The organism is Embleya sp. NPDC020630 (assembly GCF_044334985.1).
Classification (GTDB): Bacteria; Actinomycetota; Actinomycetes; order Streptomycetales; family Streptomycetaceae; genus Embleya.
Genome location: NZ_JBIRUB010000003.1, coordinates 596114 through 653784, shown reverse-complemented (window position 1 = coordinate 653784; position 57671 = coordinate 596114). Strand labels below are relative to the sequence as shown.

The 57671-nt window shown below is 70.9% G+C and carries 50 protein-coding genes, 2 tRNA genes and 1 pseudogene (2 of these 53 running past the window's edge); 31 read left to right on the top strand and 22 right to left on the bottom strand.

The features are described from left to right. From ACH4XV_RS14290 to ACH4XV_RS14280, 3 genes are all read left to right on the top strand, one after another. Window positions 1–40: the end of a hypothetical protein gene (locus ACH4XV_RS14290; RefSeq protein WP_395789530.1), read on the top strand. It extends 332 nt beyond the left edge of the window; the window shows 40 of its 372 coding nt (coding positions 333–372); its start codon lies off the left edge, out of view; the stop codon is at window positions 38–40. Between the two features lie 256 nt (window positions 41–296). Further along, window positions 297–1244 carry an NAD-dependent epimerase/dehydratase family protein gene (locus ACH4XV_RS14285; protein WP_380002921.1) on the top strand — a complete coding sequence of 316 codons (948 nt, stop codon included), beginning with the start codon at window positions 297–299 and terminating at the stop codon, window positions 1242–1244. Between the two features lie 95 nt (window positions 1245–1339). Then, window positions 1340–1831 (top strand): glutathione peroxidase, encoded by a 492-nt coding sequence (locus ACH4XV_RS14280; RefSeq protein ID WP_078977225.1) that lies wholly within the window; start codon window positions 1340–1342, stop codon window positions 1829–1831. 114 nt (window positions 1832–1945) lie between these two features. On the opposite strand, the gene ACH4XV_RS14275 is transcribed toward ACH4XV_RS14280, so the two are convergent. Beyond that, window positions 1946–2758 (bottom strand): integrase, encoded by an 813-nt coding sequence (locus tag ACH4XV_RS14275; RefSeq protein ID WP_395789527.1) that lies wholly within the window; start codon window positions 2756–2758, stop codon window positions 1946–1948. 244 nt (window positions 2759–3002) lie between these two features. Between ACH4XV_RS14275 and ACH4XV_RS14270 the strand changes: the two genes are divergently transcribed. Continuing rightward, entirely contained in the window at window positions 3003–4787 is a 1785-nt protein-coding gene (locus tag ACH4XV_RS14270) for a bifunctional metallophosphatase/5'-nucleotidase (protein ID WP_395789525.1), read from the top strand. 161 nt (window positions 4788–4948) lie between these two features. Continuing rightward, on the top strand, window positions 4949–5947 hold the full coding sequence (locus ACH4XV_RS14265) for a LacI family DNA-binding transcriptional regulator (RefSeq protein WP_395789523.1): 999 nt from the start codon (window positions 4949–4951) through the stop codon (window positions 5945–5947). Between the two features lie 56 nt (window positions 5948–6003). On the opposite strand, the gene ACH4XV_RS14260 is transcribed toward ACH4XV_RS14265, so the two are convergent. The 3 genes from ACH4XV_RS14260 to ACH4XV_RS14250 all read right to left on the bottom strand — a co-directional run bounded on the left by ACH4XV_RS14260 (window position 6004) and on the right by ACH4XV_RS14250 (window position 9195). Beyond that, window positions 6004–6879 carry a hypothetical protein gene (locus ACH4XV_RS14260; RefSeq protein ID WP_395789521.1) on the bottom strand — a complete coding sequence of 292 codons (876 nt, stop codon included), beginning with the start codon at window positions 6877–6879 and terminating at the stop codon, window positions 6004–6006. Window positions 6880–7222: 343 nt separating this feature from the next. Next, the gene (locus tag ACH4XV_RS14255) at window positions 7223–8017 is read right to left on the bottom strand and encodes a hypothetical protein (RefSeq protein WP_395789519.1); all 795 of its coding nucleotides are present in this window, start codon (window positions 8015–8017) and stop codon (window positions 7223–7225) included. Between the two features lie 284 nt (window positions 8018–8301). Continuing rightward, on the bottom strand, window positions 8302–9195 hold the full coding sequence (locus ACH4XV_RS14250) for an ADP-ribosylglycohydrolase family protein (RefSeq protein ID WP_395789517.1): 894 nt from the start codon (window positions 9193–9195) through the stop codon (window positions 8302–8304). A 161-nt stretch (window positions 9196–9356) separates the two neighbouring features. Here ACH4XV_RS14250 and ACH4XV_RS14245 point away from each other — a divergent pair, with 161 nt between their 5' ends. Further along, window positions 9357–10199, top strand: coding sequence for an EamA family transporter (locus ACH4XV_RS14245; protein WP_395789515.1), 843 nt, complete (start codon window positions 9357–9359; stop codon window positions 10197–10199). Between the two features lie 238 nt (window positions 10200–10437). On the opposite strand, the gene ACH4XV_RS14240 is transcribed toward ACH4XV_RS14245, so the two are convergent. Beyond that, window positions 10438–10511, bottom strand: a tRNA-Gly gene (locus ACH4XV_RS14240). Between the two features lie 96 nt (window positions 10512–10607). Here ACH4XV_RS14240 and ACH4XV_RS14235 point away from each other — a divergent pair. From ACH4XV_RS14235 to clpX, 5 genes are all read left to right on the top strand, one after another. Beyond that, window positions 10608–10683 (top strand) — tRNA-Pro (locus ACH4XV_RS14235). A 116-nt stretch (window positions 10684–10799) separates the two neighbouring features. Then, on the top strand, window positions 10800–12227 hold the full coding sequence (gene tig, locus ACH4XV_RS14230; RefSeq protein ID WP_395789513.1) for a trigger factor: 1428 nt from the start codon (window positions 10800–10802) through the stop codon (window positions 12225–12227). A 429-nt stretch (window positions 12228–12656) separates the two neighbouring features. Further along, window positions 12657–13229 (top strand): ATP-dependent Clp protease proteolytic subunit, encoded by a 573-nt coding sequence (locus ACH4XV_RS14225; protein ID WP_380044732.1) that lies wholly within the window; start codon window positions 12657–12659, stop codon window positions 13227–13229. Between the two features lie 105 nt (window positions 13230–13334). Then, window positions 13335–13997, top strand: coding sequence for an ATP-dependent Clp protease proteolytic subunit (locus ACH4XV_RS14220; RefSeq protein ID WP_078977234.1), 663 nt, complete (start codon window positions 13335–13337; stop codon window positions 13995–13997). 165 nt (window positions 13998–14162) lie between these two features. Next, the gene (clpX, locus tag ACH4XV_RS14215) at window positions 14163–15443 is read left to right on the top strand and encodes an ATP-dependent Clp protease ATP-binding subunit ClpX (protein ID WP_078979485.1); all 1281 of its coding nucleotides are present in this window, start codon (window positions 14163–14165) and stop codon (window positions 15441–15443) included. 72 nt (window positions 15444–15515) lie between these two features. On the opposite strand, the gene ACH4XV_RS14210 is transcribed toward clpX, so the two are convergent. Further along, window positions 15516–16175 carry a hypothetical protein gene (locus ACH4XV_RS14210; RefSeq protein WP_395789510.1) on the bottom strand — a complete coding sequence of 220 codons (660 nt, stop codon included), beginning with the start codon at window positions 16173–16175 and terminating at the stop codon, window positions 15516–15518. Window positions 16176–16306: 131 nt separating this feature from the next. Continuing rightward, window positions 16307–17017 carry a hypothetical protein gene (locus ACH4XV_RS14205; protein ID WP_395789508.1) on the bottom strand — a complete coding sequence of 237 codons (711 nt, stop codon included), beginning with the start codon at window positions 17015–17017 and terminating at the stop codon, window positions 16307–16309. Window positions 17018–17265: 248 nt separating this feature from the next. Between ACH4XV_RS14205 and ACH4XV_RS14200 the strand changes: the two genes are divergently transcribed. From ACH4XV_RS14200 to ACH4XV_RS14155, 10 genes and pseudogenes are all read left to right on the top strand, one after another. Next, window positions 17266–19899, top strand: a complete 2634-nt coding sequence (locus tag ACH4XV_RS14200; RefSeq protein WP_395789506.1) for a valine--tRNA ligase — start codon at window positions 17266–17268, stop codon at window positions 19897–19899. Between the two features lie 85 nt (window positions 19900–19984). Next, window positions 19985–21406: a bifunctional folylpolyglutamate synthase/dihydrofolate synthase gene (locus ACH4XV_RS14195; RefSeq protein WP_395789504.1), complete on the top strand. Its 1422-nt coding sequence runs from the start codon at window positions 19985–19987 to the stop codon at window positions 21404–21406. 2 nt (window positions 21407–21408) lie between these two features. Continuing rightward, window positions 21409–21744, top strand: coding sequence for a DUF4233 domain-containing protein (locus tag ACH4XV_RS14190; protein ID WP_395789502.1), 336 nt, complete (start codon window positions 21409–21411; stop codon window positions 21742–21744). 180 nt (window positions 21745–21924) lie between these two features. After that, entirely contained in the window at window positions 21925–22335 is a 411-nt protein-coding gene (gene ndk / locus ACH4XV_RS14185; RefSeq protein ID WP_395789500.1) for a nucleoside-diphosphate kinase, read from the top strand. A gap of 430 nt (window positions 22336–22765) precedes the next feature. Further along, window positions 22766–23785 carry a rod shape-determining protein gene (locus ACH4XV_RS14180; protein ID WP_026218256.1) on the top strand — a complete coding sequence of 340 codons (1020 nt, stop codon included), beginning with the start codon at window positions 22766–22768 and terminating at the stop codon, window positions 23783–23785. A 115-nt stretch (window positions 23786–23900) separates the two neighbouring features. Beyond that, complete coding sequence (gene mreC, locus ACH4XV_RS14175) at window positions 23901–24932, top strand: rod shape-determining protein MreC (RefSeq protein WP_395789498.1); 1032 nt, start codon at window positions 23901–23903, stop codon at window positions 24930–24932. Window positions 24933–24936: 4 nt separating this feature from the next. Beyond that, window positions 24937–25443, top strand: a pseudogene (mreD, locus tag ACH4XV_RS14170) (rod shape-determining protein MreD); the annotation flags it as partial. Window positions 25444–25492: 49 nt separating this feature from the next. Beyond that, entirely contained in the window at window positions 25493–27748 is a 2256-nt protein-coding gene (gene mrdA, locus ACH4XV_RS14165; RefSeq protein WP_395789996.1) for a penicillin-binding protein 2, read from the top strand. Window positions 27749–27822: 74 nt separating this feature from the next. Continuing rightward, entirely contained in the window at window positions 27823–29001 is a 1179-nt protein-coding gene (rodA, locus tag ACH4XV_RS14160; RefSeq protein ID WP_395789994.1) for a rod shape-determining protein RodA, read from the top strand. 166 nt (window positions 29002–29167) lie between these two features. Beyond that, window positions 29168–31093 (top strand): TIGR03960 family B12-binding radical SAM protein, encoded by a 1926-nt coding sequence (locus ACH4XV_RS14155; protein WP_395789496.1) that lies wholly within the window; start codon window positions 29168–29170, stop codon window positions 31091–31093. 27 nt (window positions 31094–31120) lie between these two features. Here the strand turns inward: ACH4XV_RS14155 and ACH4XV_RS14150 are convergent, their stop codons facing one another. Continuing rightward, entirely contained in the window at window positions 31121–31516 is a 396-nt protein-coding gene (locus ACH4XV_RS14150; RefSeq protein ID WP_395789494.1) for a PPOX class F420-dependent oxidoreductase, read from the bottom strand. A 103-nt stretch (window positions 31517–31619) separates the two neighbouring features. On the opposite strand from ACH4XV_RS14150, the gene ACH4XV_RS14145 reads away from it, so the two are divergent. Further along, the gene (locus ACH4XV_RS14145; protein WP_395789492.1) at window positions 31620–32003 is read left to right on the top strand and encodes a winged helix-turn-helix transcriptional regulator; all 384 of its coding nucleotides are present in this window, start codon (window positions 31620–31622) and stop codon (window positions 32001–32003) included. Window positions 32004–32034: 31 nt separating this feature from the next. On the opposite strand, the gene ACH4XV_RS14140 is transcribed toward ACH4XV_RS14145, so the two are convergent. Next, a complete protein-coding gene (locus ACH4XV_RS14140; RefSeq protein WP_395789490.1) occupies window positions 32035–32940 on the bottom strand; it encodes an alpha/beta hydrolase family protein in 906 nt (301 codons plus the stop codon). Window positions 32941–33029: 89 nt separating this feature from the next. Between ACH4XV_RS14140 and ACH4XV_RS14135 the strand changes: the two genes are divergently transcribed. Then, the gene (locus ACH4XV_RS14135) at window positions 33030–33401 is read left to right on the top strand and encodes a MerR family transcriptional regulator (protein ID WP_395789488.1); all 372 of its coding nucleotides are present in this window, start codon (window positions 33030–33032) and stop codon (window positions 33399–33401) included. A gap of 17 nt (window positions 33402–33418) precedes the next feature. On the opposite strand, the gene ACH4XV_RS14130 is transcribed toward ACH4XV_RS14135, so the two are convergent. Both ACH4XV_RS14130 and ACH4XV_RS14125 read right to left on the bottom strand, forming a co-directional pair. After that, the gene (locus tag ACH4XV_RS14130; RefSeq protein ID WP_395789486.1) at window positions 33419–33904 is read right to left on the bottom strand and encodes an NUDIX domain-containing protein; all 486 of its coding nucleotides are present in this window, start codon (window positions 33902–33904) and stop codon (window positions 33419–33421) included. A 38-nt stretch (window positions 33905–33942) separates the two neighbouring features. Next, complete coding sequence (locus tag ACH4XV_RS14125) at window positions 33943–35298, bottom strand: tetratricopeptide repeat protein (protein WP_395789484.1); 1356 nt, start codon at window positions 35296–35298, stop codon at window positions 33943–33945. A gap of 138 nt (window positions 35299–35436) precedes the next feature. Between ACH4XV_RS14125 and ACH4XV_RS14120 the strand changes: the two genes are divergently transcribed. The 5 genes from ACH4XV_RS14120 to ACH4XV_RS14100 all read left to right on the top strand — a co-directional run bounded on the left by ACH4XV_RS14120 (window position 35437) and on the right by ACH4XV_RS14100 (window position 38708). Next, complete coding sequence (locus ACH4XV_RS14120; RefSeq protein ID WP_395789482.1) at window positions 35437–35631, top strand: hypothetical protein; 195 nt, start codon at window positions 35437–35439, stop codon at window positions 35629–35631. 8 nt (window positions 35632–35639) lie between these two features. Further along, complete coding sequence (locus tag ACH4XV_RS14115; protein ID WP_395789480.1) at window positions 35640–35945, top strand: hypothetical protein; 306 nt, start codon at window positions 35640–35642, stop codon at window positions 35943–35945. Between the two features lie 398 nt (window positions 35946–36343). Then, a complete protein-coding gene (gene tgmA, locus ACH4XV_RS14110; protein WP_380002947.1) occupies window positions 36344–36559 on the top strand; it encodes a putative ATP-grasp-modified RiPP in 216 nt (71 codons plus the stop codon). Window positions 36560–36573: 14 nt separating this feature from the next. Next, on the top strand, window positions 36574–37515 hold the full coding sequence (tgmB, locus tag ACH4XV_RS14105) for an ATP-grasp ribosomal peptide maturase (RefSeq protein WP_395789478.1): 942 nt from the start codon (window positions 36574–36576) through the stop codon (window positions 37513–37515). Continuing rightward, window positions 37512–38708: a methyltransferase gene (locus ACH4XV_RS14100; protein ID WP_395789476.1), complete on the top strand. Its 1197-nt coding sequence runs from the start codon at window positions 37512–37514 to the stop codon at window positions 38706–38708. The genes tgmB and ACH4XV_RS14100 overlap by 4 nt, the downstream gene beginning before the upstream one ends. 40 nt (window positions 38709–38748) lie before the next feature. Here the strand turns inward: ACH4XV_RS14100 and ACH4XV_RS14095 are convergent, their stop codons facing one another. The 3 genes from ACH4XV_RS14095 to ACH4XV_RS14085 all read right to left on the bottom strand — a co-directional run bounded on the left by ACH4XV_RS14095 (window position 38749) and on the right by ACH4XV_RS14085 (window position 45423). Continuing rightward, window positions 38749–40488, bottom strand: coding sequence for an ABC transporter ATP-binding protein (locus ACH4XV_RS14095; RefSeq protein ID WP_395789474.1), 1740 nt, complete (start codon window positions 40486–40488; stop codon window positions 38749–38751). Then, window positions 40485–42104: an ABC transporter transmembrane domain-containing protein gene (locus tag ACH4XV_RS14090; RefSeq protein WP_395789472.1), complete on the bottom strand. Its 1620-nt coding sequence runs from the start codon at window positions 42102–42104 to the stop codon at window positions 40485–40487. Before ACH4XV_RS14090 ends, ACH4XV_RS14095 begins: the two co-directional genes overlap by 4 nt. A gap of 1774 nt (window positions 42105–43878) precedes the next feature. Beyond that, the gene (locus ACH4XV_RS14085; RefSeq protein ID WP_395789470.1) at window positions 43879–45423 is read right to left on the bottom strand and encodes a fatty acyl-CoA synthetase; all 1545 of its coding nucleotides are present in this window, start codon (window positions 45421–45423) and stop codon (window positions 43879–43881) included. Between the two features lie 125 nt (window positions 45424–45548). Between ACH4XV_RS14085 and ACH4XV_RS14080 the strand changes: the two genes are divergently transcribed. The 3 genes from ACH4XV_RS14080 (at window position 45549) to ACH4XV_RS14070 (ending at window position 48827) form a co-directional block, all read left to right on the top strand. After that, window positions 45549–46811 carry a glutamate-5-semialdehyde dehydrogenase gene (locus ACH4XV_RS14080; RefSeq protein WP_395789468.1) on the top strand — a complete coding sequence of 421 codons (1263 nt, stop codon included), beginning with the start codon at window positions 45549–45551 and terminating at the stop codon, window positions 46809–46811. A 127-nt stretch (window positions 46812–46938) separates the two neighbouring features. Beyond that, complete coding sequence (locus tag ACH4XV_RS14075) at window positions 46939–47598, top strand: hypothetical protein (protein ID WP_395789466.1); 660 nt, start codon at window positions 46939–46941, stop codon at window positions 47596–47598. A gap of 179 nt (window positions 47599–47777) precedes the next feature. Continuing rightward, window positions 47778–48827 carry a hypothetical protein gene (locus ACH4XV_RS14070; protein WP_395789464.1) on the top strand — a complete coding sequence of 350 codons (1050 nt, stop codon included), beginning with the start codon at window positions 47778–47780 and terminating at the stop codon, window positions 48825–48827. A gap of 31 nt (window positions 48828–48858) precedes the next feature. Here ACH4XV_RS14070 and ACH4XV_RS14065 read toward each other — a convergent pair whose 3' ends face one another. From ACH4XV_RS14065 to ACH4XV_RS14030, 8 genes are all read right to left on the bottom strand, one after another. Continuing rightward, window positions 48859–49263: a hypothetical protein gene (locus ACH4XV_RS14065; RefSeq protein WP_380002956.1), complete on the bottom strand. Its 405-nt coding sequence runs from the start codon at window positions 49261–49263 to the stop codon at window positions 48859–48861. Window positions 49264–49308: 45 nt separating this feature from the next. Next, entirely contained in the window at window positions 49309–50412 is a 1104-nt protein-coding gene (gene proB / locus ACH4XV_RS14060) for a glutamate 5-kinase (protein ID WP_380029226.1), read from the bottom strand. A 144-nt stretch (window positions 50413–50556) separates the two neighbouring features. Beyond that, on the bottom strand, window positions 50557–52002 hold the full coding sequence (obgE, locus tag ACH4XV_RS14055) for a GTPase ObgE (RefSeq protein ID WP_395789462.1): 1446 nt from the start codon (window positions 52000–52002) through the stop codon (window positions 50557–50559). A gap of 109 nt (window positions 52003–52111) precedes the next feature. Beyond that, window positions 52112–52366 (bottom strand): 50S ribosomal protein L27, encoded by a 255-nt coding sequence (gene rpmA / locus ACH4XV_RS14050; RefSeq protein WP_020550744.1) that lies wholly within the window; start codon window positions 52364–52366, stop codon window positions 52112–52114. An 11-nt stretch (window positions 52367–52377) separates the two neighbouring features. After that, window positions 52378–52692 carry a 50S ribosomal protein L21 gene (gene rplU, locus ACH4XV_RS14045; protein WP_078977259.1) on the bottom strand — a complete coding sequence of 105 codons (315 nt, stop codon included), beginning with the start codon at window positions 52690–52692 and terminating at the stop codon, window positions 52378–52380. Between the two features lie 210 nt (window positions 52693–52902). Then, complete coding sequence (locus tag ACH4XV_RS14040) at window positions 52903–56373, bottom strand: Rne/Rng family ribonuclease (protein ID WP_395789460.1); 3471 nt, start codon at window positions 56371–56373, stop codon at window positions 52903–52905. Between the two features lie 312 nt (window positions 56374–56685). Next, complete coding sequence (locus ACH4XV_RS14035) at window positions 56686–57555, bottom strand: TIGR03936 family radical SAM-associated protein (protein ID WP_395789992.1); 870 nt, start codon at window positions 57553–57555, stop codon at window positions 56686–56688. 72 nt (window positions 57556–57627) lie between these two features. Further along, a protein-coding gene (locus ACH4XV_RS14030) for a hypothetical protein (protein WP_395789458.1) crosses the window boundary here: on the bottom strand, window positions 57628–57671 show its 3' end. The gene runs 772 nt beyond the window's last position; only the last 44 of its 816 coding nucleotides appear in the window; its start codon lies beyond the right edge, outside the window — the gene reads right to left on this strand; its stop codon occupies window positions 57628–57630.

Here is a 57671-nt window from a genome sequence, read left to right as displayed (position 1 = left end):
ACACAGCCTCAAGCGTGTCGAGGAGGAGATCGAGGTCTGAGCCCGGACGCGCCGGCGAGCCGAGGCGCGCTCGGCGCTTTCGCAGACCCATCCTCGACACCCCTCGGCGCCCCCGCCACCCCCGTGCGGCAGGCGCCGGTGGGGTGTCCGGGGACACGTGCGGCGGCCCTGGTCTCCCCGCTCCGTCTCGGATATGACGGTACGTCAGATGTACGGTCGAGCCTCGACGTACCTCGCGCGGGCGATCACCACCCGATCGTGCGCGGATCGTGTCCCCGAGTCCTCCGAGGAGCCGCATGTTGTCGGGCGAGAAGATCCTGATCACCGGTCCCGCGGGCCAGATCGCCTATCCGCTGACCGAATACCTGGCCCGGGACAACGAGGTGTGGGGCATCGCCCGCTTCTCGAACGCCGAGGACCGGGCGCGGGTGGACGCCCTCGGGGTGACCACGCGCGCCGTCGACCTGGGCTCGGGGGCGTTCGACGACCTGCCCGAGGACTTCACCCACGTCCTGCACCTGGCCACCTTCCAGGGCCCCGGGCTCGACTACGACGAGGCGCTGCGGGTCAACGCGGAGGGCACGGGACTGCTGCTCCAGCACTGTCGCCGGGCCAAGGCCGCGCTGGTGATGTCCACCGCGTCGGTACTCAAGCCGCATCCGGACCCGATGCACGTCTTCCACGAGAGCGACCCGCTCGGCGATGCCAACGTCACGCACGCGCCGACCTACTCGGTGTCCAAGACCGCCGAGGAGGCGGTCGCCCGCTACTGCGCCCGCGCGTTCGACCTGCCCGTGGTGATCGCCCGGATGAACGCCTCCTACGGCCCAGGCGGCGGACTGCCGACGATGCACATGGACGCGGTGCTGGCCGGCCGGCCGATCACGACCCGCTGGGACCCGTGCATGTACAGCCCCATCCACCAGGACGACATCAACAGCCAGGCGGCGGCACTCCTGGACGCGGCGTCCACCCCCGCGACGGTGGTCAACTGGGGCGGCGACGAGCCGGTGAGCGTGCAGGAGTGGGCGGCGTACACGGCCGAGCTGAGCGGCCTGCCCGCCGAGGTGGTGGTGCGCGAGCAGCCCGGCACGCTGCGCGGGCAGATCCAGGACACCACGAAGCGGGCGGCGATCACCGGGCCGTGCGCGGTCGACTGGCGTGCGGGACTGGCCCGGGTATACGCCTCTCGGCGCGACGATTCGGCCCGACCGGGTCGGGCGGCTTCGGGCCGCGCTCGATAGCGTCGAGTCGTCACGTCTTACTCGCGCCGTCGCGGAGCGCTCCACGTCCTCGGATCGGGTGGCTGCGGCGGCATCACGCAGGAGGGACAACGATCATGGGCATCCTCGATACCCCCATCGCCACGCTGGCGGGGGAGAGCACGACCCTGGGCGAGGTGACCGGGGGGAAGGTGGCACTCGTCGTCAATGTCGCGTCCAAGTGCGGCCTGACCCCGCAGTACACCGGCCTGGAGGAGTTGCAGAAGGAGCTGGGCCCGCGCGGCTTCACCGTGGTGGGCGTGCCGTGCAACCAGTTCATGGGCCAGGAGCCGGGCAGCGCGGAGGAGATTCGGGAGTTCTGCTCGACCACCTACGGGGTGACCTTCCCGCTCACCGAGAAGATCGACGTCAACGGCGCCGACCGGCACCCGCTCTACGACGTGCTCACCGCGGCCTCCGACGCCGAGGGGGGCGCGGGTGACGTGCAGTGGAACTTCGAGAAGTTCCTGCTCTCCGCCGACGGCGCCATCGTCGGCCGGTTCCGCCCCAAGACCGACCCGCACGACCCGAACCTGATCGCCGCGATCGAGAGCGTCCTACCCAAATAGCCCGCACATCCGCCTCGTTCCCGAACCCCGCGTCGACACCGGCCGGGGTTCGCGGACGAGGCGGGGCCCGGTGTCGCGGAGGCGCTCGGCGGGACGGAGCCCGGATCGGCCGGGTCAGATCAGCGCCCAGACCGCGGTCGCGTCGTCGCAGACCTTCCCGCGCGGCCAGCGCGCGCCGTCCGCGTCGGAGGCCTCCGCGGCCCGTACCCGCGCCAGCAATTCCGCCGGGCCGAAGTGGCGCAGCGTGGTCATCAGCCCGTCCCAGTCGCCGATCCCGAACCGGTCCACCAGTCGACTGGCCCCATCGGTGAGCGCGGCGAACGCGTGCACCTCGCCGAGTGCCAGACCGCCCGTCAGCGCCTCGCCGGCGGCCGCCGGATCGGCCGCCGCGACCCAGTGGCCGCCGGGCACGTTGCGCGTGGCCCGCACCGTGTCGGCGTACTCCTGATGCGCCGTCAAGTAGTCCGGACTGCCCGGCGGATGGGCGTCGCGCCGGCGCCGCGCCGCCGCGCCGATCACGCCCAGTCGATCGTCGGTGACCACGGTGAGGTCGTCGTCCCGCTCGATCAGCAGCGTCGAATCGGACAGCACCAGGTATTCCAGCCGGTCCTCGACCACCCGCACCACCACGGTGGTCGCGGCCGGCGCGTCGGGCCGGGCCAGGTCGCACCCGTCCACGTGCAGCGCCGAGGTGTCCTCGATCGCGTCGTGCAGGCACTCGGCGAGGGAGCGGTCCGGGCGCCCGCCGCTGTGGGTGAACAACGCGGTGCCCAATCGCGCGACGAACCAGGGCACACCGTGTTTGCAACCGTTGTCCGAACTCGACGTCACCCCGTCGAGCAGCACCAGCGTCGTCGGTCCCGCGACGACGAAATCCTCGTTCGGCCCGCCCGGATGACCCGGCTCGGTCGCGAATTCCACGCGCATCGCGGACATCCCTCCCTTATAGGTGCCACGCCGTACGGCTGCCCCGAGCCCGAGGCCGGGAAACGGCCGTTGATCATGCCCCCCCCTGCCTGGGACGCTCGGAAAGTTCACAGCGGTTTCACGAAACGGTTTCGCGTGAGGTCTCGTGTGGGTCGGGGAACTGCCCCTACTCTCTGGCTTCGAGACATCTTCAGGCTCCACTTCTACGCGCGTCACCATTCGGCGCGCCCTCCGAAGGGATCCCATGTTCGGGATTGGACGACGCCGCGGCCGCCTCGCTCTCACCGGCCTGGTCGCCGCGAGCCTGCTCACCATGGGCGGCACCGCGACGGCCGGCACGGACGCCGACCTCGGCCGACCCTCCGGCACGACGGACCTCGAATTCCTGGCACTCAACGACCTGCACGGCAACCTGGAGGAACCGCAGGGTTCCGCCGGCAACGTCACCGAGATCGGTCCCGACGGCAAACCCGTCTCGATCCCGGCCGGCGGCATCGAGCACCTGGCCACCCAACTGCGCGCCGAGCGGGCGAAGAACCCCAACTCGTTGACCATCGCGGCCGGCGACATGATCGGCGCGAGCCCGCTGCTCTCCGGGCTCTTCCACGACGAACCGACGATCGAGGCGCTGAACAGGATCGGCCTCGACGTCACCTCCGTGGGCAACCACGAGTTCGACGAGGGCAAGAAGGAACTGCAGCGCATGCAGTACGGCGGCTGCCACCCCAAGGACGGCTGCTACACGCCCGGCCGCACCTTCCAGGGCGCCGACTTCCCGTACCTCGCCGCGAACGTGCTCGACGAGCGCACCGGGCTGCCGATCCTGGCGCCGGTGAGCATCAAGAACGTGGGCGGCGCGCGCGTCGGCTTCATCGGCATGACCCTGGAGGGCACGCCGAACATCGTCACCGCCGAGGGCGTCAAGGGTCTGACCTTCAAGAACGAGGTCAAGACCGCCAACGCCATCGTGCCGTGGCTGCGGCTGTTCGGCGTCGAGTCGATCGTGGTGCTGCTGCACGAGGGCGGCCTGCCGACGGGCAACGCGTACAACTACGACTGCAACGCGGGCGGCAACCTGGGCCTGTCCGGCCCGGTCGTGGACATCGCCAAGAACCTGGACCCGGCGATCGACCTCGTCGTCACCGGTCACACCCACCAGGCGTACGCGTGCAACATCCCGGACCCGGCGGGCAAGCCGCGCATGGTCACCAGCGCGTCGTCCTACGGGAAGATGTACACCAAGATCGACTTGAGCTACGACAAGCGCACCCGCGACGTCGTGCGCACCTCGGTCAAGGCTCAGAACACGGTCGTGCGCCGGGACACCCCGAAGGCCCCGGACCTGACGCAACTGCTCGCCGACTGGCAAAAGCTCGCCGCACCGGTGGCGAACCGCTCGATCGGCTACATCAGCGCCGACATCCGCGGCCGCGGCGCCACCACCCCCGAATCCCCGCTGGGCGACGTGATCGCCGACGCGCAACTGGAGGCGACCGCGCCGGCCGACAAGGGCGGCGCGCAGATCGCCTTCATGAACCCGGGCGGCATCCGATCCGACCTGCAATACGCGGCCGCCGGAGCCGAGGGCAACGGCGTGGTCACCTACGCCGAGGCGTTCACGGTGCAGCCGTTCACCAACATGATGCAGACCCTCGACCTCAAGGGTCAGGCGGTGCTCGACATCCTGGCGCAGCAGTACTCCGGCGCGAACGCGGCCAACCCGAAGGTGCTGCAGATCTCGAAGGGCCTGACCTACACGACCGACCGGTCCAGGACGGGCGCCGAGAAGATCGTGCCGGGCAGCGTCAAGCTGAACGGTGTGCCGATCGACCCGGCCGCGACCTACAAGGTCAGCGCGAACGAGTTCCTGGCCGGCGGCGGCGACGGCTTCGCCGCGTTCAAGACCGGTACGAACAAGCTGGTCGGCGGATCCGACCTGGACGCGCTGCTGGCCTACTTCGCCGCCCATTCGTCGGCGAGCGCGCCGCTCGCGCCGCCGCCGGCGGACCGGATCACCTTCATCGGGTGACCCGCGGCTGATCGCTCGGAAAGGCCCGGTCCCGTGGGGGCCGGGCCTTTCCGACGTATCGGCGGACGCCGATGTGGCAGGCCCCGGCGGGCGTCCCGACACGGGGGCGATCGAGCGGCCCGGATGCCGGGTTCGCCTCGCGACTGGGCCACAATCGCCCCATGAGCACACCGAGACGCCCCCCGACCGGGGCCGATGTGGCCCGTGCCGCAGGCGTTTCGCGCGCCACCGTGTCGTACGCGATGAACGACGTGCAGGACGCGCGCATCCCCGAGGAGACCCGACGGCGGGTGCGCGAGGTGGCCGCCGAACTGGGCTACGAGCCGCGTTCGGACGCCCGTTCGCTCCGGCGCGGGCGCACCGACCTGGTGATCGTGCCCACCTACGTGGTGCCGTTCGGCCAACTCATCCAGCGGTTCCTCGACGGCCTGGCCCGCGAGTTGCACGGGCTCGGCCACACCCTGGTGATCCACGGCAATCCCGCCGCGCACGGCATCGAGGCGGCCAAGGCGTGGGGCGCGCTGAACCCCACCGTGGTCCTGGTGCTGCCCGAGCGCATGTCCGCCGAGGGCGTGGAATACCTCACCGCGCGCGGAACCGCCGTGGTGGCCCTGGGGCACAGCGCGGTGCCGGTCGCGCTCACCCTGAGGATCGACCACGCGGCGGCCGGCGCGTGCGCCGCGGAACACCTGATCGCGGGCGGGCGACGCGATTTCGCCGTGGTGGTGCCGCGCGAGCCGGGGCTGGTCGAGATCGGCCGGGAACGGCTGGCGGGCTTTCGGGCCTGTGCCGAGGCGGCCGGCGGCACGGTCCGCGTGGTGGAGATGGTGGAGACCGCGGCCGAGGCCGCGCGGATCGTGGGGGAGTGGCGGGCCGGGGACTGCCCCGACGGGGTGTACGGCTACAACGACGAGTACGCCGCGCTGCTCCTGGGCGCGCTGGCCGACGCCGGCCTCGATGTGCCGGGGCGACTCGCGGTGGTCGGCACCGACGATCTGACGCTGTGTGAGATGGTCCGACCGCGGTTGACCTCGGTCGCCTTCGAGGAGGTCATCCCGATGCGCGCGGTGGCGGCGGCCATCATCGCGGCAGGCGAGGGCGCGGTGGCGGGCGAGTTGACGCAGTGGCGCATGGCGATGCGGGTGCGCGAGTCGGGCTGAATCGCCCGCCCGTCGGGGCTGTTCGCGCCGTGCCCCGACGGCGGGCGAAGGACCCGTCAGCCGCCGGCGGTCCTCAGCTTGGCGATCTGACGGGCCACCAGGTCGTCGGCCGGCAGGCCGGGGGTGGCCGCGGCCAGATCGGCGTTGCTCACCACGACGATCGTCGGGCCGACGCGCACCACGATCATGCCGAGCGCGCCGCCCGCACCGGGGCTCATCCCGACCGCGAGCGATTCGTCGCCGAGCGCGGCGTGCGGGATCTCGGCGTACGTGTCGGTCTCGGTCGCGCCGTCGGCGTCGATCGAGGTGATCGACGGGCAACCGCGCAGCGCCTGATGGCCCTGCGCGAACAGGTCCCGGGCGCCGGTGTCGGTGAAGGCGAACAACTCGACGACGGTGAACCCGGTCGGGTTCGGAGCGCCCCTGGTCACCGACGCCTGGGCGGACGCGATCGGGGCGGTGGCCGCCTGTCCGGGACGCAGCAGGTCGATCACCGGCTGGCAGGAGGGTTGTTGGGCCCGCTCCCGGCTCTCGGGGTCGCCGCGCGAGCCGTCGTAGGCGCCCGCGGGCATCTCGCCGGCGGTCAACAGCGCGGCGTCGAGCCGGGATTGCGCGGTCGGATCGGATCCGGTCCCGGCCCCGGTCGGCGTGGATGACTCCTCGATGGGCGGCAGCGCCGGCGGCGGCTCCCCCGGCGCGGTGGTCGCGGCCGGCGGAGCCAGGCTCGGCGCGGCCTTGGCGGCCGGACTCGTGGCCGGTGCCGTGCCGGCCGGCGTCGAGGGTACGCCTGCGCCGCTCGCGGCCGGCGCGGTCGCCCGGCCGGCCTCGTACTCGCGCGCCAGCGCCTCCTCGTCCCGACCACACGCGGTGGCGGCCAGAAGCAGGGCCCCGGCCACCGCCGCGGTGCCCACCCGGATCACGATCCTGCGCATACGCGCCTTCCTCCGAAGCAACGGGCCCCGACCCGCCGCGGGGCCGGGAACGATCCGGACGACCGGAATCACACGAGCGAGCGGAACGAAAACCGCCACCGCCGGCCGCACGCCACGAGGCGGCGCGGCGCGCCCCACTCCGGCGCGGACCGGCGCGTCGTCCAGGTCCTGTCCGGCGACGCGAGGGGCCTCATCATCGCGGACGCCCCTTGCCTTTGCCAACCGTCCGACGCCACCCGCATAGGCGCCTGATCAACCGTCAAAAAGCCCGCACGCTCCCCGGATTCGCTCCGGGACGACAGCGAGGGTGTGGGCCGCTCCGAGAGCGACCCACCGGCCCGGATCAGCCCTTGGCCGCTGCCACGACCTTCTCGACCTGCCTGGTCACCGTCGCGGTGTCCGGCAGTTTGGGAGTGGTGCCGGTGAACTCGACGATCCTGACGACGACCAACGTGCCGCCCACGCGGACCACGACCTGCCCGCCGCTGCCGCCGTCCTCCGGCATGCTGTGGATCGCGAGCGTCTCGTCGCCCAGCTTGGGGTGGGCCGCCTCGGCGTGTTTGACCGTCGAGGTCTCGCCCTCGGCGTCCTTCGTGGTGAGCGAACCGCACTTCGCGAGCGCGGTACGCGCCTTGCCCAGGATCGTTTCCGCGTCGGTGCCCGCGAACGAGAACAACTCGGTCGTGATCGCCGTCGACGGCATCGGGGCGCCGCCGAACATCACGACGGCCTGTGCCACGGCGACCGGCTTGACGGCACCCTGTCGCGGTGCCAAGAGGTCGGTGACCGGCTGGCAGTCGGGCACCGCCGCCGTCACCCGCTCGCCGGCCGCCTTCGGTTCCCGGGTGAGGTAGGTGCCCTGTGGCAACTCCGTCGCCGTGAGGACCGCCTTCTCCAACTGTGCGGCGGTCAGCGGGGTTCCGGCCGGGGCACCCGAGGCGACCGGCGCGCTCGGTGCCCCCGCGCTCGGTGCACCCGCGGCCGGCGGGGGCGCGGTGACCGGGGTCCTGGTGGTCGTGCTGCTCGCGGCGGGCTTCCCCTCGGTCTTCTTGCCGTCGTCGGAGCCGCACGCGGTCGCCGCGAACACCACCGAACCGATGATCACCAGCGAACTCGACCGAAACAGGGACTTGCGCATGAAGACGGAATCCTCCGGGGAAGGTCGGCCGTGTCCCGAGCCGCACCGCGTCGTCACGAGGGAGCGGACGAGGCGGTGCGGACCGGCGGGATGTGATCGGCCGTCAGGAAAGCGGTGGCAGCGACCGTGCGCCGATCGACGTCCCCCCACGAGACGTGCGTGCGACGGCGAACGGGCCGAGGGCTCCCGTCCGACGCGACGCGAACCACCCCGCACAGCAGGGGAGTCCGGGCCCGGATGACGAGAGCGCGCTCATCATGGTGCAGCGCTCTCGCCTTTGCCAACTATTTAAGCCGATCGGCCTCGATCACCTCGCGCCACCACGTCGGCAGCGCCTCCACGTGCCCGACCCACCCGGCCGGCAACTCGGCCCGAACGCCGACGATTCCCCCGACGATCGCGCATGTCGTGTCCACGTCCCCGCCCGCGCTCGCGGTCGACCAGAACGCCGCCGCGTAGTCGTCGAGGTGCCGGGCCGCCGACCAGATCGCGAACGGCACGGTGTCGGGGGCGCTCACCAGGCGACCGTTGCCGAGCGCGCGACCCACCGCCCGCGAGTCCGTCCGGCCCACCAACTCCGCTGCCGCGCCCAGGCGTTCCCGAACCAGACCGGCGGGGGTGCGGTCCCGGACGAAGGCGATGAAGTCGGCCGGCTCCGGCTGTTCCAGAGTGGCCGCGCCCGCCGCCGCCACGGCCACCGCCACCGCGCCCGCGACGCCCTCGGGGTGGGTGTGCGTCACCTCGGCCGAACGCGCCGCCTGCTCCACCACCGCGTCGAGGTCGGCCGCGAACCACGCGCCCAGCGGCGCCACCCGCATCGCGGCCCCGTTGCCCCACGAGCCCTGCCCGTCGAACGGTTCGGCGGCCAACGTCCGCCAGTCGCCGCCCTGGCGCACCAGGCGCAACATCCGGTTCGTCGAGGGCCCGTAGCCCCGATCGAAGTCGTGCCGCACCGCGAACGCCCGGGCCAACGCGTCCTGATCGACCCGCCCGCGCAGGTTCAGTTCGGCGTGCAGGGCGCAGGCCATCTCGGTGTCGTCGGTCCACGGCCACTCGCCGTCCGGAAGGCGACGGTCGGCCAGGTGGGGGAGGTTGTCGGGGACGAAGAACTGGGCGCCCAGGGCGTCGCCGAGCGCGAGGCCGCGCAGCGAGGCGAGGGCGGAGGAGTGATGGGTCATATGGACGGCCATTATCGTGCCCGCCGTGCTTGGATGATCCGAATGACGTGCCATCAGCTACCCGCGTCCGGCGGCGAGTTCCCCCTCCCGGGCGGTGCTCGCCTTTGGCCTCAAGCGCCGGCCGGGCCATCCGGGGCCGACCGTCGGCTCGCGGTTCGCGCGTGACCCCGGCGGTCACCGCCGCCGTACTCGGCTCGGCCGGGCTGCACGCCGCCTGGAACGCGCTCGCGCACGGCCTCAAGGACCGACTCGCGACCATGGTCATGATCCAGGTGGCGAGCCTGGGCATCGGGCTGGTCTGCCTGCCGTTCGTCGGCGTCCCGGCGGCCGGCGCCTGGCCGTGGCTGCTCGGCTCGGCCGCCCTGCACATGGTGTACAACCTGCTGCTGCTGGAGACCTATCGGCTCGGCGACTTCGGTCAGGTGTACCCGATCGCCCGGGGCACCTCCCCGTGGGTCACCGCGCTGATCGGGGTGACCCTGCTGCACGAATACCTCACCGTGACGCAGACCGTCGGTGTGGTGGTGATCTCGGTCGGGATGCTCGTGCTCGCCCTGGCCGGCGGGATACCGCGCCGGGCCGAGGCCGCCACCGTCGCGGCCGCGTTCGCCACCGGCTGCGCGATCGCGCTGTACACCGTCCTGGACGGCGTCGGCGCCCGCTCCTCCGGCTCGGCGATGTCCTACGCGGCCTGGCTCTTCGTCCTCGAATCGGCCCCGACCATCGTGGTCCTGCACGTACGCCTGCGCCGCGACCCCACCCGCGAGCGCAACCCGCAACGCGCCTGGGGCCTGCTCGGCGGCGCCATGTCGATCGCCGCGTACACCCTGGTCATCTGGGCCCAGACCCGAGGCACCCTGGCCACGATCGCCGCCCTGCGGGAAACCTCGGTGGTGATCGGCGCCGTGATCGGCACGGTCGTCTTCCACGAGACCTACGGCCGCCACCGCCTCGTCGCCACGATCCTGGTCCTGCTCGGCATCACCGCGATCAACATCGCATAGCCCACCGGAGCGACCCCGGCCAACCGGGACAAAAGTGAGATTGGCGACTTTACCTATCGCCCCCATCGACCGGTCGGCCCCGTAAGAGACCCGAGAAACCACTCCGAGGAACCCGGCGACAATCCGAAAAAGTCGGGACCAAGGTCCACCGGGTCGGGACCGAAGCTCCTGCGAGCCGCAGCCGGGCACGACAAAGGCCCAGTCCGGAGAAACAACCTCCGACCTGGGCCTTTACCTTTGGAGCGGGTGACGAGGATCGAACTCGCACCACTAGCTTGGAAGGCTAGGGCTCTACCATTGAGCTACACCCGCAGCTGGTGTGGCGTGCACGTGGCGCCTAGGTTAGCGGATTGGTGCGCGGCCAGTGCAGACTCTAGCGTGTCGTCCTCTAGACTTCATCGGGCGCCACGGGGCGTAGCGTAGTGGCTAGCGCGCCTGCTTTGGGAGCAGGAGATCGGGAGTTCGAGTCTCCCCGCCCCGACCACCACATCGAGAATTCGCTGCAGGATGGATCGGTACCACCGGTTCTGAACCTTCAGTGTGCCGTCAGGCAAGATGCACAGGCCCGGAAGAACAGCCCGCAGCAAGGAGACCCTTACCGTGAAGAGCGCCGTCGAGACGTTGAACCCGACCCGGGTTCGGCTCACCGTCGAGGTTCCCTCCGAGGAGCTGAAGCCCAGCCTCGACGCGGCGTACAAGAAGATCGGCAAGCAGGTGACGGTCCCGGGCTTCCGCAAGGGCAAGATCCCGGCGCGCATCATCGACCAGCGCTTCGGTCGCGAGGCCGTCTTCGTCGAGGCGTTCGACGACATCCTGTCCTCGTCGTACGGCAAGGCCGTCGAGGAGAACGAGCTGCGCGTGCTGGGCCAGCCCGAGGTCACCGAGGTCACCGACGTGACCGAGCTGGCCGGCGGCGCCGATCTGAAGTTCACCGCAGAGGTCGACACCCGTCCCGAGATCGAGCTGCCGGACTACTCCGGCATCGAGGTCGAGGTCGATGACATCACCGTCACCGACGAGGACGTCGCCGAGAAGATCGAGGAGCTGCGCGACCGCTTCGGTGCGCTGAACACCGTCGAGCGGGCCGCGGCCGAGGGCGACACCGTCGTCATCGACATCGAGGCCAAGGTCGACGGCGAGGTCCTGGAGGACGGCGTCGCGAAGGCGATGTCGTACCAGATCGGCGGCGACACGATGCTGGACGGCCTCGACGCCGCCGTCATCGGCGCGTCGGCCGGCGAGACCAAGACCTTCGAGACCGAGCTGCAGGGCGGCAGCGCCGCCGGGCGGACCGCCGAGGTCTCGGTCCTGGTGACCACCGTCAAGGCCAAGGAGCTCCCCGAGCTCGACGACGACTTCGCGCAGCTGGCCAGCGAGTTCGACACGCTGGACGAGCTGAAGGCGGACCTGCGCGAGAAGCTCGACCACCAGAAGCTGCACGACCAGCAGAACGAGGGCCGGGACAAGGTCCTCGAAGCCCTGCTGGAGCAGATCGAGGTGCCGCTGCCGGAGAGCATCGTCACCGAGGAGATCGAGCAGCGCCGCGGTCAGCTGGAGCAGCAGCTCGGCATGATGGGCATGGACCTGGCCAAGTGGCTGGAGATCCAGGGCCAGACCGCCGAGGAGTACGAGGAAGAGCTCCAGGACAGCGTGCGCAAGGGCATGCGCGCCCAGTTCGTGCTCGACGAGGTCGTGAAGAAGGAGCAGCTCTCCGTCAACCAGGAAGAGCTGACCCAGCACCTCATCCAGCGGGCGCAGCAGTCCGGCATGAGCCCCGACCAGTTCGCCCAGCAGGTCATGCAGTCCGGCTACGTGCCGGTGCTGGTCGGCGAGGTGGCCCGCGGCAAGGCCCTGGAGGTCATCGCCAAGAGCGCCAAGGCCAAGGACGCCTCGGGCAACGAGGTCGGCCTCGGTGTCGACCTGCACGCGGACGACCACGAGGGCCACGACCACGCCGAGACCGAAGAGGCCGCGGCGACGGACGAGGGCGGCACGGACGAGACCGCGACGGACAAGGCCGAGGCCTGATCCACCCTCCCGCGCCGGCCACGACCGGCGCGACACGCGACACCCGGGCCCGGTCCCCGCTTCGGCGGGGGCCGGGCCCGTCGGCATGCTCGGAAGGCCCGCACAAGCGCGCACACGCCCTCGTGGAGGCATCCGGGTCCGGTGGTCGACCCGGGTGCGACCCGCGCGCGACTACCCCGTCACCGGCCGGATATCGCCCTGCTGCGCTCTGGGCGAACAGTCCTGAGTCTGGGATGGCCTGCGACGATCCGCGCGTTAGGGTCGCTGTACGAAGGGGGTCACCCGCCACAAAAGCAGGTGCCTCCCAAGGTCGACTTCGTGACGGCTCGGGATTGCCGTCGGAAACGAGCAGGTGGATACGTGACGAATCCGCAGATCGTGACTCCGGGGCTCGCGGTGCCCACTTCGCGTGCATCTCAGCCGGGTGGGATGGGGCTCGACGACCAGGTCTACAACCGGTTGCTGCGCGAGCGGATCATCTTCCTCGGCTCGGTCGTCGAGGACCAGATCGCCAACGCCATCTCCGCCCAGCTTTTGCTGCTGAACGCGGAGGACCCGGAAAAGGACATCTGGCTCTACGTCAACTCGCCCGGTGGCTCCATCACCGCCGGTATGGCGATCTACGACACGATGCAGTGGATCAGCAACGATGTCGCGACCGTCGCGATGGGCCTGGCCGCCTCCATGGGCCAGTTCCTGTTGACCGCCGGAGCCCCCGGCAAGCGCATCGCGCTGGCCAACTCCGAGATCCTGATGCACCAGCCGTCCGCCGGCCTCGGCGGCTCGGCGTCCGACATCAAGATCCAGGCCGAGCAGCTCCTGCGCACCAAGCGCAAGATGACTCACCTGATCGCACACCATTCCGGGCAGACCCCCGAGAAGATCGAGCACGACTCGGACCGCGACCGCTGGTTCTCCGCCGAAGAGGCCAAGGAATACGGCCTGGTGGACCACGTCGTTCGCAGTGCGGCCGAGGTTCCCAACACCGGCAGCACCAGCTGATCCCGGCGTCCGTACCGACCGGCCGCACAGCCGACAAGCGCTGACGGCGGTCACCGGTCGCCCGGCAACCGAGTCGAGTCCGCAGTCCCGGAGGGCTGAGATTTCATGAACGACAATCTGTTCCACCGGCCCGAGGGCCTGGCACCCCTGGCCTCGCGCAGCGCCGAGAGCCGCTACGTCCTGCCGCGCTTCATCGAGCGCACGTCGCAGGGCTACCGCGAGCAGGACCCGTACACCAAGCTGTTCGAAGAGCGGATCATCTTCCTCGGCGTCCAGGTCGACGACGCGTCGGCCAACGACGTGATGGCGCAGCTCCTGACGCTCGAGTCGATGGACCCCGATCGGGACATCTCGATGTACATCAACTCGCCCGGCGGGTCCTTCACGGCGCTCACCGCGATCTACGACACGATGCAGTTCGTGCGCCCCGACATCCAGACGGTGTGCATGGGCCAGGCGGCCTCCGCCGCGGCCGTTCTGCTCGCCGCGGGAACTCCGGGCAAGCGAATGGCGCTGCCGAACTCCCGCATCCTCATCCACCAGCCGTACAGTGAAACCGGGCGCGCGCAAGTCAGCGACCTGGAGATCCAGGCTCGTGAGATCCAGCGCATGCGCACCATGCTGGAGACGATGCTCGCCAAGCACACGACCAAGCCGATCGAGCAGATTCGCGACGACATCGAGCGCGACAAGATTCTGACGGCCGAAGAGGCGCTCGCGTACGGCCTCATCGACGAGATCACCGCACCTCGGAAGGTCGTCGGCTAGTTGTCCCCGCCCGGTCGGCGGCTTGCCGCCGACCGGACAACGGTGACCGGTTGATGGCCAAAACCGGGGGAAACCGGGGGAGCGGAGATTCCGGCGGGGTACCGTCGAAAGACCAGGCACCAGGTCCGGTACACATCCGGGGCCCAGGCGAAGGAGATGCACCTCGTGGCACGCATCGGTGACGGTGGCGACCTGCTCAAGTGCTCGTTCTGTGGAAAGAGCCAGAAGCAGGTGAAGAAGCTCATTGCCGGTCCGGGTGTCTACATCTGCGACGAGTGCATCGACCTGTGCAACGAGATCATCGAGGAGGAGCTCTCCGAGTCCTCCGAGTTGAAGTTCGAGGAGCTTCCCAAGCCGCGGGAGATCTACGAATTCCTCGACGGCTACGTGGTCGGGCAGGAAGTCGCCAAGAAGGCGCTCTCGGTGGCGGTGTACAACCACTACAAGCGGGTCCAGGCCGGCGAGGCGGGCAAGGCCTCGCGTGACGACGGCGTGGAGCTGGCCAAGTCGAACATCCTGCTGCTCGGGCCGACCGGCTGCGGCAAGACGCTCCTGGCACAGACCCTGGCCCGGATGCTCAACGTGCCGTTCGCCATCGCCGACGCCACCGCGCTCACCGAGGCGGGCTACGTCGGCGAGGACGTGGAGAACATCCTCCTCAAGCTGATCCAGGCGGCCGACTACGACGTCAAGAAGGCCGAGACCGGGATCATCTACATCGACGAGGTGGACAAGATCGCTCGCAAGAGCGAGAACCCCTCGATCACCCGCGACGTGTCCGGCGAGGGTGTCCAGCAGGCGCTGCTGAAGATCATCGAGGGCACCACCGCGAGTGTGCCGCCGCAGGGCGGGCGCAAGCACCCGCACCAGGAGTTCATCCAGATCGACACGACGAACGTGCTGTTCATCGTGGGCGGCGCGTTCGCCGGCCTGGAGAAGATCATCGAGGGCCGGGTCGGCCGCAAGGGCATCGGCTTCGGCGCGCAGATCCGCTCCAAGCGCGACGTGGAGAGCGCCGACTCGTTCGCCGACGTGATGCCCGAGGACCTGCTCAAGTTCGGCATGATCCCCGAGTTCATCGGCCGGCTCCCGGTGCTCACCTCGGTGCACAACCTGGACCGCGAGGCGCTGATCCAGATCCTGACCGAGCCCAAGAACGCGCTGGTGAAGCAATACCGCCGGCTGTTCGAACTCGACGGCGTCGAGTTGGACTTCGAGATGGAGGCGCTGGAGGCGATCGCCGACCAGGCGATCATGCGCGGCACCGGTGCCCGCGGCCTGCGCGCGATCCTCGAAGAGGTGCTCCAGTCGGTGATGTACGAGGTCCCGTCCCGCAAGGACGTGGCCCGCGTGGTGGTCACCGACCAGGTGGTGCTCAAGCACGTCAACCCCACGCTGGTGCCGCGCGACGTGGTCAAGCGCGAGCGGCGCGACAAGAGCGCCTGAGCCAGGCCGGTCGGGGCGGCATGCCGGCGCGTGTCCGAAGACAAGCGCCGGCCCCGACCCCGAATGCCCGGCTCAGCGGGCGGTGCCCGCGTACACGTTGGCGATCACCAGGCGGGCGTGGTCGGTGCCCGCGCCGTCGCTGACGTAGATCAGGTCGTGCTCGTCGCCCCACAGGCACATCGCCGTGGTGGTGTTGTGCCAGCAGCGGAGCAGCCCCGGCGGACCGCCGGGCACCGGCGTCTCCTCGGGCGTCGCGACCGCCGGTACGAAGTCCCGGACGTAGGCCACCGGCGCCGCCTCGCGCCTGCTCGCCAGGGTCAGCAACACCGTTTCCCGGGTCTGTGCGCCGCCGAAGACCTCGGTGCGCACGTCGGCGAAGGTGCGGGCCATCGTCGCGGTCAACTCGGTCACCGCGGGCGGAAGTTCGGTGCGGGCCACCGGCCCGCGGCCCTCGATCGCGGAGGGCATCGCGAGCGGCCCCGACATCCGCGCGGCGGCCGGCGCGGCGGGCAGGCCGGGCGGCGTGCGGGCCGGCTCGCCGCCGGTCTCCAGGAGCAGGAGCACGGTCGCCACGGCGGCCGTCACCACGACCACACTTCCGATCACGCCCGCCAGGAGCACGAACCGGTCCCGCGGCCGGCTCCCGCCCGGGTCCGGGTCGCCCGGCGGGCCGAACGGATACCCCGCCCCGCCCGTCCCGGGCCCCTGCCCGCCGCCGTATTCGTCGCCCATCGCCCCCACCGCCCGTGGTCCGGCCGTACGTCATCGGTACCCGGTACAACGACGGCGGGGCCGCGAGGCGACGCGCGAACCGCGTTCGACCGGCCGACCGGCCGACCGGCCCCGCGCGTCGCCGACGGGCGCTACTTCTCCAGGTCCGCGCGCATCGCCTTGAACGTCACCGCGGCCTGGTCCGCCGACAGCCGGTCGAAGTACGCCACGGCCGTGGTGTACTTGTCCGCCCACCCGCAGATCGCCGCCGGCCGGGCGTCCTGGGCGGGCACACACTCCAGGGTGCCGCCCAGCGGGCCCGGGTCGTAGCCCTTCATGGCGAGCCCCGACGGGACGCCGCCCTCGGTGGCGTCCACGTAGTCGACCATGCCGCGGACCATGTGCTCCAGGCGCTTCCCGTCGATCCCGGTCATCCCGTCCACCCCGACGAACAACACCGAGCGCGGGCCGGACCCGGCCGCGCCGTACGCCGCGACCAGCACGTTGTTCGCGGGCGAGCGCACCTCGCCCGGATCGACCGGGACGTCGCTCGGCCCGTCGAGCAGCCGGGCCAGGCCACCGGCCTGGGCGGCCGGCCGGAGCCGCAGGACACCGTCCGACCCGGCCGGCCGGGCCGACGTCGACGGCCCGTTCGACACGCCCTTGCCGGGCGGCAGGGTCGGCGGCTTCGTGACGGCCGCGGTCGACGTGGCCTTGTCCGGCAGGGCCGTCGCGGCCTGTGCCGGGCCGCTGCGGTCGGCCTTGTCGTCCTTGCCGTCCTTGGCCTGGCAGCCCGTCAGCACGGTGGCCCCGAGCAGCGAGACGGTGACGGCGGTGAGCAGTGTCGAGGTGCGAGTACGCACGAAAATCCCCCCGGATTCGAGAACTCACGGATATCGGGCCGCTCCCGACGCTACGACCGACGCGTGATCGGCGAAACCGGAACGGCTCGTACCGCAAGCTAGCGGTGCCCGCCGACCGGCGGGGTCGCGGTGACAGCACGGTGACAAGCGCGGGACGCCGTCGACGCGAAACCGGCCCGCGCCCGCCGCGCCGTCGCGCGCTCCCCGCCGCGTCGAAGGCGCCCACGCGCCTTCCGTAGACTGGGGCGGTGACCGAGAACACCACTCCCGCAGCCGCTGCCGCCGAGCAGCCGCAGGCCCTTCCCTCCCAGTACACCCCCGCCGAGGTAGAGGGGAAGCTGTACGAGCGCTGGGTAGCCGCGGGTTGGTTCGAGGCCGACGCCAAGAGCGACAAGCCGCCGTACACGATCGTCATCCCGCCGCCGAACGTGACCGGGCAGTTGCACCTCGGTCACGCGTTCCAGCACACGCTGATGGACGCGCTCACCCGCCGCAAGCGCATGCAGGGCTTCGAGGCGCTGTGGCTGCCCGGCATGGACCACGCCGGCATCGCCACCCAGAACGTGGTCGAGCGCGAGCTGGCCAAGGAGGGCAAGTCGCGGCACGATCTGGGCCGCGAGGCGTTCGTGGACCGGGTCTGGCAGTGGAAGGAAGAGTACGGCGGGAAGATCCTCGGCCAGATGCGCCGCCTCGGTGACGGCGTCGACTGGTCGCGTGAGCGCTTCACCATGGACGAGGGCCTGTCCCGGGCCGTGCAGACCATCTTCAAGCGGCTCTACGACGACGAGCTGATCTACCGCGCCGAGCGCATCATCAACTGGTGTCCGCGCTGCCTGACCGCGATCTCCGACATCGAGGTCGAGCACCAGGACGACGAGGGCGAGCTGGTCTCGATCCGCTACGGCGACGGCGACGCCTCGATCGTGGTGGCCACCACCCGCGCCGAGACCATGCTCGGTGACACGGCCGTCGCGGTGCACCCGAGCGACGAGCGCTACGCGCACCTGGTCGGCACCGAGATCGAACTGCCGCTCACCGGTCGGCGGATCCCGATCGTGGCCGACGAGCACGTGGACCCCGAGTTCGGCACCGGCGCGGTCAAGGTGACCCCGGCGCACGACCCGAACGACTTCGAGATCGGCCGCCGGCACGACCTGCCGATGCCGACGATCATGGACGAGCGCGCGATCGTCACGGCGCACGGCCCGTTCCAGGGCCTGGACCGCTACGAGGCGCGCTTCGCGATCGTGGCCGCGCTGCGCGAACAGGGCCGGATCGTCGCCGAGAAGCGCCCGTACACCCACGCCGTGGGGCACTGCTCGCGCTGCAAGACCACCGTCGAGCCGCGCCTGTCCATGCAGTGGTGGGTCAGGGTCGAGCCGCTGGCCAAGGCCGCCGGCGACGCGGTGCGCGACGGCCGGGTGGCCATCCACCCGCAGGAGCTGGCCGGGCGCTACTTCGCCTGGGTCGACAACATGCACGACTGGTGCATCTCGCGGCAGCTGTGGTGGGGCCACCGCATCCCGGTCTGGTACGGCCCGAACGGCGAGACGGTCTGCGTGGGCCCGAACGACGAGGCGCCCACCGGCGAGGGCTGGACGCAGGACACCGACGTGCTGGACACGTGGTTCTCCTCCGGCCTGTGGCCCTTCTCCACCCTCGGCTGGCCCGAACAGACCGCCGACCTGGCCAAGTTCTATCCGACCGACGTGCTGCTCACCGGCCACGACATCATCTTCTTCTGGGTCGCCCGGATGATGATGTTCGGCCTGTACGCGATGGACGGCCAGGCGCCGTTCCACACCATCACGCTCACCGGCCTGGTCCGCGACCAGTTCGGCAAGAAGATGTCCAAGTCGTTCGGCAACGTGGTCGACCCGATCGACTGGATGGACGCGTACGGCACCGACGCGCTGCGCTTCACCCTGGCCCGCGGCGCCAACCCGGGTACCGATGTGCCGATCGGCGAGGACTGGGTCCAGGGCTCGCGCAACTTCTGCAACAAGATCTGGAACGCCACCCGGTTCGCGCTGATGAACGGCGCCACCGTCGAGGGCCCGATGCCGGCCGCCGAGGACCTGTCGGCGACGGATCGCTGGATCCTGTCCCGCCTGGACGCGGTGGTGGCGGAGGTGGACGCCTACTACGAGGACTACCAGTTCGCGAAGTTGTCCGACACGCTGTTCCACTTCGCCTGGGACGAGGTCTTCGACTGGTACGTCGAGCTGGCCAAACTCCCGCTCAACGGCGACGACGAGGCCGCGGCCCGGGCCACCCGGCGCGTGCTCGGCCACGTGCTCGACGTGACGCTGCGGCTGCTGCACCCGGTCGTGCCGTTCGTCACCGAGGAGTTGTGGACCACGCTCACCGGCGGCGAGTCGTTGGTGGTCGCCGAGTGGCCGGCGCCGAGCGGGTTCGCCGACCCGGCCGCCGAGGCCGAGATCACCACGCTTCAGCAGGTGGTCACCGAGGTCCGCCGGTTCCGCTCGGACCAGGGCCTCAAGCCCGGCCAGCGGGTGCCGGCCAACATCTCGCTCGAGGGCACCACGATCGCCGCGCACGAGGCGGCGCTGCGGCAGCTCGCCCGCTGCACGCCGGCCGGCGAGGGCTTCTCGGCGACCACGTCCTTCCCGGTCGCGGGCGCGTTGATCGAGCTGGACCTGTCCGGCGCGATCGACTTCGCCGCCGAGCGCAAGCGGCTGTCCAAGGACCTGGCCGAGGCGCAGAAGGTCCGCGACGTGAACACCAAGAAGCTCGGCAACGCGGGCTTCCTGGCCAAGGCCGCCCCCGACGTGGTGGACAAGGTCCGGGAGAAGCTGGCCGGCGCCGAGGCCGACATCGCACGCATCGAGGGCCAGCTGGACCGGCTGCCCTCGGCCTGACCCGTACGGCCGCGCGGCCCGGGCACCCCCGGGCCGCGCGCACGGACGGCACTCGACCAGCTCCCGAAGAACTCGATCAGAACCGGTGACACCTGTGACAGACCCCGCCGAGGCCCTGGCCGCACAGCGCGCCGTCGAGGCCGAACTGGTCGGGCGCTGGCCCGAGACCAAGCTCGACCCCTCCACCGAACGTGTCGTCGCGCTGATGGACGTGCTCGGCCAACCCCAGCGGGCCTACCCGGTCATCCACATCACCGGTACCAACGGCAAGACCAGCACGGCCCGGATGATCGAGAGCCTGCTGGGCGCGCTGCGCCTGCGCACCGGCCGCTACACCAGCCCGCACGTCGAGTCGATGACCGAGCGGATCAGCCTGGACGGCGAGCCGATCAGCGCCGAGCGTTTCGTCGAGACCTACCGCGACATCCAGCCCTACATCGACATCGTCGACGCCGCGCAGCAGCATCGGTTGTCCTTCTTCGAGGTGATCACCGCCATGGCGTACGCGGCGTTCGCCGACGCGCCGGTGGACGTCGCGGTGGTCGAGGTCGGCATGGGCGGCACGTGGGACGCGACCAACGTGGTCGACGGCACGGTCGCGGTGGTCACTCCGATCGCGGTCGACCACGCAAACCGGCTCGGCTCCACGCCCGGTGAGATCGCGGTGGAAAAGGCCGGGATCATCAAGAAGGACAGCCTGGTCGTGCTGGCCCGCCAGCCCGCCGACGCCGCCGAGGCGCTGCTGCGGCGCGCGGTCGAGGTGGACGCGACGGTGGCCCGCGAGGGCATGGAGTTCGGCGTGGTCCGGCGCGACCTCGCGGTCGGCGGCCAGTTGCTCACCCTGCGCGGACTGGCGGGGGAGTACGAGGACGTCTTCCTGCCGCTGCACGGCATGCACCAGGCGGAGAACGCCGCGGTGGCGCTGGCCGCCGTGGAGGCGTTCCTGGGCGTCGGCACGGCCGATCGACCCGGGCTCACCGGCGCCGGCGCGCTGGACGCCGACCTGGTCCGCGAGGCGTTCGCGTCGGTCACCTCGCCGGGTCGGCTGGAAGTGGTCCGACGCAGTCCCACCGTGCTGATCGACGCCGCGCACAACCCCGCAGGCGCCCTGGCCACGGCCCGCGCGATGACCGACTCGTTCGACTTCCGGCACCTGGTCGGGGTGGTCGCGGTGATGGCCGACAAGGACGTCAGGGGCGTCCTGGAGGCGCTGGAGCCGGTGCTCGCCGAGGTCGTGGTCACGCAGAACTCGCAGCCGCGCGCGATGCCCGTCGACGAACTCGCCGCGCTCGCCGTCGAGGTCTTCGGCGCCGACCGGGTGGACGTCCAGCCCGCCCTGCCCGACGCGATCGAGGCCGCGGTCACCCTGGCCGAGGAGGAGGGCGACCTCGGCGGCGCCGGCGTCCTGATCACCGGCTCGGTGGTCACCGTCGGCGAGGCGCGGGTGTTGCTCAAGGGCGGCGCACGCGGGGGCGGAACCGGCCCGACCGACGGAAGGGACGCCTGAGGATGCGCGCGCTGTGTTCGACCCACCTGATCGGCCAGGCCCTGGTGATCTGCCTGGCCGCGCTGGTCGCCATGCAGCTCACCGACATCTCCACCGGGGTGTTGTGGGCGGTCGCGGGGCCCTCGGCGCTGGTGTGCGTGTGGTTGTGCGCAAAGCTCAAGGAGCCGTGGGCGATCACCGCGGGCTGGGTGCTCCAGGCCGGTCTGTTCCTGACCGGTTTCGTGGTCCCGATGATGTTCCTGATCGGCGTGGTGTTCGGCCTCATCTGGTACGGCTGCGTCCGGGTCGGGCGGATCATCGACGCCGCCAAGGCGGCCCGCGAGGCCACGGCCGAGTGATCCGGGATACGGCCGAATGGTCCGGGCGTTACCCCGGATAGGCTCTGGGCGTTGACCCATTCGCGGGGTCGCGACGCCCGTATGTCGCAACATCCGTACGGTGCGATACCCGTACGTCGTAACACCCGTACGTCGTAACACCCGTACCGAGCCCCCCTCTCCGATCAAGCAAGGAGCCCCATGTCCGAGCGCACGCTCGTCCTGGTCAAGCCGGACGGAGTCCGGCGCGGTCTCGTCGGCGAGGTCATCGGCCGCATCGAGCGCAAGGGCTTCACCCTGGCCGCGCTCGATCTGCGCGTGATGGACCGCGAGACGATCGAGCGGCACTACGCCGAGCACGAGGGCAAGCCGTTCTATGCCCCGCTCGTGGACTTCATGACCTCGGCGCCGTCGGTGGCGATGATCGTCGAGGGCGAGCGGGTGATCGAGTCGTTCCGCACGCTTGCGGGCGTCACCGACCCGATCAAGGCCCTGCCGGGCACGATTCGCGGCGACTTCGCCACCATCACCCGGGAGAACATCGTGCACGGCTCCGACTCGGTGGAGTCGGCCGAGCGCGAGATCAAGAACTTCTTCCCCGAGCACGCCTGACGGTTCGGCCGCGACGCCCCGGGCGGATCCCGCGATCGCGCCCCGCGCATCCGGCCGGACCCCGTGCCGGCACGATCCCCGGAGCCGCGCGACGCGCGCGGGCCGCACGGGGCGTCGAATTTTTTCACGAACACACCGGGTGTGTCCGCGCGCGAGCGCGGGAGGTGCCGATCGGGCGCCGTGCGTGCGCTGTTAGAGGGAAATCCCTCCATTCGCCGCGCGTGGCACGCAACCCCTCACCCGGTGATCACGTCATGGTGGATGGAGGGTGCAGCCGTGCCCCCGGAACATCGTGGTTCTACCGTCGTTACACCGTGCCTACGATTGTGGTCGGTCGGTTCGGCGTCCCGGACGCGACGTCCCCCGGCCGGCTCATGTCCTCATGGCTACGAGCTCGGGAAGGCCCTAGGTTCTTTTTATGGCGAACAACTTGTCGTTCATCGGTCGTGACATGGCGGTCGACCTCGGTACGGCCAACACGCTGGTGTACGTCAGAGGCCGCGGCATCGTATTGAACGAGCCGTCGGTGGTCGCCAAGAACACCACGACCGGGGGCATCCTGGCGGTCGGCGCCGAGGCGAAGAAGATGATCGGGCGCACGCCCGGCAACATCGTGGCGATTCGACCGCTCAAGGACGGTGTGATCGCCGACTTCGAGATCACCGAGCGGATGTTGCGCTACTTCATCCTCAAGGTGCACCGCCGCCGCTACCTTGCCCGTCCGCGCGTGGTGATCTGCGTGCCCTCCGGCATCACCGGCGTCGAGCGCCGCGCGGTGGTCGAGGCGTCCAGCCAGGCCGGCGCGCGCAGCGTGCACATCATCGAGGAACCCATGGCCGCCGCGATCGGCGCCGGCCTGCCGGTGCACGAGGCGACCGGCAACATGGTCGTCGACATCGGCGGCGGCACCACCGAGGTGGCGGTGATCTCGCTCGGCGGGATCGTCACCGCGCAGTCGATCCGGGTGGCCGGCGACGAGCTGGACAACGCGATCATCGCCTACGTCAAGAAGGAATACTCGCTGCTGTTGGGCGAGCGCAGTGCCGAGGAAATCAAGATGTCGATCGGCTCGGCCTTCGACCTCGGCGAGGACGAGCACAGCGAGATCCGCGGCCGCGACCTGGTCAGCGGGCTGCCGAAGACGATCGTGATCTCCACCTCCGAGGTCCGCAAGGCCATCGAGGAACCGGTCAACACCATCGTGGACGCGGTCAAGAGCACCTTGGACCAGTGTCCGCCCGAACTCGCCGGCGACGTGATGGATCGCGGCATCGTGCTCACCGGTGGCGGCGCCCTGCTGCGCGGCCTCGACGAGCGGCTGCGGACCGAGACCGGCATGCCGATCCACATCGCCGACAACCCGCTGGACTCGGTGGCTCTGGGCGCGGGCAAGTGCGTCGAGGAGTACGAGAAGCTTCAGCAGGTACTGGACGCCCAACCGCGCCGCTGACCGAGCAGACGGAGGCGGTCGGCCGTACGCGCCGCCCTCCGTGCCCGATCCGGCGCGGCCACACACCACAACTGCCCACCAGCGCCGCAATGTACGAAAGGGGCGGGCGCGCATCGTGAGGGACTCCCGGCATGGTCGGCTGGTCCTCGTGCTGCTGCTGGCGATCTCTTTCGCCCTCATCACCGTGGACATCCGCGGTGGCCGGAACTCGCCCATCGCGAACGTGCGCGACTGGGCCTCGGCCGTGTTCGGTCCCGCCGAACGCGGCGTGTCCGCGGCCGTGGACCCCGTCGGCCGGGCCGTGAACGCGGTCAAGGACGCGGGTTCCCACGAGGGCGAGAAGAAGCGCCTGCAGGACGAGAACGCCAAACTCCGGCAACAGGTGGACAACATCCAGTTCGACCGCAACCGCGCGGCCGAACTCGACAAACTGCTCAAGGTCTCGGCGGCCGGCCAGTATCGGATCAAGCCCGCGCGCGTGGTCGCCATCGGCCCCGCCCAGGGCTTCTCCTGGACGGTCACCATCGACGCGGGCGCCGGCGACGGCATCAAGCCCGACATGACCGTGATCAACGGCGACGGTCTGGTCGGGCGGGTGACCCAGGTCGGCCCGATGACCTCGACCGTGCTGCTCGCCACCGACCCCGGCTTCTCGGTCGGCTCGCGCCTGGCGGGGTCGATGGAAATAGGGATCACTTCCGGCCGCGGCAGCAAGCCGTTGAACCTCAAGCTGCTCAACGGACAGGCCCAGGTCAAGAAGGGCGACCGGCTGGTGACGTTCGGCTCGCAGGGCGGCAAGCCGTTCGTGCCGGGCGTGCCGGTGGGCGAGGTCGCCGAGGTGCGCAACACCCCGGGCGAGTTGACCCGCAGCGTCGAGGTGAAGTCCTACGTGCACTTCTCCAGCCTGGACACGGTGGGCGTGGTGATCGAGCCGCCGCGCACCGATCCGCGCGACTCGATACTGCCGCCCGCGCCGACGCCGGAGACCCCCGCGCCGCCGCCCGCGCAGCAGGCGCCGCCCGCGCCGCCGGCGAGCACCGAGCCGCCGCGCGGCGCCACGGCCGCGAAGCCGGCCACGGCGGGCAACCGCAGCACCAACGCCAAGCCGCCGGCGGGCGGCACGACCCCACCGACCGGAAGGGACTGAGACGGTGCGGATCTCTCGCGTGTTCTACGCCGCGCTGCTGATCGTCGTCGCGCTCGTGGTCCAGGTGAGCGTGCTCGCCCGGCTCGGTCTGCCCGGCGCGGTGCCGGACCTGCTGCTGCTGGTGGTGGTCGGACTCGCGCTGACGTACGGGCCGACCTCGGGGTGCGTGATCGGCTTCGCGGCGGGCCTGTGCGCGGACCTGGCGCCGCCGGCGGACCATGCGGCCGGGCGGTACGCGTTCGTGTTGTGCCTGACCGGCTACGTGGCGGGCATGTTCGCCTCCCGCAACCCCCGCCGCTCGGTGCTCACCCCGATCGCGGTGGTCGCGATCGCCGCGGCGGGCACCACCGTGCTGTACGCGGCGGTCGGCGCGCTGGTCGGCGACGGCGCGGTGCGCGAGGTGGGGCTGACGAAGCTGCTGCTGACCGCGGTGCTCTACGACGCGATCCTGGCCCCGTTCGTGGTCCCGTGGGTGATGGCGCTGGCCCGCAAGGTGGATCCCAAACCGCTGCTCTCGGGCCTGTCCCGGTAGGGGGTGACCGATCCAGATGCGCAAACGTATGCCCAGCCTGCTCAACGCCGGGCGATCGCGAGGGGACGGCGCGCACACCGTGCGCGCCCGGATGGTGGTCCTGCTGATCCTGGTCCTGTCGCTGATGATCACCCTCTTCGGCCGGCTCTGGTACCTCCAGATCCGCGAAGGCGACCACTACGCGGCGGCGGCCTCGCAGAACGCGGTCCGGGACGTGGTGACGCCGGCCGTCCGCGGCCGGATCCTCGACGACAAGGGCCGGCCTCTGGTGAACAACCGCACCGCGCTGGTGGTGTCGGTCAGCCGTACCGAGCTGATGCGCATGCCGGACCTGGGCACGGCTGTGCTGACCCGGCTGGCCAAGGTGTTGGAACTGCCGGTCGACGAGGTCAAGGCGCGCACCCGGCTGTGTGAGCGCAACGTGCCCAAGCCGTGCTGGAACGGCTCGCCGTACCAGCCGATCCCGGTCACGGACAACGCCACCACCGAGCAGGCGCTGACCATCATGGAGCACCGCGAGGAGTTCCCCGGGGTGACCGCCGAGCCCACCGCCGTGCGCCAGTATCCGGCGCCCGAGGGGGCCAACGGCGCGCACGTGGTCGGCTACCTCTCGCCGGTCTCCGACGAGGAGTTGAGCAAGCAGAAGGCCGAGGGCAAGAAGGACCTCCAGCGCGCCGACGAGGTCGGCCGCAGCGGTCTGGAGCGCACCTACGACGCCGACCTGCGCGGCAAGTCCGGGGTCACCGGGCTGTCCGTGGACCACCTGGGCCGGGTCACCGGCACCGTCTCGGAGACGCCGCCGGTGCCCGGGAACCACCTGGTCACCAGCATCGACGCGAAGATCCAGGCGATCACCGAGCAGCAGTTGGACGAGGCGATGAAGCGGGCGCGCGCGACCTACGACGCGGGCAACACGCACAAGAACTTCATCGCCGACGCGGGCGCGGCGGTGGTGATGGACATCAAGACCGGGCGGGTCATCGCGATGGCGAGCGCGCCCAACTACGACCCGTCGGTGTGGGTGGGCGGCATCTCGCCGCAGGACTACAAGGCGCTCACCGACGAGAAGGCCGGCGTGCCGCTGGTGTCGCGGGCCATACAGGGTCAGTTCGCGCCGGGCTCGATCTTCAAGGTGGTCTCCACCTCGGCCGCGGCCGAGTCGGGCTACTCCACCAAGGCCAACTACGACTGCTCGCCCAGCATCTCGGTCGGCGGCACGACCTTCAACAACCTGGAGTCCAGGGGCTACGGCCCGATCTCGCTCCAGCGCGCGCTGGAGGTCTCCTGCAACACCGTCTTCTACGGCATCGGCTACGACATGTGGCTCAAGGACGGCGGGATCTTCGGGAAGACCCCCAAGGACCCGATGGTGACCATGGCCAAGAACTACGGCCTGGGCGCCCCCACCGGCATCGACCTGCCCGGCGAGTCGGGCGGGCGGATCGCCGACCGGGCCTGGAAGAAGCGCAACTGGGAGCAGAACAAGGACACGTGGTGCAAGCAGGGCAACACCGGCAACGAGTACGTGGACAAGATCGCCAAGGAGAACTGCGTCGACGGCTGGCAGTTCCGCGCCGGTGACGCGATCAACTTCGCGATCGGCCAGGGCGACACCACGGTCACCCCGTTGCAGATGGCCCGGGTGTACGCGGCGATCGCCAACGGCGGCACGTTGTGGAAGCCGACCATCGGCAAGGCCGTGGTCAGCCCCGACGGCAAGCTGGTGCGCGAGATCCAGCCGCAGGCCGCCGCCAAGGTACCGGTGAGCGAGGCCACCATGAAGTACCTGCAGAACGCGCTGATCGGCGTCGAGATGAACGGCACCGCGGCCGGCGTCTTCGCCAACTGGCCCAACGCGCAGATGCCGATAGCGGCCAAGACCGGCACCGGCTCGGTGTACGGCAAGCAGAGCACGTCGTGGTTCGCCACCTACGGCGGGCCCAAGGACGGTCCGCAGTACGCCGTGGTGATGATGGTCAGCCAGGGCGGTACCGGCTCCGGCACCTCGGGTCCGTCGGTGCGCAAGATCTACGAGGCGCTGCTCGGCGTGGACGAGAAGGGCGCGATCGACCCGGGCAAGGCGCTGTTGCCCAGCCCGCCCGCGGACCTGCCGCACATCCAGGCGGACGGGACGGTGGCGCCGGTCTCCTTCCGGGCACCGTCCCTCCTGTCGCCGCCGCATCCGTTCGGCGACGGTGACGGGCGCACGGTGGACGTGGCCGCTTTCGGGCCCGGGGCACTGCCGCCCGAGCGGGTGACCTACCGGACCGGGAGAGGGACATGAACCTGAACCTGCGACTGCGGCCCGCCTCGCGGGTGGCCGGATTCGGGACACCGGACCTGGGCCGCCTGGCACCGGTGTTCACCCCGCGCCGGTCGATCACCCGGCAGATCATCCAGCGCGACGCGCCGGTGCGCCGGTTGGACTGGCTGCTGCTCGGCCCGGCGCTGGTGTTGTCGGGGGTGGGCTCGCTGCTGGTCTGGTCGGCGACCCGCAATCGGCGCGGACTCACCGGCGGCGATCCGCAGTTCTTCTTCAAGCGGCACCTGCTCAACCTGGTGATCGGGCTGGTGCTGGCCACGGCGGTGGCGATAATCGGTCACCGCCGGATCCGGGCGTTCTCCCCCATAGTGGCGATCGTGGCCCTGTTCGGGCTGTTCGCGGCGCTGAGCCCGCTGGGCAGCACGGTCAACGGGGCACGGGCGTGGATCCAGATCGGCGGCGGCTTCTCGCTGCAACCGGCCGAGCTGGTCAAGATCGGGATCATCCTGTGCATGGGCATGATCCTGTCCGAGCGGGTGGACACCGGGGACCTGGCCAGACCGGGCGACAAGGCCGTGTTCTGGGCGCTCGTGGTGGCCGCGCTGCCGATGGCGGTGATCATGCTGATGCCCGACATGGGGTCGGTCATGGTGATCGCGATGATCGTGCTGTGTGTGCTGCTCGCCTCCGGCGCGCGGGCGCGGTGGATGGTGCTGATGTTCGCGCTCGCCGGGGCCGGCGCGGCGGCGGTGGTGCACTTCGGGCTGCTCAGCGAGTACCAGATCGACCGGTTCCGGGCCTTCGCCGACCCGAGCTTCGACCCGGGGGGCGTCGGCTACAACACGGCCATGGCGCGTCTTGCGATCGGCTCGGGCGGGCTGGGCGGGCAGGGGCTGTTCCACGGCGAGCAGACGAGTGGCTCGTATGTACCCGAACAGCAGACCGACTTCGTCTTCTCGGTGGCCGGAGAGGAACTGGGCTTCATCGGCAGCGCGGTGATCATCGGGTTGTTCGCGCTGCTGCTGTGGCGCGGTATCCGGATCGCGCTGCACGCCGACGACCTGTTCGGCACGATCTTGGCGGCGGGTGTGGTCGGCTGGTTCGCGTTCCAGGCGTTCGAGAACATCGGGATGAACCTCGGCATCATGCCGGTGGCCGGGCTGCCGCTGCCGTTCGTCTCCTACGGCGGATCGTCGATGTTCGCCGTGTGGATGGGGATAGGGCTGTTGCAGTCGGTGCACATGAGACACGCCGGCGCCTTCAAATCCGCCTGATCGTACTGATCGCGCCCCTGATCACACCCCTGATCGCACCCTGTGCGGGCGGGCTCTCGCCGACATCTCGGTAGGGGGTCCGCCCGCATCGCGTTAGGCTGGGAGGTCGATCACCCTTCCCGCACCGAGGTGGTCGATCCCTCCCCGCACTCCCGGAAGGACCGCCATGCCCGTCGAGTCCCTGTTCCCGCGTCTGGAGCCGCTTCTGCCCCAGGTGCAGAAGCCCATCCAGTACGTCGGTGGCGAACTCAACTCGACCGTCAAGGACTGGGACGCGTGCGCGGTCCGCTGGGCCCTGATGTACCCCGACGCGTACGAGGTCGGGCTGCCCAACCAGGGCGTGATGATCCTGTACGAGGTCCTCAACGAGGTCGCCGACGTGCTCGCGGAGCGCACCTACGCGGTCTGGGGCGACCTGGAAAAGCTGATGCGCGAGCACGAGGTGCCGCAGTTCACCGTCGATGCGCACCGGCCCGTCGGCGCGTTCGACGTGTTCGGACTCAGCTTCTCCACCGAGCTGGGCTACACGAACATGCTCAACGCGCTCGACCTCGCCGGCATCCCGATCGAGGCCAAGGACCGGACCGAGGACCACCCGATCGTGCTCGCCGGCGGACACGCCGCGTTCAACCCCGAGCCGATCGCGGACTTCATCGACTGCGCGGTGGTGGGCGACGGCGAGCAGGCCGTGCTCCAGATCACCGACATCATCCGGGCCTGGAAGGCCGAGGGCCGGCCGGGCGGTCGGGACGAGCTGCTGTTCCGCCTCGCGGTCACGGGCAGTGTGTACGTGCCGCGCTTCTACGACGTGGACTACCTGGAGGACGGCCGGATCCAGCGGGTCGCGCCGAACCGCTCGGGCGTGCCGTGGCGGGTGTCCAAGCACACCGTGATGGACCTGGACGAGTGGCCCTACCCCAAGCAGCCGCTGGTCCCGCTCGCCGAGACGGTGCACGAGCGCATGTCCGTGGAGATCTTCCGCGGCTGCACCCGGGGCTGCCGGTTCTGCCAGGCCGGCATGATCACCCGGCCGGTGCGCGAGCGCAGCATCGAGGGCATCGGCGCGATGGTGGACAAGGGCCTGAAGGCGACCGGCTTCGAGGAGGTCGGCCTGCTGTCGTTGTCCTCCGCGGACCACACCGAGATCGCCGAGGTGGCCAAGGGCCTGGCCGACCGGTACACCGACGACAAGATCGGCCTGTCGCTGCCGTCCACCCGGGTCGACGCGTTCAACATCGACCTGGCCAACGAGCTGACCCGCAACGGGCGCCGCTCGGGCCTGACGTTCGCCCCCGAGGGCGGCAGCGAACGGCTGCGCAAGGTGATCAACAAGATGGTGTCGGAGGAGGACCTGATCCGCACCGTCGCCACCGCCTACGGCAACGGCTGGCGCCAGGTGAAGCTCTACTTCATGGTCGGCCTGCCCACCGAGACCGACGAGGACGTGCTGCAGATCGCGGACATGGCCAAGAAGGTCATCCAAAAGGGCCGCGAGGTCTCCGGCAGCCGCGACATCCGCTGCACGGTGTCGATCGGCGGGTTCGTCCCCAAGCCGCACACCCCGTTCCAGTGGGCCCCGCAGCTGGACCCGGCGGCCACCGACGCGCGGCTGCACAAGCTGCGCGACGCGATCCGCGCGGACCGGCAGTACGGCAAGTCGATCGGCTTCCGCTACCACGACGGCAAGCCGGGCGCGATCGAGGGCCTGCTCTCGCGGGGCGACCGCCGGGTGGGCCGGATCATCCGCGCGGTGTGGGAGGACGGCGGGCGTTTCGACGGGTGGAGCGAACACTTCAGCTACGACCGCTGGGTGCGCTGCGCGGGCGAGGCGCTGGCCGACGAGCCGGTCGACCTGGACTGGTACACCACGCGCGAGCGCGAGTGGAACGAGGTGCTCCCGTGGGACCACCTGGACTCCGGTCTGGACAAGGACTGGCTCTGGGAGGACTGGCAGGACGCCCTCGACGAGACCGAGGTCGAGGACTGCCGCTGGAGCCCGTGCTTCGACTGCGGCGTATGCCCGCAGATGGGCACGGAGATCCAGATCGGCCCGACGGGGCAGAAGCTGCTGCCGCTGTCGGTCGTCAAGTAGCCGGTCGCCGACCGGGGTTCGGGCAGCTCAGACGGAAAAGCTGTTCACCCTGGTCGGCGTCACGCGGACCATCACGCGGGCGATCGTGTCGGGCTCCGGTGGCGGGGCCTGGCCGAGGTACCTGAGCGAGAGGGCGAGCGGAAGGTCCTTCATCGGGTCCGGGACGATCTCGGCGGTGCCGCGCAACTCGACCGAGTGGTAGGGGTTTTCCAGGTCGAAGACGGTGACGCTGACGCGCGGGTCGCGGCGGAGGTTGCGGACCTTCGCCCGGCCGTCGGTCGCGGAGAACACGATGGTGTCGCCGTCGCGTTGGAACCAGACGACCGAGGACTGCGGGCCGCCGTCGGCGTTGAGCGTCGAGACGGTGGCGAAGTTCTTGGCGTCGAGGAGCTTGAGGGTTGCATCGTCGAAGGTGATGGACATGGGGTGCTCCCGGTTCCGCGCGTCTGTGGGTTTCGCTTGGTGCACTTCTTGTTACGGGACACATCCTCCGTGACCATGGAGGCCGACGAAAGAAGGCACTTTCATGTCACAGCGGAACATCTGTGTAACGGAGCCGGCCGAGGTCACCCAGGCCTGCCGCGTGCTGGACGTGCTCAACCGGGTGGCGGGCAAGTGGAGCATCAGCGTCCTGATGGAGGCCCGCAACGGCCCCGTGCGCTTCACCGAGTTGGAGCGAGCGATCCATGGGATCAGCCGCCGCATGCTCACGCTGACGCTCCGGAGTCTGGAGCGCGACGGCCTGCTGACGCGCACGGTGTATCCGACGGTGCCGCCGAAGGTCGAGTACGAGGCGACCGTGATGGCGAGGGAGCTGTTCGAGTACCTGTCCGGCCTCACCGCCTGGGCCGAACGCCACGAACCGGCGATGACGGCGTCCCGGGAGGCGTACGACCGCGCGGCGGGGTGAGCGGGGCGGGTGTGGGGCGGGTGCGGGGGAGTTACTTGGATTCGATGCGTCCCATGGGTGTGCCGTTCCTTGCTTCCGCCCAATCGGTGTTGTCGATGCCGAGGGCGTGGCGGAGGTAGGCGAGGGTGACCCGTTGGATCAGGGCCACACGCTCCGGGTTCTCGTCGGTCGTCTCCCGGACCTCGTAGCCGGCGATCCCGCCGAGGGAGTGCTCCGCGCCGAAGAGGGTGAGCAGGCTTTTGGGCCCGGGGCTGAGGTGGTACGGGTCGGCGAGCCACTCCGGCCCTCGGACGGACAGCGGCGACTCGTCGTGGTCTCCGGCGACGACGAGGGCGGGCGCGGTCATGTGCGCGAAGTCCGGCCCCTTCAGCCACGGGAGGTTCTCGGCCGCGAAGGGCGTGAGGTCGTCGCCGCCCCGGCCGGCGGTGGCGAGCAGTACGCCGGCCTTGATTCGCGAGTCGGACAGGTCTTCGGCGTGCCCGGTCAGGGGGTCGAGGACACGCAGCCCCAGTAGGACGCCCGCCGTCTGCCCGCCGAAGGAGTGCCCGGCGGCGGCGACGCGGCTTCGATCGAGGCGCCCGCCGAGCCCGGGAACGGCCGCCTCCAGCAGGTCGAGCCGGTCGAGGACGAGCCGCATGTCCCCGACCCGGGTGCGCCAGAGTTGCGGCCTGCGGGGGTCGTCCTGCGGCAAGCCGACGGTCCTGGAGTCGAGGTGCGTGGGCTGGATCACCACGAAGCCGTGCGCGGCCCAGAAGTCGACGAGCGGCCCATAGCCGTGCAGCGACGACCCGAATCCATGCGAGAAGACAACGATCGGCAACCCACTCCCACCAACCGGCGCGGCAACCCGCACCCTCAGATCCACACCCCGATCGGGCGCCACCAGGACGACGGGCTGTACCGAGACGACGGGGGAGGGAACGTCCGAGCTGAGCATGAGCGAACTTCCTTCGCGGAGCGGACAAGCAGTCGCGAGCTACGCTAAAACCTGACGCCCACGTCAGAGGCAAGCAGTGGAGAGGTGTAATGCGCATCGGCGAGCTGGCCACAAGCACAGGCGTCAGCGTCCGAGCGCTGCGCTACTACGAGGAACAAAACCTGCTCACCTCGGACCGCACCCCCAGCGGCCAACGCCAATACCCGGACAGCGCGGTGGACCGCGTCCTACTCATCCAACAGCTCTACGCCGCCGGCATCCCCAGCAAGTCGATCGCAGCCCTGTTGCCGTGCGCCATAAACGGCAAGGCCACCCCGGAACTCCTGACCCGCCTGACAGCAGAACGCGATCACATCGACACCCGAATCGCCGACCTGGTAGCTGCCCGAACGAGACTCGACGCCGTAATAACCGCCGCAACCACGAACCTACAAACAGGCCAACCCTGCCAACGCCCTTGACCGACAACCCGGTGGCGCTACACGTCGCCCCACCCGTCGACAGCGACCTCGGGGTACTCACCGGCGAGGTACCGCTGCAACGCATACCGAGTCGACGGCACGAACTCGCTCGGCAGGTCGTCGGTGTCGACCCAGGCCACGGTCGAGTGCTTGCCGGGCTCCGCGTTGACAGGCTCGCCGTCCCACTCCCTCGCGGCAAACACCAGCACGACAAACCCCTCCGGCGCATCCGGACTGTGCGCGCTATGCGTCACATGCACGAGTCGCAATGCCTCGGGCTCGACCTTTATCCCGGTTTCTTCGTGGAGTTCACGAACGGCCGTGTGCGTAATCGGCTCTCCCGGCGCCCCTTTGCCGCTCGGCAGGCTCCACATGCCAGGTGCGAACGCCTTGTTCTCACCCCGCCGCAAAAGGACGACCCGCCCGTTTGTCTGATCATGAACGATGACGGAAACAGCAAGCATGACCATCAGCCGCTCATCACCACGGACCCCATCGGACACGCGGTCATTCCTTCCTCTCGGCGCCGGCGTCGAACCGGTCAGGTGGCAAGCAGACCCCGCGCACGTCGGTCGAGGTCGGCCGCGCCCGGTACACGTCGCCGTTTGTAGGTGGTGAGAGTACGCCGCATGGTTGCAACCGCCTCACGGTGCCGGGACGATGCGACACCCCCAAGGTGATTCATTGCCTCACCCCAAGTGGCCACGGCTTCATCCGCGCGTGCCTGCGAAGCGAGCGAGGTGCCGAGATCGACGAAGGTAAGGGCGTGAATACGCCGAAATGCCCCGGGGTCACGCTCGGACAGAGCAGCTCGGTAATGCCGTTCCGTGTTGACGTGATCCCCAAGATCCTTGAGCGTCCTCGCCGTTTGGCTGGCTACTGTGCCCGAGGCCGGGCCGGTAGCCGTCGCATAGGACGGAGTCTGCTCATCTGTGCGGGCTACGGCGTCGGCCGCGTCTAGGAGCGCCCGTGCGGCCTCGGCAGGCCGGCCGGAAGCTGCGCAGGCACGTGCGCGTGTCACGTACAAGACGGCCTGCATACCTCCGTCGACCCGCCCTGATGCGCGTTGCAACGCTTCGGCAGTCAGCTCCAGACAGTGGTCGGCGCGCTTGAGGTGGAGCGCTTGATGTGCCAGGACGCGAAGCATCCACGCGCTGTGTCCGAACGGGTCCGCTTCATAGGCGAGTTGATACGCCGTGAGATAGTAGCGCTGAGCCGCTCCCTCACTCCCGAGGTCATGGAATTTCCAGCCTGCGAGATAAGCGAGTTCGGCAACGGCGCCGAAAGCGTCTCGGCGTACTGCTTCAGACGGGAAACGCCCGGACAACAACGGGGCGGCGGTGTCGGCAAGATACGCCATGACCGTAGTCAGGCCATGGCCCCCGCCGTGACGTTCGTCTGCTGCGCCGAATGCGGCCGTGACGTGGCGAACGGTAGCGATCTCTTCGGCGCCGATAGCAGCACCCGGCCGCCGGGCACGCAACATCCGCGATACGGATTCATGATCGTACGACAGTGGTGCTGCGATCGAGCCGACCGTAAAAGCCGCTGAACTGAGGAAACTCTCCCGCCGCATGCCTGCCCGGCCGAGGTCTATGGCCGCCGTAATCGGATCGACGGTGAGCAGGTGTGAATCGTCGGCCTGCGCCAGGCCGATCTCGACCAACGTGACAGTCCGACCCATGCGCCTCGACAGCGCCTCGGCAAGGTATCGCCGAGTTCGGATGCCGGGCTGGACACCAGTCGTCCAGTGCGCAACGGCGGACTTGTTGGTGTGTAGAAGCTCGCCGTTCTCTGCCGCAATCGCGCGGATCGCCCGCGCGAGTCTTTCGTAAGTCCAGCCGGATTGGGCGATTACGTCCATGAGGTCTGTGTTCGGCGTGCGTGCGGTTGCCATGACTCCCTGAATCCCGGGTTAAACCCGTTAAACCGCCTGCGATCCCCACCAGGGTAGCGACAACCCGTGCGTGGCCGTTGACTGATCGTGACGCCACCGAGGGCGGTGGGATCGGCACTTCATCCGTAGGAGTGATCCATGGGCGTGCTCGAGGGCAGGAGCAGGATGACGTTGAGCGTTTACCGGCTCCTCCCGAATGGTGAACGCGAGGACGTCAAGCCCGCTGCGGACTACGAACTGGGCGATGCGTCGCGGTGGTTGCCGCAGGGCGCGGTCGTTTCGCAGGGCGAAGTGACGACTTCGGCGGAGTCCGAGCAGTGCCGTCCCGGCTGAGGTGGGCGATGGCCGAGGGCGAGACGGGGGTCCGGTTCGGGCGCGGGCAATACGTGGTCGCGCGTGGCGGGTGGGCGCGGACCTTCGTGGGCGACGACCCCGAGCCGGTCCATCAACAGGTGCCGCTTTGCCGGGTGTTGGACGTGATCGAGCGACCGGACGGGGTCCACTACCGGGTGCGCGGTTGGTGGGTGGTGCCGTTCCGATTCGTGGTGTCCGGCGATCAGCTCGTGCTGCACCCCGACCAGAGAGAGGTCAGGGGACCCGATGGACACGCGCGATCGACTCGCCGGTCCCGCCCCGGCGCGTGGTAGCGCGCCCCGCACGTTCGCGGGCCCAAGCGGCTCCGGTGGGGCCGAGTTGCTGCCGACGGTGGTCCGCCGATGTGAACGAGCCGGTGGGCGGCTGCCGCCACCGGCCCGGCAGGTCGGCCCACTGGTAGTGGGCGATTGGGTGCGGATCAACGCGGATGGTGAGCGCAGCACGCAACCCGACGGCAAGGTCGTCGCGGTCGACGTCTTCCCACCCGGCCGATCCGTGATCGTCCAGCCCCCTGGCCAGGCGATGCCATGGGTCCGATGGGAGCACGAGGTTCACCGAATCCCGATCCCACAGGAACAACCACCAGAGAGGAATGTCGATGCAGAGGTCCACGACAACACCGGCGCACGTGCCGGCACCTGACACTCCGGAACGAGAAGGAGCAATCGACGTGACGTCGACGAGCACCGCGTGCGAGCCGTTCGGTATGCGGTATGCCGCCGGCCAGACCAGCGCGCCGATCGACAGCGCGGGAGTGACCTATGACCGGGAGTTGCAGATCGCGGTAGCCGCAGACGGCAATCCGTGGGCGTTCAGCGCGCCCAACGACACGAGCAGCGCCACCAACTCCGACAGCCGCAACGACGAGGGCACGGACCTCTGGTAGGGAGCGAGCGCCGAATGGCGGAACACTCGGGCGGGACGGTGCTGGTCCTCACGAACCGGCTCGATCCCACCGCAGACCTGGTCGTCGATCACCTCAATCACCGAGGCGTTCCCGTATTTCGCTGTGACACCGCCGAGTTCCCCACCGAGATCACCCTCTCGGCGACACTCGCGAACGGCTGGGCAGGGAGTCTCGACAACGGGGTCCGACGTCTCGACCTGGCCGCCGTGCGGTCTGTGTACTTCCGCAGGCCCGAGGAGTTCCGTATGCCCGACGGCGTCTCCGAGGCCGGGCGGCGGTTCGCCGCCGCCCAGTCCCGGGCGGGATTCCTCGGGGTCGTCGGCGCAATCCCCAGCCTGTGGATCAACCACCCCGCACGCGACCTCGAAGCGAACCGCAAGCCCGTTCAGCTCACCGTGGCACGGCGGCTGGGACTCCGTCCGCCTCGCACGTTGGTGACCAACGACTGCGCGACGGCGCGCGAGTTCGCCAAGGAGGTCGCCGGACCCGTCATCACGAAGAGTCTCGGGGCGGCCGTCCATACGGTCGTCGTCGATCCTGCCGAGTTCGACGACTCGATTGCCCTCTGTGCCCACCTCTTCCAGGAGTGGGTCGACAAGCGCCACGAGGTACGGCTGACCGTGGTGGGCGACAGGTTCTTCGCCGTGGAGATCCATGCCGGTTCGGAGGCCGCGAAGGTCGATTGGCGTGCGGACTATTCGAGCCTCACCTACAAGCCTGCGGTGGTGCCGAAGGATGTGCGCCGACGCGTGATGGAATTCATGGCGCACTTCGGGCTCGTCTTCGGGGCATTCGACTTCATCGTGACTCCGGGCGGCGACTGGCGTTTCCTTGAGGTGAACCCGAACGGCCAGTGGTCGTGGATCGAACACAAGACCGGCGTGCCTGTTTCGCGCGCCATTGCCGACCTCTTGGAGAAGGGCGACACGGTATGACGGATACTGCCGCGCTGGTGGAAGTCCGCGCGCGGTTGCTGCGCGAACGCCTCGTCGAGGAGCTGGAACAGGACGGTTCGCTGCGTACGGAGCCGTGGCGGAAGGCGCTTCGCGCCGTACCGCGACACGCATTTCTGCCGACCTTCTTTGCGGATGCGCTTGATGAGCGTGGTGTGACGACCTACAGGGCGGTGAGCCACGAGGTGTCGCCCGAGGAGTGGCTGCGCCTGGCCTACGCGAACAGGACGTGGGTTACGCAGCTCGACTACGGGGCGACGCTGCCGACTGATGGCGCGCCGGTCACGGGCACGCCTACCAGTTCGTCCACGCTTCCCTCCACTGTGGTGCGGATGCTGGAAGACCTGGATGTCCAGGACGGGCACAGCGTGCTTGAAGTGGGGACGGGCACGGGGTACTCGACGGCACTGCTTTGCGCTCGGCTCGGCGATCGACGCGTGACGAGCGTCGAGTACGATGCGGGCCTTTGTGCGGCCGACGCCAAGCGGCTGGGGACTTTGGGCTTTCGTCCTGCCCTGGTGGTGGGCGACGGCGCGCTGGGGCATCCGGACCGGGCGCCGTATCAGCGCATCATTGCCACCTACTCGCCGGACACCGTGTCGCCGGCCTGGTTGGCGCAGGCGGATCACGACGCCGTGCTCCTGCTTTCGCTCACCGGGGCGTTGGGTGCCTATGGGTACGTCAAGTTGCGCATGATCGAGGATGGGCGTGCCGAAGGGCGGTTCGTTGACTCGGTCGTGTCCTTCATGCCCTCACGTGGGAGTTCGTCGCCGGAGATCGGGCCCATGATGCGGGCGGCGATCGCCGGCAGGGCGGCGACGACGGGACGTACCACTCGGGTTGCTGCCGAGGTGCTCGATGATCCGGCTTTCCTGTGGGCGGCGCAGCTTGCCCTCCCGGGCACGATTCGCCTTCGCTACTCCGCCGCGCGTGAGGTGACGGGGCGCTGGTTCCTCCACCCGGATGGGTCGTGGGCGGTCGTGGAGGCCGACGCCGCAGGCACGGGCAGGCTGTACGAGGGCGGAACTCGGCCGTTGGGAAGCAACGTCGAAGCGGTGATGGCTTCTTGGTTGTCGAATGGCCGACCGGGCCTGGGGCGGTATGGGCTCACGGTCACGTCGGAGGCCAATGTGGTGTGGCTGGATGACCCAACCGGCGAATCTTGGACCCTCTGACGTGACGGGCAGGCCTCGGCCACGGGTGAGACGCGCTCGCTCACCCGTGCCAGGACCGCCACAGCGCCGCGTACGCCCCGTCGGCCGCGATCAGCTCCCGGTGGCTGCCCAGCTCCGTGATGCGGCCGTCCTCGACCACCGCGACCCGGTCCGCGTCGTGCGCCGTGTACAGGCGGTGTGCGATCGCGATCACCGTTCGGCCCTCGATCACCGCGCCCAACGAACGCTCCAGGTGCCGGGCCGCCCGAGGGTCGATCAGCGATGTCGCCTCGTCCAGCACCAGCGTGTGCGGGTCGGCCAGCACCAATCGGGCCAGCGCCAGCTGTTGGGCCTGAGGCGCCGTCAACTCGTAGCCCTTGGGACCGACTTCGGTGTCCACCCCGGCAGGGAGCCCGGCCACCCAGTCGGCGTCGACCGCGCGCAGCGCCGCCAACACCGCCTCGTCGTCGGCGTCCTCGCGGGCCAGCAGCAGGTTGTCCCGCAACGTGCCCCGGAACACGTGGTGTTCCTGGGTCACCAGCGCGACCCGACCGCGCAGTTCGTCGAGCGGCAAGCCGACGAGCGGTACCCCGCCCACCTCCACCCTGCCCGACGTCGGCCCGTTGACCCCGGCCAACAGCCGCCCCAGCGTGGACTTTCCGGCCCCGCTCGGCCCCACCATCGCGATCCGCTCACCCGGTCGCACGGTCAGGTCGATGCCGTGCAGCACCTCGCGCCCCGAGTCGTACGCGAACCGCACATCGCGCACGGTCAGCGTCTCGTCCACCGGCTTGGCGTCGGTGGGTTCGCGGTCGGACGGCACGTCGGCCACGCCCAGGAGTCGGGCCAGCGAGGCCGCCGAGATCTGCACCTCGTCCAGCCAGTTGAGCAGTTCGTCCATCGGTCCGATGATCAACTGCACGTACAACACCGCGGTCGCCACCTCGCCCAGCGTGGCCCAGCCGTGCAGATACGCCCAGCCGCCGAAGGCCGTGGTCGCCACCACCGGCAACATGTAGCCGAAGTCGACCGTCGGGTACCAGATGGTGCGCAGCCACAGCGTGTACCGCTCGGCCGCGTACGCCTTGCCGACGTCGTCGTCACCGCGCCGCCGACGCCGATCGGCGAGCCGCAGCGCCTCGACCGTACGCGCGCCCTCGACCGTCTCCGCGAGCGAGTCGGTCACCTGCGCCCAGGCGGCGTTCTCGCGCAGATAGCCCGCGGGCGCCCGGCGCAGGTACCACCAGGTGACCGGGATCAGCAGCGGCACCGTGATCAGCAGCGGCAGCGCCAGCAGCGGGTTGAGCAGCAGCAGCCCGGTGAAGGTCAGCACGATCGTCACGGCCGCGACCAGCACCGAGGGCACCGCGCGGCGGGCTGAGCGGGACATCGCCGCCACGTCGCGATTCGCCCGGCCGAGCAGGTCGCCGGAGCCGGCCCGCTCGACGGTGGACAGCGGCAGGTCCAGGATGCGCTCCACGAACTCCTCGCGGACCTGCGCGAGCAGGCCCTCGCCGAGCCGCGCCGCGGCCACCGCCGCCTGACGCACGATCAGCGCCTGGAGCAGCAGCGCGCCGGCGATGCCCAGGCCGAGCAGGTCGATCGTCCGGGTCGGGGCGTCGTCGCGGACCTTCTCGATCAATACGCCGAGCAGGCGCGGCGCGACCAGTCCGGCCACTGCGGCGAGTGCGTAGAACAGCACGGTCAGGATCAGGTCGCGCTGCCGCTCGCGCAGCAGCCGTACGGCGTGCCGGCCGACCTCGGCGGCCGGGGCCACCGGCAACAGGCGGCGCGCGCTCACGCGTTCCCCTCCTCGTCGTCGTCGACACGGGTGACCAGTGCCGCGTATCCCGGTTCGTTCGCGAGCAGTTCGCGATGCGGTCCGACCGCCATGACCTTGCCGTCCTGGACGTAGGCGACCTCGTCCATGGTGTCCAGGACGAGCGGGCTGGTGGTGGCGACCACCGTGGTACGCCCGCGCCGGTGCGCGGCGAGCCGGCCGGCGATCCGGGCCTCGGTGTGCGCGTCCACCGCGCTGGTCGGCTCGATGAGCACCAGCGTCTGCGGGTCGGCGACCAACACCCGTACCAGGCGCAGGCGTTGTACCTGGCCGCCGGAGAACTCCCGGCCGCGGGCCGCGATCTCGGTGTCCAGGCCCTCGTCCAGCGCGTCGATCACGTCCGCGGCGCAGGCCACCTCGACCGCCTGGGCGAGGTCGACGCCGCCCCGGCCCCCGCCGCCGGGCGTCAGTTCGCGGCGCAGCGGTCCGGAGAACAGCCCGGCGTCGTGGTGCGCGACCAGGATCCGCTCGCGCACGTCGGCCACCGCGAGGTCGGCCAGCGGCACGTCGTGGTAGAAGACGTCGGCGTCCTCGTAGCGGCCGAGCCGGTCGGCCAGCGCGGGCGCGTCCTGCGGGTCCTCGCAGGCGATGCCGAGTTGCACGCCGGGCCGGATCACCAGGCCGGAGCGCCGGTCCACCAGGTCGCCGGGCGCCGGCCAGGCGAGCGGGTCGGGCCGGTCCTCGACGCCCGGCGCGAGGCCGAGCACCCGCACCACCCGGCGGGCCGCGACGTGGCCGCGGACGACACGGTCGGCGAACTCGGTGAGGGTGGTGAGCGGGACGGTCAGGAACGCCGCGTAGCCGTAGAACGACACCATCTGACCGACCGTCAGGCGGCCGTCCAGGGCGAACCGGGCGGCCAGCCAGGTACCGAACGCGACGAAGAAGCCGGGCACCAGGAACTGCGCGGCCTCCAACATCGATTCGATCCTGGCGGTGCGTACGCCCGCCATCCGCAACTCCTGCGATTCGCGCCGGTAGCGGGCCCCGAAGCTGCGCTCACCGCCGATGCCGCGCAGCACGCGCAGCCCGGACGCGATGTCGACGGCCCGATCGGCCAGCCCGGACTGCAGTTCGCGGTAGGCGTTCTGGCGCCGGTGCAGCGGCCGCAGCAGCAGCGAGACCAGACCCATGAGCAGCGGTACACCGATCAGGACCAGCAATCCGAGCGGTACCGACATCTGCAACAGCACGACGGCGACCACGGCGAGCGTGACCACCGAGGCGCAGCCGCGCGCGGTGATGTCCAGGGTCGAGCCGATCGCGTCCACGTCGGAGGTGCCGACGCCGACCACCTCGCCGGAGGCGATCCGGCGTTGCAGCACCGCGCCGAGCCGGGCGGCGTGCCGGGTGACGAGCTGGATGGTACGAAAGGCCGAGTCGAGGAAGTTGGCGACCGCGTTGCGGTGGCGCATGATGCCGGTGAAGCCGATCAGCACGGCGATCCCGAGCAGCACGCCGGACCAGGCGTACAGCCGTCCCTCGTCCCGCGCTTCGACAGCGTCGATCGCCCGGCCGACGGCGGCGGGCATGAGGGCCTGGGCCACCATCCACACCGACGCCCAGACGATGCCCATGACAATCGTCCGCCGGGTGCGAGCGGCGAGCCAAAGCAGGTAGCGGCCCGCCGACCGGATATCGGGATCGCCGGGGTCGGCGACGGGAAACGTTCGCATTGTCCAGCGACGCTAACCCGCGACCCGGGTCACGTTCCACGCATTATTCCCGGCCGCGGCCCGGCCGGAAGCCACCCGCAGGCGCCGAGCGCGACCGGGGCGGCGAGCGGCCGGCGTTGGGCAGGGACGCACGGGGCCGGCCGTGCCTCACCGGCAACAGGGGCGCAAGGCGGGAGGTCAAGAGGCCACACGAACCAGCGCGGAGGCAGCGCCGGCCACGCCTGGCTCGCGCACTTGGCGATCACGGTGCGGCCTCCAGCGAACGCCACCGCGATTCGATCCCCTGACGCAACAACCACCGCCGGCACGCGTGAGATTCACCCCTGGGAACGGGGTCGCGGCCGCCGGACCTCCTTCTCGGGAGGGGCGGGGCGTTTCCGGCGGGCGTTGCGTCTTGGGTTGCGGGTGGCTGGTGCGGGGCTGGTCAGAGTCGATGGTGGGCCGCCGCCGGCGTGCGGGGCTCGGAGGCTCCGGCTTTCGGCGAGATGGGTGTGTTGGTCGGCGAAAAACCGGCCGGCAGCGGCGGGGAGGGTTGGTGGTCGGGTCGAGTCCTCCGGGGAGCCTTGCCGGGTGGGTCGGGTGTTCCCGGCGGGCGTTGCGTCTTGGGTTGCGGGTGGCCGGTGCGGAGCTGGTCAGAGTCGATGGTGGGCCGCCGCCGGCGTGCGGGGCTCGGAGGCTCCGGCTTTCGGCGAGGCGGGTGTGTTGGTCGGCGAAAAACCGGCCGGCAGTGGGGAGCGGGAGGGCGCTGGGGTCGAGTTCCCTGAGGGGCCTCCCGAGTGGGTCGGGCGTTTCCGGCGGGCGATGGGCATGTGGGTGACGAAGGCTCATGAACCCGGATCGTCTGGGGTGCTGTTGTCCCAGCGTGAGAGAAAACCGCAGGTCAGTGCGCGCAGGGGCCGTTTCGAGCGCCTCGGGATCCGGTTTCGGCTCCCACTGGGCACTTTCGGTCACGTCGACGGCTTCTGTGAGGTCGCGGTGCCCGAAGCCGGCTCCGACTGTGCGGTTTCGGCCTCCGCACCGGCATTGAGGGGGCCGGAGCACACGAAACCGGCACTTGGCGCCCGACTCTCCGCCCTGATCTCACAAAACCGCAGGTCACCGAAGGTCGAAGCCCACAGCCACCCACCGCGATCCGGTTTCGAACCCCAACTCCCCTCGAAATGCCCTCGAAGCGCCGACCCACCCGGGAAGGCTCCCGGAGGCCCCGACTCGACCGCCCTCCCTGCTCCCCGCTGCCGGCCGGTTTTCGCCGAGCAATGCGCTCGTCTCGTCGGGAGCCCTCCGTCTTGGAGCCCCGCACGCCGGCGGCGGCTCACCACCGACTCTGACCGACCCCGGACCGGCCACCCGCAACCCACGGCGCAACGCACGCCGGGAGCACCCGACCCACCCGGCAAGGCTCGCCGGAGAACCCAACCCGACCACCCACCCTGCCCCCACCGCCGGCCGGGTTTCGCCGAGCAACGCGCCCGCCTCGCCGGAGGCCCCAACTCTCGGAGCCCCGCACGCCGGCGGCGGCCCATCACCGACTCTGACCGGCCCCGGACCGGCCACCCGCAACCCAAGGCGCAACGCACGCCGAAAGCGCCCGGCCCACTCGGGAACGCCCCCGGAGGAACCCGACCCGAGTGCCTCCCACCTGTCCCGCCACCCCGACCGTTTCGAGCGCGGTGCGCTACTCGGCGGCCAACTTCGCGTGCTCGTCCCGGAGTTGGCGTTTGAGGATCTTGCCGCTGGGGTTCTTCGGGAGCGACTCGGCGATCACCACATACTTGGGGACCTTGAAGCCCGCCAGGCGGGTCTTGCAGTGTTCGATGACCTCCTCCCCCGTGATCCGCTCGCCCGGCCGCGGCACGACCACTGCCGTGACCGCCTCGATCCAGTACGGGTGGGGGACGCCGAAGACCGCCGCCTCCGCTACCGCCGGGTGGGCGTGGATGGCCTCCTCGACCTCTCGGCCGGCCACGTTTTCGCCGCCGGTCTTGACCATGTCCTTCTTGCGGTCGACCACCGTGAGGTAGCCCTCCGCGTCCAGTACGCCGAGGTCGCCGCTGTGGAACCAGCCGTTGCGGAAGGCCTCGGCGGTGCGGTCCGGGTCGTTCCAGTAGCCGAGCATGGTGTGGGGGCCGCGGTGCACGATCTCGCCCACCTCGCCGGGTGGCACCGGGCGGTCCTCGTCGTCGACCACGGCCGTTTGTACGTTGAGCCCCGCGCGTCCCGCCGACCCCGCCTTCCGCTCCTGGTCGTCCGGGCCCAGGATGGTGGCCACCGGCGACATCTCGGTCTGGCCGTAGAAGTTGTACAGCCGCAACCGCGGCAACCGGCGCCGCAGTTCGCCCAGCACCTCGACCGGCATCGCCGCCGCGCCGTAGTAGCCCTTGCGCAGCCCGGACAGGTCCCGCGTGTCGAAGTCGGGGTGGCGCAGCAGCGCGATCCACACCGTCGGCGGGCAGAACAGCTTGCTCACCCGCTCGCGTTCGATCGTGGCGAGCAGCGTGGCCGGGTCCGGCGCGGGCAGGATGATCGACGTCGCGCCGAGGTAGACGTCCGGGGTGAGGAAGCAGTGCAGCTGCGCGCAGTGGTAGAGCGGCAGGGCGTGGATCTCCACGTCGTCGGCGGCCATCCCGCCGTCGATGATCGCGGTCGCGTACTGGGCGATCAGGTTGCGGCTGGTCATCACCGCGCCCTTGGGGCGGGACTCGGTGCCCGAGGTGTACATGATCTGGACCGGGTCGTCGTCGAGGAGCGCCACATCCGGCACCTCGCCGCCCTCGGCGATCAGCCCGGCGAACGGCTCCCACCCCGAAACCGCAGGGCCGAGCACCACGCGCAGCGCCTCACGGCCGGCCAGGGCGGCGTCAGCGGTGGCGGTCAGCTCGGGGCCGGCCAGCACGGCGATCGCGCCCGCGTGCTCCAGGACGTAGCCGACCTCGGGCGCGGTGAGCATGAAGTTCACCGGGACCGAGACCGCGCCGAGCCGGGCCAGCGCGAAGTAGGCCACCACGAACCCGTGCGAGTTGCGGGCGAGCAGCACCACCCGGTCGCCCTTGCCGATGCCGCGCGCGGCCAGTGCCCCGGCGGCGCGCGAGACCGTGTCGTCGAGTTCGGCGAAGGTCTGCCGCAGCTCGCCGTCCACCACGGCGAGCCGGTCCGGCAGCCGGGCGGCGGTACGCGTGAGCAGGTCGGCGATGCCGTGCCGGCGGGCCTGGACAGCGGTCACGGATGGCTCCTCGCCTCGGTGAAGGGTGGAGGCGTCATTGTGTCCGGCCCACTCGCCGGGCGGAAGCGTCTCGCCCGCTGAAATCGTCGTGTTGATCACCGACCCGGCTAGGTAGGCTTGCGGGCATGACCAGCAGCGCAGCGTCCGCAGTCCTCGACACCGCCCGTCGCGCCCGGGAGGCCGCCGCCGTCCTCGCGCCACTGACCCGGCGGGTCAAGGACGACGCGCTGCTCGCGCTCGCCGACGCGCTCGTGGCCCGCTCGGCGGAGATCGTCGCGGCCAACGTCGAGGACGTGGAGCGCGCCCGGGCCAACGGCACCGGCGAGGCGATGATCGACCGGCTCACCCTGACCGGCGAACGGATCGCCGCGATCGCCTCCGACGTACGCGACGTGGTCGGCCTGCCCGACCCGGTCGGCGAGGTGCTGCGCGGCTCGACCCTGCCCAACGGCCTGGAACTGCGCCAGGTGCGGGTGCCGCTCGGCGTGGTCGGGATCATCTACGAGGCCCGCCCCAACGTCACCGTCGACGGCGCCGCGCTGTGCCTGAAGTCGGGCAACGCGGTGCTGCTGCGCGGCTCGTCGTCCGCCTACCGCTCGAACACCGCCATCGTCGCGGTGATGCGCGACGCGGTCGTCGCGGCCGGCCTGCCCGCCGACGCCATCCAGCTGGTGCCGGGCGAGACGCACGACTCGGTGAAGGAGCTGATGACCGCGCGCGGCCTGGTCGACGTACTGATCCCGCGCGGTGGGGCGAGCCTGATCCGCACCGTGGTCGAGGGCTCGACCGTGCCGGTGATCGAGACCGGCGTGGGCAACTGCCACGTCTACGTCGACGCGCAGACCGACCTGGAGATGGCCGTGAACATCCTGGTCAACTCCAAGGCGCACCGGGTCAGCGTGTGCAACTCGGCGGAGACGCTGCTCGTGCACCGCGACGTGGCCGACGCCTTCGTCCCGCTCGCGCTCGCGGCCCTGAAGGACGCGGGCGTGACCGTACACGGCGACGCCGCGGTACAGACCTACTCGGCCGACGTGGTGCCGGCCACCGACGCCGACTGGGACACCGAATACCTGTCCTACGACATCGCCGCCGCCGTGGTGCCCTCGCTGCACGACGCGGTCGCGCACATCCGCAGGCACTCCTCCGGCCACACCGAGGCGATCGTCACCACCTCGCAGGCCGCGGCACGCGAATTCGTGGCCCTGGTCGACTCGACGGCCGTGATGGTCAACGCCTCGACCCGGTTCACCGACGGCGGCCAGTTCGGCTTCGGAGCGGAGATCGGCATCTCCACGCAGAAGCTGCACGCGCGCGGCCCGATGGGGCTGCCCGAGCTGACCAGCACGAAGTACGTGGTCACCGGCGACGGCCACGTGCGCTCCTGATCGACTCCGGAACCACCCGTCCGGGCCCGGCGCGCCGAGCCGGGTCCCGGAGCGGCGCGGTGAAGGGCCCCAGACCGGTGCCTTGAATCGGTATCCATCGGAGTGCCTGCGGTAATACTGTCTAGGAGTGCCCGATTCACCAGGGCCAGAGTTCCCGGACGGCCCAGACTTTCCCGAGTTCTCGGAGGACGAGCTTTCCTCCGTCGTCTTCGACGAGTCCTTCGTGCGCGCGGCCCGCGTGCACGAACCCTCGGCGAACGAGCGTGGCGCGGCGATCGACGCTGCGCCCACCCCCACCGCGGCCGCGCCCGAGCGGACCGACCGGACGGCCGAACAGGCCGACCGCTCCGACTGGTTCGACGACGGGACGTATCCACCCGACGGCGAGGACCCGTGGCGGGCCCGGACCGTACCCGGACACGACACCGCGCCGATGTTGCCGCACGTGCCGGCCTGGTTCGCGGGCGAGCCGTGGGCCAAGGCCGCGCGCACCACACGCTGGCGGCGCGGCGTGGCCTGGGTGCTGGCCCTGCTGATGGGGGTCGGCGTGGTGGCGATGGCGGTCACCGCCGTCTACCGCAGCGGATCCTCGCAGGGACCGAGCGCGCCCCGGCAACCGTCGGTGGGCACCGGTCGCAGCGCGACGACCGACAACAACCCCGTGCCGGCGCTGCCCGGCCAGGACACCTCCCAGGTGCGAATAACCGTCGCGCCGGGGGATTCGGGCGCGGCCGGCGGTACGGCGGCACCGTCCCAGGCGGCGGTGGCACGTTCGGGGCCCGGCTGAGGAGGGGCGAGCCCGCCCGGAACCGGGCACCCCGGTTCCCAAGGCAGGCACGGCCCGCTCGCGACCTCGCCGCCCGCTTCCGCGAGGCACGGCCCGTTCGCGACCTCGCCGCACACCTGCCGCAAACCCCCGCGCCCGGGTGCATATCCACCCGCTCGCGCGCGACTTAAGCTGATGCCATGTCCGGACGGGGAGTACCCCCCGAAGGCCCGAACAGGGGTGGGCCCGACGGCGAGGACGAGTTCAGCGCCGTCGTATTCGACGCGACCTTCGTCCGTGCGGCGGACCTGCACGAGCCCTCCGCGCGGGAGCGGCTGCACGCGGGCAAACGACCGCACCGGCAGCGCCGGGTGCTCGGTGTCCGGCTGCGCACGCTGCGCGGCGTGGCGGGTGTGCTGGTCGTGCTGCTGGTGATCGGCGGCGCGACCTTCCTCGGCGCCCGGCGGGCCACCACCGCCGGATCGCACCTGGAGGTCGGCCCCGCCGTCCTGCAACGGGTCTCGCTGACCCCGCCCGTGGGCTACGCGACCGGCCCGCTGCCCGCCGACCCGATGGCCGGCGGACCGGCCGCCGGCTGGGCCCAGGGCGTCGCCGGGATCGCCATCGGCGAACGCCGCGAAACGGCCCACTACTCCGCCGTCCAGGTGGGCCAAGCCCTCGACCTGGTCCGCGAGTTCGTGGTCGGTACCCAGCTCGACCCGACCGTCCTGGCGGGCGGCCGGCCGTGGGCGGCGCTGCCCCTGCTGCGCCGCGAACAGCGCGACCAACTCGGCGCGGCCCTGGTCGCCCCCCTCGACGATGACGTATCGGCGCCCACCGGCTGGATCACCCGCTTCGACCCGGCGGCGATCCGGGTCCTGGACACGGCCCCCAGGGCGGCCGGCACCATCACGGCCGCCGAGCACGCGCAGCGCGACCTCGTGGTCACCGCCGACGTGGTGCTCGTCTACGCCGTTGCCCAAGTCGGCGGCCCCGGCTGGACCCGCTTCGTGGTGCACCGCGTCTGGGACTTCCACACCGACGCGCCGATGCTGCACGACGGCCTCCTCCAGGTCCGCCGCATCCTGACCGTGGCCGGACCCCAGCCCTGCACCCCGGACAACGCCACCTGGTTCCACCCCACCTTCACCGGCCCCACCCCGGCCGACGCCCCACCCCAGCCCGAACAGATCGACCCCTTCCACCCCACCCCGCCCACCACCTGCACCCGCATGGCAGCGGTGCCGTAGCCGCCGCGCCCGGCGCTCGTCGTACCGGCGCTCAAAACGGTTGTACGCGGCCCGGTTGGATGGGGAGGGGGGCCGGGGCGGCGGCACGTTTTTGGTAGGTGGGGCGGTCGACGACCTCCAGGCCGATCAGCTCCCACGGGGGCAGGTCCGCGCTCCGGCGGTGTTCGCCCCACAGGCGCAGCGCGATCGCCGCGGCGTCGTGGAGGTTGGGAGCCTCCTCCCAGTAGCGCACCTCGGCGTGGTCGGCGGCGTAGCGGCCGGCGAGCAGGAACGGGTGTTCGTGGGCGAGGCGTTCCAGCGCTCGCCGCACGTCCTCGGGGTCGCCCGGTGGGCCGGCCAGGGTCAGCGTGATGTGCCACATCCGGCCCGCGCCGTCGGGTTCGGTCCGCGCCGGCGTCGTCGGCTGTCCCCAGGGGCGGTCCCCACGCTCCGGCACGGCCGGCCTCCCGTCGGCGAGCTGCTGATCTTCGGTGGTCGTCGCTCAGCGGCGCAGCAGCACCAGGTCGTCGCGGTGGACGACCTCGCGCTCGTAGGCCGGACCCAGCTCCCGGGCCAACTCCCGGGTGGATCGCCCGAGCAGGCCCGGCAGTTCCTTCGCATCAAAGTTGACCAGTCCGCGGGCCACGATGTGACCGTTTTCGTCAACCAGGTCCACCGGGTCGCCGGCGACGAAACCGCCCTGGACACCGGTGATTCCGGCCGGCAGCAGCGAGCTGCGCCGCTCCACCACGGCCCGCACGGCGCCGGGATCGAGCGCGAGCCGACCGCGTGCGGTGCTCGCGTGGGCCAGCCACAGGAGCCGGTCGGCGGTGCGAACTCCGGTGCGGTGGAAGAGGGTTCCGGTGTCCTTGCCGGCCAGCGCGTCGGACGCGAAGCGGGTCGCGGTGAGCACCACGGGGATGCCCGCCGAGGTGGCGATGCCCGCCGCCTCGACCTTGGTGACCATCCCGCCCGTGCCGACCCCGGACTTGCCGGCCTTGCCGATCTCGATGCCTTCGAGATCGGCCGGACCGGTCACGAACGGAACCCGCGAGGACGTCGGCTTCGCCGGGTCGCCGTCGTACAGCCCGTCCACATCCGACAGCAGGACCAGCAGATCGGCGTGCACGACGTGCGCGACCAGGGCCGCGAGCCGGTCGTTGTCGCCGAAGCGGATCTCCTCCGTGGCCACCGTGTCGTTCTCGTTGACCACCGGCACCGCGCCCATCGCCAGGAGCTTGTCCAGCGTGTTGTAGGCGTTGCGGTAGTGCGCGCGGCGGGTGACGTCGTCGACGGTGAGCAGCACCTGGCCCACCCGCAGGCCGTAGCGGGCGAACGAGGCGGTATAGCGGGCCACGAGCAGTCCCTGCCCCACGCTCGCGGCGGCCTGCTGGGTGGCGAGGTCGCGTGGTCGGCGCGCCAGGCCCAGCGGCGCGAGGCCGGCGGCGATCGCCCCGGAGGAGACCAGGACGACCTCGATCCCCTCGGCCCGCTTGGCCGCTATCACGTCCACCAGGACGTCGACCCGATCCGGGTCCAGGCCACCCTGCGCGGTCGTCAACGAGGACGAACCGACCTTGACCACGATGCGGCGCGCGGAGGTCACGTCCTCGCGCGCCGCGTCGGCCCCACTGTGCACTTCAGGCCCCGCTTTCCGGTCGGGAAATTCGAGAAGGTCACCCGGACCGCGCGCCGGCGGACATCCACCGGACCGCGCTGTCGGGGGAAAGGCATCGGACTACGGCGTGCGTCAGGAGTCGTCCGAGAACGGGTCGAACTCCTCGTACTGCGTCTCGATCGCCTCACGCTCACGGCGCCGATCCACCGCCGGGCGGTGCGTCTGCAGGCGGTGGTCCTCACCGCGTCGGCCCAACATCTCGGCGCCGGCCGCGACGGTCGGCTCCCAGTCGAAGACCACACCGGTGACGTCGTCGCCGATGACCACCTCGGCGCCGGGGACCGCCCCCGCCGACCACAGGGCCTCCTCGACCCCGAGCCGGGCGAGCCGGTCGGCCAGGTAGCCCACCGCCTCGTCGTTGCTGAAGTCGGTCTGGCGCACCCAGCGTTCGGGCTTGGCGCCGCGCACGATGAACGCCTCGTCGCGCCGGGTGACGGTGAAGCCGCTGTCGTCGACCGCGGTCGGGCGCAGCACGATGCGGGTGGCCTCCGGCGCGGGCGCCGCGTCGCGGGCGCTCTGCACCTGGGCGGCCATCGCGAAGGACAACTCGCGCAGCCCCGCGCGGCTGACCGCGGAGACCGGGAACACCTGGAGCCCGCGCGCCTCCAACTCGGCCTTGACCAGGTCGGCCAAGTCGCTGCCGTCGGGCACGTCGACCTTGTTCAACGCGACCATCCGGGGCCGGTCCTCCAGGCCGCCGTAGGCGGCGAGTTCGGCCTCGATGGTGTCCAGGTCGGTGATCGGGTCGCGGCCGGGCTCCAGCGTCGCGCAGTCGAGGACGTGGACCAGCGCTTTGCAGCGCTCCACGTGCCGCAGGAATTCCAGGCCCAGGCCCTTGCCCTCGCTCGCGCCGGGGATCAGGCCGGGTACGTCGGCGACGGTGTAGACGACGTCGCCGGCGGTGACCACGCCCAGGTTCGGTACCAGGGTGGTGAACGGGTAGTCGGCGATCTTCGGCCGCGCGGCGCTGAGCGTGGCGATCAGCGACGACTTGCCGGCACTGGGGAAGCCCACGAGCGCGACGTCGGCGACGGTCTTCAGCTCCAGGACGAAGTCGCCGGCCTCGCCGGGTTCGCCGAGCAGCGCGAAGCCGGGAGCCTTGCGGCGCGGCGAGGCGAGCGCGGCGTTGCCGAGACCGCCGCGACCGCCCTGGGCGATCACGTAGCTGGCGCCGTTGCCGACCAGGTCCTCGACGAATTCCTCGTCGCCGTTGGGGAGCAGCCGCTTGACCACGGTGCCGTCCGGCACGGGCAGGATCACGTCGCTGCCGTTGGGGCCGGTGCGGTTGGCGCCGGCGCCGGGCTTGCCGTTGGTGGCCTTGCGGTGCGGGTGGTGGTGGTATTCGAGCAGCGTGGTGGTGTTGGCGTCGACGACCAGCGTGACATCGCCGCCGCGACCGCCGTTGCCCCCGTCGGGGCCGCCGAGCGGCTTGAACTTCTCGCGGTGCACGGAGGCCACGCCGTGGCCCCCGTTACCCGCCGCGACGTGCAGCACGACGCGGTCGACGAAGGTCGTCACGTGGATTCCTCCTCGGCTCCCGAGCGGGGAGCGAACACTGTGGACAAACACCCGAGGGCGGACCGAATAGGGTCCGCCCTCGGGTGTCGAAGCGAATGCCGCGGCGTGATTATTCCGCCGGGACGATGTTCACGACGCGGCGACCGCGCGCCGTGCCGAACTGCACGGCGCCGGCCGACAGCGCGAACAGCGTGTCGTCGCCACCGCGACCGACGTTGGTGCCGGGGTGGAAGTGGGTGCCGCGCTGGCGGACGATGATCTCGCCGGCGTTGACGACCTGGCCGCCGAAGCGCTTGACGCCGAGGCGCTGCGCGTTCGAGTCACGGCCGTTCCGGGTGGAGGATGCACCCTTCTTGTGTGCCATGTCGCTGCTCCCTACTTCCCGGAGTTGATGCCGGTGATCTTCAGCTGGGTGTGCTGCTGGCGGTGACCCATGCGCTTGCGGTAACCGGTCTTGTTCTTGTACTTCAGAATGTCGATCTTCTTGCCCTTGGTGTGGTCGACGACCTCGGCCGTCACCTTCACACCCGCGAGGACCCACGGGTCACTCGTCACGGCTTCACCGTCTACGACGAGAATGGCCTGGAGCTCAACTGCCGTGCCCGCCGCACCGCGAATGCGGTCGACCTGGACGACGTCACCGATGGCAACCTTGTGCTGCCTGCCACCGGCGCGAACGATCGCGTACACCGTGGATCTCTCTCTCTGCAGGGTCCGAGCCCCTGAAGCCAGCCACACCGAACAGAAATCGGGGGCCTCCTCCGAAGCTTGCGATCCGGAGGGTGGTTGCTCAGGAGCCTGTGCCTAAGCACACCAAGGGCAAAGGTTACAGGATGCCCGGGGCCGAAGGCCAAACGGGTCCGCCCCGGGGATACCACCCCGGAGCGGACCCGGTACGGCTCAGCTTCCGCTCGCCGCCGATACCGGCTCGGCGCCGTCCGCGGCACCCTCCGGCGGGCCGGCGGGCCGGGTCGCCCGCCGCGACGTCTTGCGCGGCTTGGCGGCGGCCTTGGCCGGCTTGGCGGGCTCGGCCTCGGCCGGAGCCTCGGTCGCGACCTCGGCGGGGGCCGCGGTCTTCGCGGCCCGCTTGGTCGCCTTCCGCGCCCTGGCGGGCGCCGCCGGTGCGGCCTCGGGCGCCGCCTCGGGTGCGACCTCGGGCACGGCCGACTCCGTCGCCTCCGCCTCGGCGGCGGCCTTCTTGGCCGACTTCCGGGGCGTCTTAGCGGCGGTCTTCTTCGCCGCCGTGGTCTTGGCCGCGGTCTTCTTGGCGGCCGTCTTCTTGGCGGCGGCCTTGCGCACCCGCTTGGCCGGCGCGGGGGCCTCCCCGGCTTCCTCGGCCTCGTCGGCCTGTTCGGCCGCCGTGACCGGTTCGGCCGGTACGTCCGTGCCCTCGATCACCGCGGGCTCGGCCTCGGGGGCCTCCGCCGGCGGAGTCTCGACGACCTCGACCGGCGCCGCCGGCTCCGGCACGATCTCCGCCTCGACGGCCTCGGCGGCCTCGGCCGGCTCCGCGGCGTCGACGACCTCGACGTCCTCGAACGCCTCGGCGATCGCGGGCACCTCGACGACCTCGACGACCTCGTCGAACTCCGGCACGTCCCGCTCGACCGACTCGTCCGTCTCGACGATCTCGGTGATCGGCCCGCTGCCGTTGCGGTCGGCGTGGCCCTTGTTGCGCTTGCGCCGCCCACCGCCACTCGCCGCGCCGTTGCCGCCGTGGGTGTGTCCGCCGTTGCCGTGGCCCTTGGTCTCCGGCGCGTCCATGTGCACGATCACGCCGCGCCCGTTGCACCGCTCGCAGTTCTCCGAGAAGGCTTCGAGCAGACCCTGGCCGACCCGCTTGCGGGTCATCTGGACCAGGCCGAGCGAGGTCACCTCGGCGACCTGGTGCTTGGTCCGGTCCCGGCCCAGGCACTCCATCAGCCGGCGCAGGACCAGATCGCGGTTGGCCTCCAGGACCATGTCGATGAAGTCGACGACGATGATCCCGCCGAGGTCGCGCAGCCGGAGCTGGCGGACGATCTCCTCGGCCGCCTCCAGGTTGTTGCGGGTGACGGTCTCCTCGAGGTTGCCGCCCTGACCGGTGAACTTCCCGGTGTTGACGTCGACCACGACCATCGCCTCGGTGCGGTCGATCACCAGCGAGCCGCCGCTGGGCAGCCAGACCTTGCGGTCCAGCGCCTTCATCAGCTGCTCGTCGATGCGGTACGTCGCGAAGACGTCCACCTCGCTGGTCCACCGCGACAGGCGCGGGGCCAGGTCGGGGGCCACGTGGCCGACGTACTCGTGGATGACGCCCCACGCCTCGTCGCCCGAGACGATCAGCTTGGAGAAGTCCTCGTTGAAGATGTCGCGGATGACCCGGACCGTCATGTCCGGCTCGCCGTACAGCAGCGAGGGCGAACTGGTCGTGATCATCTTGGACTTCTTCTTGATGTCCTCCCACTGGGCCTGGAGCCGCGTCACGTCGCGGGTCAGGTCCTCCTCGGTCGCGCCCTCGGCGGCGGTGCGCACGATGACGCCCGCGTTCTCCGGCACGATCTTCTTGAGGATGCTCTTCAGCCGGGCCCGCTCGGTGTCCGGGAGCTTGCGGCTGATCCCGGTCATGGTGCCCTCGGGCACGTACACCAGGTAGCGACCGGGCAGCGAGACCTGGCTGGTCAGCCGGGCGCCCTTGTGGCCGATCGGGTCCTTGGTGACCTGGACCAGGACCGACTGGCCGGGCTTGAGCACGGCCTCGATCCGGCGCGGACCGCTGAAGCCCGCCGCCTCGAAGTTGACCTCACCCGCGTACAGCACCGCGTTGCGGCCCTTGCCGATGTCGACGAACGCGGCCTCCATCGACGGCAGCACGTTCTGGACCTTGCCCAGGTAGACGTTGCCGACGTAGGCGGACTGGGTGTCCTGGCTGCGGCTCACGTAGTGCTCGACGAGCACGTCGTCCTCGAGCACGCCGATCTGGGTGCGGTCGCCGTTCTGGCGCACGACCATGACCCGCTCGACCGCCTCGCGGCGGGCCAGGAACTCCGACTCGGTGATGATCGGCACCCGACGGCGGCCCTGCTCGCGCCCCTCGCGGCGGCGCTGCTTCTTGGCCTCCAGACGGGTCGAGCCCTTGACGCCCTGCACCTCGTCGGTGGGGCTGTCGGCGAGCACGTCGCGCTTGCGCGGCTCGCGGACCTTGACCACGGTGCGCTCGGGATCGTCCTGCGGCTCGGCGGCGGGCTCGTCGGCGGCCCCGTCGCGACGACGGCGCCGCCGGCGACGGCGGCTGCTGGTGGTCGCGCCGGCGTCGCCCGGGTCGTCGGGGTCGGCGTCCTCGTCGGGGCCGTCGCCGACACCCTCGATGCGGTGCTCGTCGTCCTCGTCGGAGCCGTGGTCCTCGGCGCCGTCGTCACCGCGACCGCGACGGCGTCGGCCACCGCGCCGGCGGCGACGGGTCGGGCGGTCGCCGTCGGTCTCGTCCTCGTGCGTCTCGTGCGCCTCGGCGCCCTCGGGCTCCTCGACCCGCTCGACCGGCTCGGCCGTGGCGACCGCGCGGCCCGGGTGCCGCTCCTGCTCGTCCTGGTAGCGCGAGTCCTGCGGCTCGGCCTCGGCCGCGCCGTGCACCTCGTCCACCGGCAGCGCCCGGCGTCGGCGACGCCGGCTGCGCGGCTCCTCCGGCGTGGTATCCGGCTCGGCCGGGGCGGTGTCCTCGGCCGGCGCGGCGACCGGTTCGGCGGCCCGCTGCGGCGCCGCGAAGACCGCCGCCTGCGGGGCCTGGAACAGCGGCTGGAAGACCGGCGGCGGCGTCTTGCGCCGGGACGACGGGGCCACCGGCTCGGCGGCCGCCTCGGGCTCGGCCTCGACCACCGGCGCGACCTCGGCGACGGGCGTCGCCTCGGCCTCCTCGACGGCCGGCACCGCACGCTTGCGGGTACGCCGGGTCCGTCGCGGCGCCTCCTCGGCCTCGGCCTGCGGGGCCTCGGCCTGCGCGGGCTGCGCGGTCTCCGCGACAGGCTCGGGCGCGACCTCCTCCGGGGCAGCCTCGGGCGCGACGGCGGCCCGCTTGCGGGTACGCCGGACCCGACGCGGCGCCTCCTCCTCGGCCGGCGCCGCGGCCTCGGCGGCGACCTCCGCCGGCGCGACCTCGACCGCTTCCGTCGGCGCGGCCGCGATCGCGGCCGTGTCGGTCACCGGCGCGGTCACCCGCTTGCGGGTACGCCGCGTCCGTCGCGGCGCCTCGGGCTCCGGCTCCGGCTCCGGTTCCGGCGCGGCGTCGGCCGGTGCGGTCTCGTCGACCTCCGGCTCCTCCTCGTCGGCCTCGCCGGCGGGCGCGGGCGCCTCGGGCGTCACGGCAGCCGGAACCGGCGCGGCCTCGGGTGAGGGCACGCTCGGCGGTCCGGCCGGACGGCTGGCGGCGCGCCGACGGCGGCGGGGTGCCGGCGTCGTGGCCGTGTCGTCCTTCGTACTGCTGTCGTTGTCGGTACCGGGGTTTACCACCCCGGAAGTACCTGATGTCTCAGGCGTGTCGTTGGGCTCGGTGTCGAGCATGCGGGTCTGTCTCCCGTCACGCTTCCGGGCGCTCCAACGCAGGGCGCCGCGCGGAAGCTTCTCTCTCACTCGCCGGTCCCGGCCTTGCGGCCGTGATCCGGGCGATAAGTCTGTCGGAAATTCAAGCCTTGGGCCTCGTGTACCCGGTCGTCACCGTTTCGAGGCTTCGACGACGGGTTCTGCACCGCCCTGCGGGCCGGTTCGGAGTTCCTCGTCCCCCTGCGAGGTGTGCTCCACCGCCGATGTCGCGCGGTCGGGCGCGAGCGGGTCGGTCACCGAAACGGTCGCGGCGTCGAGCGGCCCCTGCGCCAGGCGGGTGACCGCGGCGGCGGTGGGCGTCACAAGTTCGGCGACCGTGCGAAGACCGGACAGAACGTCGTCGGGTCGAACGGCGGGTGTGGTGTGCCGGACAACCAGTCGCAGTATCGCACAGGGTGCGGCACTACCCGCATCGACACCCTGGTGACCTGCGTCGTTCGCGTCGGGGGTGGTGACGGTCAGCGCGATCACCGCCTCCCGGGCGTCGAATGTGCGCATTCCGTTCTTGCTCATCCGCTGGACCTCGACGGTCTCGGCGGCCAGGAACGCGGTGACCGCGCGCTCGGCCTCCTCGCGAGCGACCCCGTCCAGGGCCAGCTCCCAGACCGACGCCTCCAGGCGCTCGGGGAGGTTGCCGCCCTGTGCCTCGACGATCTCGACGATGTCGAGACCGCTCGGCAGCGACGCGTCCAGCAGATCCCGCAGACGGGCGGGGTCACAGTGTGTGGCCACGCCGATCTCGAGATATTCGGCCTCGCTGGCGACGCCGGTGGGCGCCGCTCCCGCGTAGGACACCTTGGGGTGGGGGGTGAAACCGGCGGAGTAGGCCATCGGCACTTCCGCCCGACGCAGGGCCCGCTCGAACGCGCGCTGGAAATCCCGGTGGCTGGTGAACCGGAGGCGGCCGCGCTTGGTGTACCGGAGGCGCAGTCGCTGGACCGTCGGCGCGGGCGGCGGTCCCTCGGGCGTACGTCGTGCCAGTTTCGCTCAGTCCTTGACTCGAGATGGATGGGCAGAAGTCGGTCCAAGCCTACGGCCATGGGACGGGTCGGGTCAGCGCCCCCCGATTCCGAGGGCTCGGAGCACCTCTGACGTGG

Coding starts and splice junctions, on each gene's coding strand:
- ACH4XV_RS14285 (WP_380002921.1), top strand. CDS start 297: ATGTTGTCGGGCGAGAAGATCCTGATCACCGGTCCCGCGGGCCAGATC.
- ACH4XV_RS14280 (WP_078977225.1), top strand. CDS start 1,340: ATGGGCATCCTCGATACCCCCATCGCCACGCTGGCGGGGGAGAGCACG.
- ACH4XV_RS14275 (WP_395789527.1), bottom strand. CDS start 2,758: ATGCGCGTGGAATTCGCGACCGAGCCGGGTCATCCGGGCGGGCCGAAC.
- ACH4XV_RS14270 (WP_395789525.1), top strand. CDS start 3,003: ATGTTCGGGATTGGACGACGCCGCGGCCGCCTCGCTCTCACCGGCCTG.
- ACH4XV_RS14265 (WP_395789523.1), top strand. CDS start 4,949: ATGAGCACACCGAGACGCCCCCCGACCGGGGCCGATGTGGCCCGTGCC.
- ACH4XV_RS14260 (WP_395789521.1), bottom strand. CDS start 6,879: ATGCGCAGGATCGTGATCCGGGTGGGCACCGCGGCGGTGGCCGGGGCC.
- ACH4XV_RS14255 (WP_395789519.1), bottom strand. CDS start 8,017: ATGCGCAAGTCCCTGTTTCGGTCGAGTTCGCTGGTGATCATCGGTTCG.
- ACH4XV_RS14250 (WP_395789517.1), bottom strand. CDS start 9,195: ATGACCCATCACTCCTCCGCCCTCGCCTCGCTGCGCGGCCTCGCGCTC.
- ACH4XV_RS14225 (WP_380044732.1), top strand. CDS start 12,657: ATGGGGCTCGACGACCAGGTCTACAACCGGTTGCTGCGCGAGCGGATC.
- ACH4XV_RS14220 (WP_078977234.1), top strand. CDS start 13,335: ATGAACGACAATCTGTTCCACCGGCCCGAGGGCCTGGCACCCCTGGCC.
- ACH4XV_RS14210 (WP_395789510.1), bottom strand. CDS start 16,175: ATGGGCGACGAATACGGCGGCGGGCAGGGGCCCGGGACGGGCGGGGCG.
- ACH4XV_RS14190 (WP_395789502.1), top strand. CDS start 21,409: ATGCGCGCGCTGTGTTCGACCCACCTGATCGGCCAGGCCCTGGTGATC.
- ndk (WP_395789500.1), top strand. CDS start 21,925: ATGTCCGAGCGCACGCTCGTCCTGGTCAAGCCGGACGGAGTCCGGCGC.
- mrdA (WP_395789996.1), top strand. CDS start 25,493: ATGCCCAGCCTGCTCAACGCCGGGCGATCGCGAGGGGACGGCGCGCAC.
- ACH4XV_RS14155 (WP_395789496.1), top strand. CDS start 29,168: ATGCCCGTCGAGTCCCTGTTCCCGCGTCTGGAGCCGCTTCTGCCCCAG.
- ACH4XV_RS14150 (WP_395789494.1), bottom strand. CDS start 31,516: ATGTCCATCACCTTCGACGATGCAACCCTCAAGCTCCTCGACGCCAAG.
- ACH4XV_RS14145 (WP_395789492.1), top strand. CDS start 31,620: ATGTCACAGCGGAACATCTGTGTAACGGAGCCGGCCGAGGTCACCCAG.
- ACH4XV_RS14140 (WP_395789490.1), bottom strand. CDS start 32,940: ATGCTCAGCTCGGACGTTCCCTCCCCCGTCGTCTCGGTACAGCCCGTC.
- ACH4XV_RS14135 (WP_395789488.1), top strand. CDS start 33,030: ATGCGCATCGGCGAGCTGGCCACAAGCACAGGCGTCAGCGTCCGAGCG.
- ACH4XV_RS14125 (WP_395789484.1), bottom strand. CDS start 35,298: ATGGCAACCGCACGCACGCCGAACACAGACCTCATGGACGTAATCGCC.
- ACH4XV_RS14120 (WP_395789482.1), top strand. CDS start 35,437: ATGGGCGTGCTCGAGGGCAGGAGCAGGATGACGTTGAGCGTTTACCGG.
- ACH4XV_RS14115 (WP_395789480.1), top strand. CDS start 35,640: ATGGCCGAGGGCGAGACGGGGGTCCGGTTCGGGCGCGGGCAATACGTG.
- tgmB (WP_395789478.1), top strand. CDS start 36,574: ATGGCGGAACACTCGGGCGGGACGGTGCTGGTCCTCACGAACCGGCTC.
- ACH4XV_RS14100 (WP_395789476.1), top strand. CDS start 37,512: ATGACGGATACTGCCGCGCTGGTGGAAGTCCGCGCGCGGTTGCTGCGC.
- ACH4XV_RS14090 (WP_395789472.1), bottom strand. CDS start 42,104: ATGGGCATCGTCTGGGCGTCGGTGTGGATGGTGGCCCAGGCCCTCATG.
- ACH4XV_RS14080 (WP_395789468.1), top strand. CDS start 45,549: ATGACCAGCAGCGCAGCGTCCGCAGTCCTCGACACCGCCCGTCGCGCC.
- ACH4XV_RS14070 (WP_395789464.1), top strand. CDS start 47,778: ATGTCCGGACGGGGAGTACCCCCCGAAGGCCCGAACAGGGGTGGGCCC.
- rpmA (WP_020550744.1), bottom strand. CDS start 52,366: ATGGCACACAAGAAGGGTGCATCCTCCACCCGGAACGGCCGTGACTCG.